Source organism: Escherichia sp. TW09308 (assembly GCF_000208565.1).
GTDB lineage: Bacteria > Pseudomonadota > Gammaproteobacteria > Enterobacterales > Enterobacteriaceae > Escherichia > Escherichia marmotae.
The window spans coordinates 342252-399922 of sequence record NZ_AEME01000001.1; the positions used below are offsets into that span (position 1 = coordinate 342252).

The 57671-nt window shown below is 49.9% G+C and carries 57 protein-coding genes, 2 tRNA genes and 5 pseudogenes (1 of these 64 only partly in view); 39 read left to right on the plus strand and 25 right to left on the minus strand.

The window, feature by feature from the left end; translation table 11 throughout:
* Both manA and ESM_RS0101765 read left to right on the plus strand, forming a co-directional pair.
* Positions 1-629: the 3' portion of a mannose-6-phosphate isomerase gene (gene manA, locus ESM_RS0101760; RefSeq protein ID WP_001170632.1), read on the plus strand. 547 nt of this gene lie to the left of the window's left edge; 629 of the gene's 1176 nt are visible here — the last part of the coding sequence; its start codon lies beyond the left edge, outside the window; it ends in the stop codon at positions 627-629.
* 98 nt (positions 630-727) lie between these two features.
* Positions 728-2236, plus strand: a complete 1509-nt coding sequence (locus ESM_RS0101765) for a YdgA family protein (RefSeq protein WP_001043387.1) — start codon at positions 728-730, stop codon at positions 2234-2236.
* 42 nt (positions 2237-2278) lie between these two features.
* On the opposite strand, the gene uidC is transcribed toward ESM_RS0101765, so the two are convergent.
* The 6 genes from uidC to malI all read right to left on the minus strand — a co-directional run bounded on the left by uidC (position 2279) and on the right by malI (position 9874).
* On the minus strand, positions 2279-3544 hold the full coding sequence (uidC, locus tag ESM_RS0101770; protein ID WP_001227070.1) for a glucuronide uptake porin UidC: 1266 nt from the start codon (positions 3542-3544) through the stop codon (positions 2279-2281).
* 38 nt (positions 3545-3582) lie between these two features.
* On the minus strand, positions 3583-4956 hold the full coding sequence (gene uidB, locus ESM_RS0101775; protein WP_001075870.1) for a glucuronide transporter: 1374 nt from the start codon (positions 4954-4956) through the stop codon (positions 3583-3585).
* Positions 4953-6764: a beta-glucuronidase gene (gene uidA / locus ESM_RS0101780; RefSeq protein WP_000945946.1), complete on the minus strand. Its 1812-nt coding sequence runs from the start codon at positions 6762-6764 to the stop codon at positions 4953-4955. The genes uidB and uidA overlap by 4 nt, the downstream gene beginning before the upstream one ends.
* Before the next feature lie 383 nt (positions 6765-7147).
* Positions 7148-7735 carry a DNA-binding transcriptional regulator UidR gene (gene uidR / locus ESM_RS0101785; RefSeq protein WP_000369704.1) on the minus strand — a complete coding sequence of 196 codons (588 nt, stop codon included), beginning with the start codon at positions 7733-7735 and terminating at the stop codon, positions 7148-7150.
* A 229-nt stretch (positions 7736-7964) separates the two neighbouring features.
* On the minus strand, positions 7965-8732 hold the full coding sequence (gene hdhA, locus ESM_RS0101790) for a 7-alpha-hydroxysteroid dehydrogenase (protein WP_000483368.1): 768 nt from the start codon (positions 8730-8732) through the stop codon (positions 7965-7967).
* Positions 8733-8845: 113 nt separating this feature from the next.
* Positions 8846-9874, minus strand: a complete 1029-nt coding sequence (gene malI, locus ESM_RS0101795) for a mal regulon transcriptional regulator MalI (RefSeq protein ID WP_000179491.1) — start codon at positions 9872-9874, stop codon at positions 8846-8848.
* A gap of 174 nt (positions 9875-10048) precedes the next feature.
* On the opposite strand from malI, the gene malX reads away from it, so the two are divergent.
* The 3 genes from malX (at position 10049) to add (ending at position 13928) form a co-directional block, all read left to right on the plus strand.
* On the plus strand, positions 10049-11641 hold the full coding sequence (gene malX / locus ESM_RS0101800) for a PTS maltose transporter subunit IICB (RefSeq protein WP_000125487.1): 1593 nt from the start codon (positions 10049-10051) through the stop codon (positions 11639-11641).
* A gap of 9 nt (positions 11642-11650) precedes the next feature.
* The gene (locus tag ESM_RS0101805) at positions 11651-12823 is read left to right on the plus strand and encodes a MalY/PatB family protein (protein ID WP_000459354.1); all 1173 of its coding nucleotides are present in this window, start codon (positions 11651-11653) and stop codon (positions 12821-12823) included.
* A gap of 103 nt (positions 12824-12926) precedes the next feature.
* Positions 12927-13928 (plus strand): adenosine deaminase, encoded by a 1002-nt coding sequence (gene add, locus ESM_RS0101810; RefSeq protein ID WP_000567479.1) that lies wholly within the window; start codon positions 12927-12929, stop codon positions 13926-13928.
* 96 nt (positions 13929-14024) lie between these two features.
* On the opposite strand, the gene ESM_RS0101815 is transcribed toward add, so the two are convergent.
* Positions 14025-15065 carry an oxidoreductase gene (locus ESM_RS0101815; protein ID WP_001282501.1) on the minus strand — a complete coding sequence of 347 codons (1041 nt, stop codon included), beginning with the start codon at positions 15063-15065 and terminating at the stop codon, positions 14025-14027.
* A gap of 240 nt (positions 15066-15305) precedes the next feature.
* Here ESM_RS0101815 and blr point away from each other — a divergent pair, with 240 nt between their 5' ends.
* From blr to gstA, 12 genes and pseudogenes are all read left to right on the plus strand, one after another.
* On the plus strand, positions 15306-15431 hold the full coding sequence (gene blr / locus ESM_RS01000000123745; RefSeq protein WP_032141301.1) for a division septum protein Blr: 126 nt from the start codon (positions 15306-15308) through the stop codon (positions 15429-15431).
* A 268-nt stretch (positions 15432-15699) separates the two neighbouring features.
* Positions 15700-15915, plus strand: coding sequence for a transcription modulator YdgT (gene ydgT / locus ESM_RS0101820; RefSeq protein ID WP_000126621.1), 216 nt, complete (start codon positions 15700-15702; stop codon positions 15913-15915).
* A gap of 86 nt (positions 15916-16001) precedes the next feature.
* Positions 16002-16442, plus strand: coding sequence for a DUF2569 domain-containing protein (locus tag ESM_RS0101825; RefSeq protein WP_001516338.1), 441 nt, complete (start codon positions 16002-16004; stop codon positions 16440-16442).
* A 76-nt stretch (positions 16443-16518) separates the two neighbouring features.
* Positions 16519-17100, plus strand: coding sequence for an electron transport complex subunit RsxA (gene rsxA, locus ESM_RS0101830; protein ID WP_000133193.1), 582 nt, complete (start codon positions 16519-16521; stop codon positions 17098-17100).
* Entirely contained in the window at positions 17100-17678 is a 579-nt protein-coding gene (rsxB, locus tag ESM_RS0101835) for an electron transport complex subunit RsxB (protein WP_000991825.1), read from the plus strand. The genes rsxA and rsxB overlap by 1 nt, the downstream gene beginning before the upstream one ends.
* Positions 17671-19606: pseudogene (rsxC, locus tag ESM_RS01000000123750) on the plus strand (electron transport complex subunit RsxC). Before rsxB ends, rsxC begins: the two are co-directional and overlap by 8 nt.
* Entirely contained in the window at positions 19607-20665 is a 1059-nt protein-coding gene (gene rsxD, locus ESM_RS0101845) for an electron transport complex subunit RsxD (RefSeq protein WP_000231906.1), read from the plus strand.
* A gap of 3 nt (positions 20666-20668) precedes the next feature.
* Entirely contained in the window at positions 20669-21289 is a 621-nt protein-coding gene (gene rsxG, locus ESM_RS0101850; RefSeq protein ID WP_000920812.1) for an electron transport complex subunit RsxG, read from the plus strand.
* Between the two features lie 3 nt (positions 21290-21292).
* Complete coding sequence (gene rsxE / locus ESM_RS0101855; RefSeq protein WP_001289639.1) at positions 21293-21988, plus strand: electron transport complex subunit RsxE; 696 nt, start codon at positions 21293-21295, stop codon at positions 21986-21988.
* The gene (gene nth, locus ESM_RS0101860) at positions 21988-22623 is read left to right on the plus strand and encodes an endonuclease III (protein ID WP_001030339.1); all 636 of its coding nucleotides are present in this window, start codon (positions 21988-21990) and stop codon (positions 22621-22623) included. Before rsxE ends, nth begins: the two co-directional genes overlap by 1 nt.
* Positions 22624-23232: 609 nt before the next feature.
* Complete coding sequence (gene dtpA / locus ESM_RS0101865) at positions 23233-24735, plus strand: dipeptide/tripeptide permease DtpA (RefSeq protein WP_000100948.1); 1503 nt, start codon at positions 23233-23235, stop codon at positions 24733-24735.
* A 105-nt stretch (positions 24736-24840) separates the two neighbouring features.
* Positions 24841-25446, plus strand: a complete 606-nt coding sequence (gene gstA, locus ESM_RS0101870; RefSeq protein ID WP_000765734.1) for a glutathione transferase GstA — start codon at positions 24841-24843, stop codon at positions 25444-25446.
* Between the two features lie 43 nt (positions 25447-25489).
* Here the strand turns inward: gstA and pdxY are convergent, their stop codons facing one another.
* The 5 genes from pdxY to anmK form a co-directional block, all read right to left on the minus strand.
* Entirely contained in the window at positions 25490-26350 is an 861-nt protein-coding gene (pdxY, locus tag ESM_RS0101875; RefSeq protein ID WP_000789755.1) for a pyridoxal kinase PdxY, read from the minus strand.
* A 60-nt stretch (positions 26351-26410) separates the two neighbouring features.
* On the minus strand, positions 26411-27685 hold the full coding sequence (gene tyrS / locus ESM_RS0101880; protein ID WP_001516333.1) for a tyrosine--tRNA ligase: 1275 nt from the start codon (positions 27683-27685) through the stop codon (positions 26411-26413).
* 128 nt (positions 27686-27813) lie between these two features.
* The gene (gene pdxH / locus ESM_RS0101885; RefSeq protein WP_001282323.1) at positions 27814-28470 is read right to left on the minus strand and encodes a pyridoxamine 5'-phosphate oxidase; all 657 of its coding nucleotides are present in this window, start codon (positions 28468-28470) and stop codon (positions 27814-27816) included.
* Between the two features lie 58 nt (positions 28471-28528).
* Positions 28529-28858, minus strand: coding sequence for a C-type lysozyme inhibitor (gene mliC / locus ESM_RS0101890; protein WP_000480882.1), 330 nt, complete (start codon positions 28856-28858; stop codon positions 28529-28531).
* An 84-nt stretch (positions 28859-28942) separates the two neighbouring features.
* Positions 28943-30064 (minus strand): anhydro-N-acetylmuramic acid kinase, encoded by a 1122-nt coding sequence (gene anmK / locus ESM_RS0101895; protein WP_000835033.1) that lies wholly within the window; start codon positions 30062-30064, stop codon positions 28943-28945.
* Positions 30065-30338: 274 nt separating this feature from the next.
* On the opposite strand from anmK, the gene slyB reads away from it, so the two are divergent.
* Complete coding sequence (gene slyB / locus ESM_RS0101900; protein ID WP_000597202.1) at positions 30339-30806, plus strand: outer membrane lipoprotein SlyB; 468 nt, start codon at positions 30339-30341, stop codon at positions 30804-30806.
* 46 nt (positions 30807-30852) lie between these two features.
* Here the strand turns inward: slyB and slyA are convergent, their stop codons facing one another.
* The gene (gene slyA, locus ESM_RS0101905) at positions 30853-31287 is read right to left on the minus strand and encodes a transcriptional regulator SlyA (protein ID WP_001516330.1); all 435 of its coding nucleotides are present in this window, start codon (positions 31285-31287) and stop codon (positions 30853-30855) included.
* Between the two features lie 200 nt (positions 31288-31487).
* Here slyA and ESM_RS0101910 point away from each other — a divergent pair, with 200 nt between their 5' ends.
* Genes ESM_RS0101910 through ESM_RS0101920 form a run of 3 tightly spaced genes read left to right on the plus strand, consistent with a single transcriptional unit; the run spans position 31488 to position 34596 of the window.
* On the plus strand, positions 31488-31724 hold the full coding sequence (locus ESM_RS0101910; RefSeq protein ID WP_000670973.1) for a DUF1656 domain-containing protein: 237 nt from the start codon (positions 31488-31490) through the stop codon (positions 31722-31724).
* A gap of 2 nt (positions 31725-31726) precedes the next feature.
* Positions 31727-32584 carry an efflux RND transporter periplasmic adaptor subunit gene (locus ESM_RS0101915; protein ID WP_000023825.1) on the plus strand — a complete coding sequence of 286 codons (858 nt, stop codon included), beginning with the start codon at positions 31727-31729 and terminating at the stop codon, positions 32582-32584.
* Entirely contained in the window at positions 32584-34596 is a 2013-nt protein-coding gene (locus ESM_RS0101920) for an FUSC family protein (RefSeq protein WP_001102448.1), read from the plus strand. Before ESM_RS0101915 ends, ESM_RS0101920 begins: the two co-directional genes overlap by 1 nt.
* Here ESM_RS0101920 and sodC read toward each other — a convergent pair.
* The 3 genes from sodC to ESM_RS01000000123760 form a co-directional block, all read right to left on the minus strand.
* Positions 34593-35114 carry a superoxide dismutase [Cu-Zn] SodC gene (sodC, locus tag ESM_RS0101925; RefSeq protein ID WP_000819798.1) on the minus strand — a complete coding sequence of 174 codons (522 nt, stop codon included), beginning with the start codon at positions 35112-35114 and terminating at the stop codon, positions 34593-34595. The genes ESM_RS0101920 and sodC overlap by 4 nt on opposite strands.
* Before the next feature lie 79 nt (positions 35115-35193).
* Complete coding sequence (locus ESM_RS0101930) at positions 35194-36090, minus strand: aldo/keto reductase (RefSeq protein ID WP_000250649.1); 897 nt, start codon at positions 36088-36090, stop codon at positions 35194-35196.
* A gap of 48 nt (positions 36091-36138) precedes the next feature.
* Complete coding sequence (locus ESM_RS01000000123760) at positions 36139-36378, minus strand: DUF1289 domain-containing protein (RefSeq protein ID WP_024191872.1); 240 nt, start codon at positions 36376-36378, stop codon at positions 36139-36141.
* Between the two features lie 102 nt (positions 36379-36480).
* Here ESM_RS01000000123760 and nemR point away from each other — a divergent pair, with 102 nt between their 5' ends.
* The 6 genes and pseudogenes from nemR to ESM_RS1000000128965 all read left to right on the plus strand — a co-directional run.
* Positions 36481-37080: a DNA-binding transcriptional regulator NemR gene (gene nemR, locus ESM_RS0101935; protein WP_001032896.1), complete on the plus strand. Its 600-nt coding sequence runs from the start codon at positions 36481-36483 to the stop codon at positions 37078-37080.
* A gap of 41 nt (positions 37081-37121) precedes the next feature.
* Positions 37122-38219, plus strand: a complete 1098-nt coding sequence (gene nemA / locus ESM_RS0101940) for an N-ethylmaleimide reductase (RefSeq protein WP_000093624.1) — start codon at positions 37122-37124, stop codon at positions 38217-38219.
* Positions 38220-38299: 80 nt separating this feature from the next.
* On the plus strand, positions 38300-38707 hold the full coding sequence (gloA, locus tag ESM_RS0101945) for a lactoylglutathione lyase (protein WP_001237802.1): 408 nt from the start codon (positions 38300-38302) through the stop codon (positions 38705-38707).
* A gap of 102 nt (positions 38708-38809) precedes the next feature.
* Complete coding sequence (rnt, locus tag ESM_RS0101950; RefSeq protein WP_001282288.1) at positions 38810-39457, plus strand: ribonuclease T; 648 nt, start codon at positions 38810-38812, stop codon at positions 39455-39457.
* Positions 39458-39552: 95 nt separating this feature from the next.
* A pseudogene (locus ESM_RS1000000129595) lies at positions 39553-39672 on the plus strand (hypothetical protein); the annotation flags it as partial.
* Positions 39661-39923, plus strand: a pseudogene (locus ESM_RS1000000128965) (ATP-dependent helicase); the annotation flags it as partial. The pseudogenes ESM_RS1000000129595 and ESM_RS1000000128965, both read left to right, overlap by 12 nt.
* 48 nt (positions 39924-39971) lie before the next feature.
* On the opposite strand, the gene grxD reads toward ESM_RS1000000128965, so the two are convergent.
* Positions 39972-40319: a monothiol glutaredoxin 4 gene (grxD, locus tag ESM_RS0101955; protein WP_000108172.1), complete on the minus strand. Its 348-nt coding sequence runs from the start codon at positions 40317-40319 to the stop codon at positions 39972-39974.
* A gap of 334 nt (positions 40320-40653) precedes the next feature.
* On the opposite strand from grxD, the gene mepH reads away from it, so the two are divergent.
* Both mepH and sodB read left to right on the plus strand, forming a co-directional pair.
* On the plus strand, positions 40654-41481 hold the full coding sequence (gene mepH, locus ESM_RS0101960) for a peptidoglycan DD-endopeptidase MepH (protein ID WP_000101174.1): 828 nt from the start codon (positions 40654-40656) through the stop codon (positions 41479-41481).
* A gap of 127 nt (positions 41482-41608) precedes the next feature.
* A complete protein-coding gene (gene sodB / locus ESM_RS0101965; RefSeq protein ID WP_000007276.1) occupies positions 41609-42190 on the plus strand; it encodes a superoxide dismutase [Fe] in 582 nt (193 codons plus the stop codon).
* Positions 42191-42336: 146 nt separating this feature from the next.
* Here sodB and ESM_RS0101970 read toward each other — a convergent pair whose 3' ends face one another.
* Positions 42337-43506: an MFS transporter gene (locus tag ESM_RS0101970; protein WP_000701022.1), complete on the minus strand. Its 1170-nt coding sequence runs from the start codon at positions 43504-43506 to the stop codon at positions 42337-42339.
* A gap of 165 nt (positions 43507-43671) precedes the next feature.
* On the minus strand, positions 43672-43761 hold the full coding sequence (cydH, locus tag ESM_RS01000000123765) for a cytochrome bd-I accessory subunit CydH (RefSeq protein ID WP_000102278.1): 90 nt from the start codon (positions 43759-43761) through the stop codon (positions 43672-43674).
* Positions 43762-44059: 298 nt separating this feature from the next.
* Between cydH and purR the strand changes: the two genes are divergently transcribed.
* Positions 44060-45085 (plus strand): HTH-type transcriptional repressor PurR, encoded by a 1026-nt coding sequence (gene purR, locus ESM_RS0101980; protein ID WP_000190977.1) that lies wholly within the window; start codon positions 44060-44062, stop codon positions 45083-45085.
* Here the strand turns inward: purR and punR are convergent.
* On the minus strand, positions 45082-46014 hold the full coding sequence (gene punR / locus ESM_RS0101985) for a DNA-binding transcriptional activator PunR (RefSeq protein WP_000269487.1): 933 nt from the start codon (positions 46012-46014) through the stop codon (positions 45082-45084). The genes purR and punR overlap by 4 nt on opposite strands.
* Before the next feature lie 112 nt (positions 46015-46126).
* Here punR and punC point away from each other — a divergent pair, with 112 nt between their 5' ends.
* Both punC and cfa read left to right on the plus strand, forming a co-directional pair.
* On the plus strand, positions 46127-47338 hold the full coding sequence (gene punC, locus ESM_RS0101990; protein WP_001182378.1) for a purine nucleoside transporter PunC: 1212 nt from the start codon (positions 46127-46129) through the stop codon (positions 47336-47338).
* Between the two features lie 290 nt (positions 47339-47628).
* Complete coding sequence (gene cfa / locus ESM_RS0101995; RefSeq protein ID WP_000098885.1) at positions 47629-48777, plus strand: cyclopropane fatty acyl phospholipid synthase; 1149 nt, start codon at positions 47629-47631, stop codon at positions 48775-48777.
* Positions 48778-48836: 59 nt separating this feature from the next.
* On the opposite strand, the gene ESM_RS0102000 is transcribed toward cfa, so the two are convergent.
* Positions 48837-49463 (minus strand): riboflavin synthase, encoded by a 627-nt coding sequence (locus ESM_RS0102000; protein WP_000493961.1) that lies wholly within the window; start codon positions 49461-49463, stop codon positions 48837-48839.
* 215 nt (positions 49464-49678) lie between these two features.
* On the opposite strand from ESM_RS0102000, the gene mdtK reads away from it, so the two are divergent.
* Positions 49679-51052, plus strand: a complete 1374-nt coding sequence (mdtK, locus tag ESM_RS0102005) for a multidrug efflux MATE transporter MdtK (RefSeq protein ID WP_001174974.1) — start codon at positions 49679-49681, stop codon at positions 51050-51052.
* A gap of 40 nt (positions 51053-51092) precedes the next feature.
* Here the strand turns inward: mdtK and ESM_RS0102010 are convergent, their stop codons facing one another.
* The gene (locus ESM_RS0102010) at positions 51093-52349 is read right to left on the minus strand and encodes an AIDA repeat-containing protein (RefSeq protein ID WP_000534319.1); all 1257 of its coding nucleotides are present in this window, start codon (positions 52347-52349) and stop codon (positions 51093-51095) included.
* A 307-nt stretch (positions 52350-52656) separates the two neighbouring features.
* Between ESM_RS0102010 and ESM_RS0102020 the strand changes: the two genes are divergently transcribed.
* The 4 genes from ESM_RS0102020 (at position 52657) to ESM_RS0102035 (ending at position 54959) form a co-directional block, all read left to right on the plus strand.
* A tRNA-Val gene (locus ESM_RS0102020) sits at positions 52657-52733 on the plus strand.
* Between the two features lie 4 nt (positions 52734-52737).
* Positions 52738-52814: transfer RNA gene (locus tag ESM_RS0102025), tRNA-Val, on the plus strand.
* 109 nt (positions 52815-52923) lie between these two features.
* On the plus strand, positions 52924-53229 hold the full coding sequence (locus tag ESM_RS0102030) for a monooxygenase (RefSeq protein WP_000212682.1): 306 nt from the start codon (positions 52924-52926) through the stop codon (positions 53227-53229).
* 125 nt (positions 53230-53354) lie between these two features.
* Positions 53355-54959 carry an FAD-NAD(P)-binding protein gene (locus tag ESM_RS0102035; RefSeq protein ID WP_000716867.1) on the plus strand — a complete coding sequence of 535 codons (1605 nt, stop codon included), beginning with the start codon at positions 53355-53357 and terminating at the stop codon, positions 54957-54959.
* A gap of 11 nt (positions 54960-54970) precedes the next feature.
* Here ESM_RS0102035 and ESM_RS1000000128690 read toward each other — a convergent pair.
* The 3 genes and pseudogenes from ESM_RS1000000128690 to fumD all read right to left on the minus strand — a co-directional run.
* Positions 54971-55117, minus strand: a pseudogene (locus tag ESM_RS1000000128690) (protein YdhT); the annotation flags it as partial.
* A gap of 54 nt (positions 55118-55171) precedes the next feature.
* Positions 55172-55240: pseudogene (locus tag ESM_RS1000000128970) on the minus strand (ferredoxin-like protein); the annotation flags it as partial.
* A 122-nt stretch (positions 55241-55362) separates the two neighbouring features.
* Positions 55363-55572: a fumarate hydratase FumD gene (fumD, locus tag ESM_RS0102045; protein ID WP_000528337.1), complete on the minus strand. Its 210-nt coding sequence runs from the start codon at positions 55570-55572 to the stop codon at positions 55363-55365.
* Positions 55573-55910: 338 nt separating this feature from the next.
* Between fumD and ynhH the strand changes: the two genes are divergently transcribed.
* Both ynhH and pykF read left to right on the plus strand, forming a co-directional pair.
* On the plus strand, positions 55911-56105 hold the full coding sequence (ynhH, locus tag ESM_RS1000000129350; protein WP_242664678.1) for a protein YnhH: 195 nt from the start codon (positions 55911-55913) through the stop codon (positions 56103-56105).
* A 7-nt stretch (positions 56106-56112) separates the two neighbouring features.
* On the plus strand, positions 56113-57525 hold the full coding sequence (gene pykF / locus ESM_RS0102050) for a pyruvate kinase PykF (RefSeq protein WP_000751442.1): 1413 nt from the start codon (positions 56113-56115) through the stop codon (positions 57523-57525).
* Positions 57526-57671: the final 146 nt, after the last annotated feature.

The window sequence follows — 57671 nt, forward strand, 5'->3', positions numbered from 1 at the left end:
TGTTCGCCAGCCTGTTGAATATGCAGGGTGAAGAGAAATCCCGCGCGCTGGCGATTTTGAAATCGGCGCTCGACAGCCAACAGGGTGAGCCGTGGCAAACGATTCGTTTAATTGCTGAATTTTACCCGGATGACAGCGGCCTGTTCTCCCCACTGTTACTGAATGTGGTAAAACTGAACCCTGGTGAAGCGATGTTCCTGTTCGCAGAAACACCACACGCCTACCTGCAAGGCGTGGCGCTGGAAGTGATGGCGAACTCCGATAACGTGCTGCGTGCGGGTCTGACGCCAAAATATATTGATATTCCGGAGCTGGTTGCCAACGTTAAGTTTGAAGCCAAATCGGCCAGCCAGTTGCTGACCCAGCCGGTGAAACAAGGTGCAGAGCTGGACTTCCCGATTCCGGTTGATGATTTTGCTTTCTCGCTGCATGACCTTAGCGATGAAGAAACTACCATCAGCCAGCAAAGTGCCGCCATTTTGTTCTGCGTTGAAGGCGAAGCAACACTGGGTAAAGGTTCTCAACAGTTAGCGCTTAAACCGGGTGAGTCCGCATTTATTGCCGCCAATGAGTCGCCGGTGACGGTGAAAGGCCACGGACGTTTAGCGCGTGTTTACAACAAGCTGTAAGAGCTTACTGAAATAATTAACATCTCTTGCTAAGCTTATTAAAGGCTTATAACACTTCAGGCGGCCAGTCCGCCTGATTTCATTTATGGATAATCATTATGAATAAATCGCTGGTAGCGGTAGGCGTCATTGTTGCGCTCGGCGTAGTCTGGACAGGCGGCGCATGGTACACAGGCAAGAAGATTGAAACCCATCTCGAAGACATGGTCGCACAGGCGAACGCGCAACTCAAACTGACAGCTCCTGAATCCAACCTGGAAGTGAGTTATCAAAACTATCATCGCGGCGTGTTCAGCAGCCAGTTGCAATTAGTGGTGAAGCCCATCGCCGGGAAAGAAAATCCGTGGATTAAAAGTGGCCAGAGCGTCATCTTCAATGAATCTGTTGACCACGGTCCCTTCCCTCTGGCCCAGCTTAAAAAACTGAATTTGATCCCGTCGATGGCGTCGATTCAAACCACGCTGGTCAATAACGCTGTGAGCAAGCCACTGTTTGATATGGCAAAAGGAGATACACCTTTTGAGATTAACTCTCGCATCGGTTACAGCGGCGATTCCAGTTCAGATATCTCGCTCAAGCCACTGAATTACGAGAAAAAAGATGAAAAAGTCGCCTTTAGCGGCGGTGAGTTCCAGTTAAATGCTGACCGAGACGGTAAAGCCATCTCCCTTTCCGGGGAGGCGCAAAGCGGTCGGGTCGATGCAGTTAACGAATACAACCAGAAAGTGCAGTTGACCTTTAATAATCTGAAAACCGATGGTTCCAGCACGCTGGCAAGTTTCGGTGAGCGCGTGGGTAACCAAAAACTGTCGCTGGAAAAAATGACCATTTCAGTGGAAGGCAAAGAACTGGCTCTGTTGGAAGGCATGGAGATCAGTGGTAAATCAGACCTGGTTAATGACGGTAAAACGATCAATAGCCAACTGGATTACTCGCTAAACAGCCTGAAGGTACAGAATCAGGATCTGGGCAGCGGCAAGCTGACTTTAAAAGTCGGTCAGATTGACGGTGAAGCCTGGCATCAGTTTAGCCAGCAATATAACGCGCAAACACAGGCGTTACTGGCACAGCCAGAGATTGCCAACAATGCCGAACTTTATCAGGAGAAAGTGACGGAAGCCTTCTTTAGCGCCCTGCCGCTGATGTTAAAAGGCGATCCGGTAATTACGATTGCGCCGTTAAGCTGGAAAAACAGTCAGGGTGAAAGCGCGCTGAATTTGTCGCTGTTCCTGAAAGATCCGGCAGCGACTAAAGAAGCGCCGCAAACACTGGCGCAGGAAGTTGATCGCTCGGTTAAATCTCTGGATGCAAAACTGACCATTCCGGTCGATATGGCAACCGAACTGATGACTCAGGTGGCGAAGCTGGAAGGCTATCAGGAAGATCAAGCTAAAAAGCTGGCGAAACAGCAAGTTGAAGGTGCATCAGCAATGGGCCAGATGTTCCGTCTGACCACCTTGCAGGACAATGCCATCACCACCAGCCTGCAATATGCTAACGGTCAGATCACGTTGAATGGTCAGAAAATGTCGCTGGAAGATTTTGTCGGTATGTTTGCGATGCCAGCACTTACCGTTCCGGCTGTACCGGCCATCCCGCAACAGTAATTCACAGCCAAAACGCCGGAGAGTTTTCTCTCCGGCGTTTTTTCACTTCAACATAAAGTCATACTGAATACTCATTTTCACATCCCAGTAATTCAGGCGATTGCCCAGCGTACTACCATCGCGCTTTTCCCGTCCTTTATCGGCTGCAAGAAAGAAATTCATCCCTTGTAGCGGCCCTTCGCTGACCCGATAGTTCATACCGCCTAAGATACCTGCGCCTTCAATCCGCACATCTCGTTTACTGGATTCATAGCCGCGAGTCACAATCGGTGCCAATGTCAGCGTAAATTGCGGGGTTAAACGATAATTGACACCCAATTGCCAGGACTGCATACCTTCCCGGTTACGATCAAGACTTAACGAGAAAGGATAACCAATATCGGTGTCCACCACGGCTCCGTTCATCGCATGACGCAGATAACCACCGCTACCAAACACGCTTCCCCACGGCGCGCTCCACGTCAGTTGGCCGCTAACCAGCGCCGTTTCATTGGGCTGGTTGGTGTTACGACTTAAGCCTTCCAGTTGCGCATAAAAGCCGAGCAACTCCCCTTTCAGCGCATAATCCTGGGCGAGCGAAATGCTTTTCTCAAAAATAGTTTGTAGCTGATTAGAAACATCTTTCTGTGCCGATGCCCCCAAAGAATAACGGCTGGTATCATCATGCCAACTGGCAGCTAAAAAAGAACGAGCGCGATGTTTATCGTATTTTCCGGTCTGGCTGTTATAAACACCTTCATCACGGATACCGGTTGTTGAATCAGTCCATAAAAATACCCGGGAGCGCCACATTCCCCACAGTTCAATATTGGGCGTTAAAGCCCAATAACCTAATGCTCCTTCAGAAACGGTCGGTAATGTACGTTGCGAACTGCCAGCAATTAACGGAATACGATAAGGTAAACTACCATAACTATAATCTGTCCCGAAACGACCTAATTTAAGTAAACTCTTTTCACTCGGTTTTATTTTTACCGCACCCAATGCATAGCCAAAACTTTTATCGCCATCAAGATACCATCGGGTACTCATATCAGCACGAGCACCTAATTTATAAACATAATAGGCTCCACCTTCGACGCCAATAATATTAGCGTAATAACCGCTATTAAAATCGAGCAATCCTCCTTGCACCCATGCGTAAATATCTCTTCCCGCGCCAGCACTGGGCTTGTCAGCCCGGCGCAATTCATTTTTCAGTCTGATTCGTAGTCCCGCTTCATCGTCAGCCAGTTGTGCAGAGTAAGCGGAGGTAAGGCCAGAGGCAGCCGTCAGGGAAATAACGGCCATGGCCACTATTTTTCTCATAGTTGCACCTTTGATGTTCTGATTATTTTTATAAGATATTAATTAGTGATATCGCTGATTAATTGCTGCTGCATTTTTTTACGATTATCAATTTCGACCACAATTTCTTTGAATTTTTTATCAGTCAGCGGATAAAACCAAATTATAACGAATGCCAGTAGCATAAATCCGCAAGGGACTAAGGCAATTGATGTGCGGATCCCCATAATAACTTCCGGCGTTTGTGCCTGATTCGCAATATATCCGCTTAATCCCAAAATAAAGGCGGGAATTGAACCCCCTATTGCCTGTCCACATTTTCGGGTAAATGAGAATAATGAATAGGTAAGCCCTTCAATGCGTACACCGGTCAGGTATTCACCATATTCTACAGTATCGGCCTCCAGCGCCCACATCACCGTCATGGTAACGCCCTGACCCACTGAAGCGATGGCTAACGCGATCAGTGCCACCGGCAGCGACCAGACTGAAACCCAGAAGAACAGCAAATAACCACAAGTTCCCAGCAGAGCGCCAATCAGGAAGGTATTCTTTTTACCGATTCTGGCAACCATTCCCGGCACCAGCGGTGCCGATGCCACTGTGCCGACCAGGTTTTGCACCAACACCAGCACAGTAAACAACCCGGCATCATTCAGTACATAGCGCACGTAGAACAACGACGAAGCACTGACCGCGAAGGTCGAGATCAGCACGCATAGCGCGCCGATGCACAACATAAACAGCGGACGATTCCGTTTCAGCGTTTGCAGGCTGATCTTCAATGACGGCTGCGCCACGATACGCACTACATTCTCGCGCGTCGATTTAAAGCAAATGAAGTAAAGCACCATCCCGGCAATCGCCAGGGTAATCGTCCAGAAATGGTATACCGACACCATCTCCTCCGGGCTGGAGTGCTTAATGCTCGGGCCAATCAGAAAAGCCAGGCAGACAAAGGTCAGCGAAGCGGCAATCCCGCGAGCCGCGCCCAGACGGGCGCGGGATTGTGGTTGTTGGGTCATGGCAGTTGCCAGTGAGCCATAAGGTATATTGACCAGGCTGTAACAAAGCCCCAGCCCCATATAAGTCAAATATGCATACACCACTTTGCTGCTATGACTCCAGTCGGTCGGCACCCAGAAAACCAGCACGCTGAAGATCATTAACGGTGCAGTGCCGAACAGCAAGAAGGGGCGGAATTTGCCCCAACGGGTATTTACGCTGTCTACCACCCGTCCGGCGAAGACGTCAGCAAAAGCATCGAATACCCGCACCAGTAATAGCATGGTGCCCGCCGCAGCGGCACCGACGCCAGCGACGTCGGTGTAGTAACTCAACAGGAAGAGCGCCCCCATGGCGAAGGCGAAGTTATTGGCAACGTCACCGAGGCTGTAGCCGACGATGGTGCGCCATGAGAGTTGTTGATTCATTTTTTGCCTCCCTGCTGCGGTTTTTCACCGAAATTCATGCCAGTCCAGCGTTTTTGCAGCGAGAAAGCCGCCGATTTTGGTTTGCGGTCACGAGTGAAAATCCCTTTCTTGTTACCGCCAACGCGCAGAATGCCCTGCGAAGTCGCAAAATCAGCGAAGTTCCATACCTGTTCACCAACGACAGCACTAACGCGGTCAAAGACGCGGTGATACATATCCAGCCACGCGCACTGATACTCTTCACTCCACATATCGGTGTACATCGAGTGCAGACCGGCTAACGTATCCACCCCGTATTCGGTGATGATAATCGGCTGATGCAGTTTCTCCTGCCACGCAAGCAGTTCTTTTTCCAGTACCTTTTCTGCCGTCTCCAGATCGCCGCTTTGGACATACCAGCCGTAATAACGGTTCAGACACAGCACATCAAAGAGATCGCTGATGGTATCGGTGTGAGCGTCGCAGAACATCACATTGACGCAGGTGATCGGTCGTGTCGGGTCGAGTTTACGCGTTGCTTCTGCCAGTGGCGCGAAATATTCCCGGGCACCTTGCGGGCGGGTATCTGGTTCATTGGCAATGCTCCACATCACCACGCTTGGGTGGTTTTTGTCACGCGCAATCAGTTCTTTAATCGCCTGTAAGTGCGCCTGCTGGGTTTCCCCATTGACCGCCTCTTCGCTGTACAGTTCTTTCGGTTTGTTGCCCGCTTCGAAACCAATTCCTAAAGAAAGGTTAAAGCCGACGGCGGCAGTTTCATCAATCACCACAATGCCATGTTCGTCAGCCCAGTCGAGCATCTCTTCAGCGTAAGGGTAATGCGAGGTGCGGTAAGAGTTGGCACCAATCCAGTCCATCAATGCGTGATCGTGCACCATCAGCACGTTATCGAATCCCTTGCCACGCAAATCCGCATCTTCATGACGACCAAAGCCAGTGAAGTAGAACGATTTGTGGTTGATCAGGAACTGTTCACCCTTTACTGCCACCGAGCGGATACCGACGCGCAGTGGATAGATGTCGCACTCTGTCTGGCTTTTTGCGGTGACGCACAGTTCATAGAGATACCCATCACCGGGTTGCCAGAGATTCGGGTTCACCACTTGCAAGGTTCCGCTGTGACCTTGTCCGGCTGCGACAACCTGCTGATCAGCATCACGCAGTTCGACGCTGATATCACCATTGGCCACCACCTGCCAGTCAATGGAAGCGTGGTTGCAGTCTTGCGCTACATGCGTCACCACGGTGATATCATCCACCCAGGTGTTCGGCGTGGTATAGAGCATTACGCTGCGGTGGATCCCGGCGTAGTTAAAGAAATCATGGAAATAAGACTGCTTTTTCTTGCCGTTTTCGTCGGTAATCACCATTCCCGGCGGGATAGTCTGCCAGTTCAGCTCATTGTTCACACAAACGGTGATACGCACACTTTTTCCGGCAATCACATATGGAGTAACATCGGCTTCAAACGGCGTATAGCCGCCCTGATGCTCCATCACTTCCTGATTATTAACCCACACTTTGCCGTAATGAGTGACCGCATCGAAACGCAGCACGATACGCTGGCCCGCCCAACCTTTGGGTATAAAGACTTCGCGCTGATACCAGACATTGCCCACATAATTACGAATATCCGCATCAGCAAACTGATCGTTAAAACTGCCTGGTACGGCAATCGCCCGACTCTCTTGCAACGTGCTTTCCCACCAACGCTGATCATTTCCACAGTTTTCGCGATCCAGGCTGAATGCCCACAGACCGTCGAGTTTTTTGATTTCACGGGTTGGGGTTTCTACAGGACGTAACATAAGGGACTCCTCATTAAGATAAAAATACTGGTCAACCTTTAATTTGATTAGTTAACCAATTAAGCAATGCAAACAGTTATCTGTGAGAAACCCACGGAAGAGAAATGGAAATAAAAAGAACTGACACCGCGATCAAAAAACCAAAAACTGCAATACCCACAGCGTGACATGGATCGCATTAATCTCTAAAACAACGTTGACAGAAGCTACAAAATAAGCAACCGAACGCTCGTTCGAGTGACTTAAAACGCTAAATTTCCGTGACATATGGTTGTGGTGTATGTGTTAACGGGATTTTGCGATCAGGCGAGAACGTTTTGGTATGGTGCTGTTAAGGACATTAAATGCGGACGCAGTGGTCACCGGCCCGCGGCAAGAAGATATCAGGATGCGGTTAAAATACCGCCTATCATCGCACGTAATCCCTGGGCAAATGACGCGTCACCCGCCAGGTCTTCGGCTTCAATGTCGGCCAGTACGCCATAGGTCAGATCCAGCAATAAACGAGAGGTCATCGCCGTGTTAATGTCAGGACTTATCTCACCTTTTTGCTGGGCATCGCGCATACGCTGGGCGATGTATTCGGTGATTGTCAGATGCTTATTCCTGAGCATAGCGGCAACCTGCGGATTACGCATTCCTTCCGCCATAATCTCTACCACCAGCGCCCGCTGGGCAAAGGCTTCATGCGTCAGGGAGACTATCGACTCGACCATATATTCTACAAAATGAATCCCTTCGATAGGGTCCCGGAAGCGGGCCAGCGCCCTCTCCTGATCCTGGAGGATAATTGCCTGAATCAAGGCTTCTTTAGAAATGAAATGGTGGTAAAGCGTCCCGGGACTTATACCGCAGGATTTACAGATGGCTTTCATCGAGGCACTGTGAAATCCATTTTCTGAAAAAATCTCTCTGGCAGCATTGAGGATCCGGGTCCGTGTCGGTTGTGCTTCAGTCTGCATGTTATCCATCGTTAAACCAATATAGTTAGCATGAATAACTAGTTTACCGCGTTGTCAGGTGAGCGCCTATCATTGCTGTTGAATAGTGCGAAGGCACACCCGATTCGTTTACTATTTACACGACAATTGGTCAACCAATGAACATAACCTGGTTACCAGTTTTCTGGCGTTTTTTCACTGCTGAACTCGCTGTACCGGTAAACAACACTCACTCAGTTGTTTACCGGCCTGCTAGCGATTAATTAAGCTCCTGTACCCCACCGCCGGATACGGTGAGTATTTGCCCGCTTATCCAACTGGCAGCAGGTGAACACAGAAACAGCGCCGCGTTAGCAATATCTTGCGGTTGACCCAGACGTCTGATTGGCGTGTGCTGCAACATTTTTTGTTCAATTTCTGGCGTAATAACGGATTTTAGAGCATCAGTTAATATTGCCCCCGGCGCAATGCCATTCACCCGAATATTTTTTTCACCCAGATCAAATGCCATATTTCTCACCAGATGACTGGCCGCAGCTTTAGATGACGCATAGGAAGTCATGTTTTTATTTTTATTTTCTGCAGCCATAGAAGTGATAGTCAGAATAACGCCTCCGCCATTTTTTTCCATTTCTGGCGCAATGAGTTGTGACAGATGGAAAAAAGAAAACACATTCAGTTCATAAGCGCGGCGGAAATCCGCCATTGGCATATCAAACGGTTTAGGACCACCGCCACCCGCGTTGTTAACCAGAATATCCACTTTGCCCAACTTACTGATGGCAAAGTCTGCCAGAGCAGATAATTCCTGTTCGGAAGTAATATCACAACGCCAGGCAAATGCCTGTCCACCAAGCTGTTGAATCTCATCAACAACATGATTTGCTGCATCGGCATTAATATCACTGACCACCACAGATGCACCTGCTGTCGCGAATGTAATGGCAATTTCTTTACCAATACCAGCACCCGCACCGGTGATGATGGCGCATTTTCCGTCGAGTCTCAGGTTGTCAGAATTAAACACATAAACCTCCTGTGAACTTCAGTAAATAAATTAAAAGGCACCGCCTGTGTGCCACATTTTTTATCATTAACCTCGGGGAAAAGACACTACCAGGTATAGCAGATAAAGAGAGATTATTTCGCCGTAATGAGCCGCGCGGGGATAATCAGATTTCGAGAGTGATTCTCTTCGTGACTGATTTTTTGCATCATGCGATCGGCAAGCGTAAAGCCCAGTTCCCGCGCAGGTGTGCAGGCCCAGACAATCGGTAAATCATCAAGAGCAGTTTGCGTTACATCAGTAAATGCCGCTAATGAAACCTGTTGCTCAAAATAACGATCGACCCCGCTTTCGCCGCTTTGCCGCCCTGCTTTCAGTAAACCAAACCACGCGCCCATCGCAATGGTTTCGTTGTAGCACACCACCGCGCTGATGGTCGGGTTATGGCGCAAAAGCGCCGTTATAGCTTCCGCAGCCAGCTTCTGGCTGGAAGAACATTCCAGTACCCAATCGCTGTGAAACGGCAGACCAAATTTTAATAGTGTTGCGCAATATCCACCCACTCGTTCCGCGCGGGTTAAAGAGGAACTTTGCCCTCCCAGCCAGGCGATACGCTGATGCCCATTGCGAATAAGGTGTTCCGTCAATAACTGCGCTGCCTGCATGTTATCCGGGCGAACAGTATCCACATCTTCAAGATAGCTGGCACGGGATGCAAAAATCACCGGGATGTCTTTTTCTTCTGCCATGCGCCGCAGGTCATCACTGCTTCCTGCCGCACCGGCAATCACCACACCATCGACACCCTGATTCAGTAGCAGTGAAAATCGCTGGACCAGTTGCTCGCCATCTTTACCGCCGTGGAGCAAAAAAACCATCCGCCCCTGTGCTTCCAGTGCCTCTGTCAGCCCGGCCGTTAATTCAGCGTAAAACGGCGAAGATAAGTCGCGCACAATTAAGCCAATTACGCCACTCTGCCCGCCGCGCAGCGCAGATGCCTGGCGATTTCGCACAAAGCCTAACTCTTCAATGGCCGCGTTAACCCGTTCTCCCGTGGCGGCAGATATTCGCCCTTTGCCACTAAGCACCAGCGAAACGGTACTGACTGACACGCCCGCAGCCAGCGCAACATCATGAATGGTGATTTTTTTGGCGGTAGCCATGCAGATGACCTACTCCCTGATTATGTGACAGATAAAACGTTTTACCTTTAATTTATCTTATACCCGCTATTATCGTTGCGTAATGTGATTTATGCCTCACTAAAATTTGATAAAACGTTTTATCTTCTCGCGCAATTTATTGAATCCAGACTGTTCTCAACAAGGAGTCGTTTTATGACGGCGAAAGCAGCACCGAAAGTCACGCTGTGGGAATTCTTCCAGCAGTTAGGCAAAACCTTTATGTTACCCGTGGCGTTATTGTCGTTCTGCGGCATTATGCTCGGAATTGGCAGTTCCCTTAGCAGCCACGATGTCATAACCCTAATCCCGGCATTGGGTAACCCCGTGTTGCAGGCCATCTTTACCTGGATGAGTAAGGTTGGCTCGTTTGCTTTTAGCTTTCTGCCAGTGATGTTCTGTATTGCAATCCCACTCGGGCTGGCGCGTGAAAACAAAGGTGTTGCAGCATTCGCGGGTTTTGTCGGTTACGCGGTCATGAACCTTGCGGTTAACTTCTGGTTGACCAATAAAGGCATTCTACCAACCACCGATGCAGCCGTTCTGAAAGCCAATAATATCCAGAGTATTCTTGGGATCCAGTCGATCGACACCGGGATCCTCGGTGCAGTGATCGCCGGTATCATTGTCTGGATGCTGCATGAGCGTTTCCATAATATCCGCCTGCCAGATGCGCTGGCGTTCTTCGGCGGCACCCGCTTCGTGCCCATTATCTCCTCACTGGTGATGGGACTTGTCGGTCTGGTAATTCCGTTAGTCTGGCCGATATTTGCTATGGGCATTAGTGGATTAGGTCATATGATCAATAGCGCAGGCGATTTCGGACCGATGCTGTTTGGTACTGGCGAACGTCTGCTGTTGCCGTTTGGTCTGCATCACATTCTGGTGGCATTAATTCGCTTTACGGATGCGGGCGGCACGCAGGAAGTCTGCGGTCAAACCGTAAGCGGCGCGCTGACTATCTTCCAGGCGCAATTAAGCTGCCCGACCACACACGGTTTCTCTGAAAGCGCTACGCGTTTCCTCTCCCAGGGAAAAATGCCTGCCTTCCTCGGCGGCCTGCCTGGTGCGGCATTAGCCATGTATCACTGCGCACGCCCGGAAAATCGCCATAAAATTAAAGGCCTGCTGATTTCTGGCCTGATCGCCTGTATCGTTGGCGGCACCACAGAACCGCTGGAGTTCCTGTTCCTGTTCGTTGCGCCAGTCCTGTATGTCATCCACGCACTGTTAACCGGCCTCGGCTTCACTGTCATGTCCGTTCTCGGTGTCACCATCGGTAATACCGACGGTAATATCATCGACTTTGTGGTATTCGGTATTTTGCATGGTCTGTCGACTAAGTGGTACATGGTGCCAGTGGTGGCGGCAATTTGGTTTGTTGTTTACTACGTCATCTTCCGTTTCGCTATCACCCGCTTCAATCTGAAAACACCGGGGCGCGACAGTGAAATCGCCAGCTCAATCGAAAAAGCCGTTGTCGGTACGCCGGGTAAATCAGGTTACAACGTTCCGGCAATCCTCGAAGCCCTGGGTGGTGCCGACAATATTGTCAGCCTTGATAACTGTATTACTCGCCTGCGTTTGTCTGTGAAAGATATGTCGCTTGTGAATGTGCAGGCGCTGAAGGACAATCGGGCAATTGGCGTAGTTCAATTGAATCAACATAACCTGCAGGTTGTTATTGGGCCGCAAGTTCAATCGGTAAAAGATGAAATGGCCGGTTTGATGCGCACTGTTCAGGCATAAGGATAAAATATGTTCGATTTTTCAAAGGTCGTGGATCGTCATGGAACATGGTGTACACAATGGGACTATGTCGCTGACCGTTTCGGCTCTGCGGATCTGCTGCCGTTCACGATTTCAGACATGGATTTTGCCACCGCACCCTGCATTATCGAGGCGCTGAATCAGCGCCTGATGCACGGTGTGTTTGGCTACAGCCGCTGGAAAAACGATGAGTTTCTCGCGGCAATTGCCCACTGGTTTTCCACCCAACATAACACCGCCATTGATACGCAGTCGGTGGTTTATGGCCCTTCTGTTATCTATATGGTGTCGGAATTGATTCGCCAGTGGTCTGCCGTCGGTGAAGGCGTGATGATCCATACCCCCGCTTACGACGCATTTTACAAAGCCATTGAAGGTAATCAGCGCACCGTGATGCCCGTTGCTTTAGAGAAGCGGGAGGACGGTTGGTTTTGCAATATGGCAAAACTGGAAGCTGTACTGGCGAAACCAGAATGTAAAATTATGCTCCTGTGTAGCCCGCAGAACCCCACGGGTAAAGTCTGGACTTGCGATGAACTGAAGATAATGGCAGACCTTTGCGAACGCTATGGTGTACGCGTTATCTCCGATGAAATCCATATGGATATGGTATGGGATGAGCAACCACATATTCCCTGGAGCAACGTGGCGCGCGGAGACTGGGCGCTGCTGACTTCTGGTTCGAAAAGTTTCAATATTCCTGCCCTGACCGGAGCTTACGGTATCATTGAAAACAGCGAGAGCCGCGAGACGTATTTATCAGCACTGAAAGGTCGTGATGGGCTTTCCTCCCCTTCTGTACTGGCATTAACAGCACATATCGCCGCCTATCAGCAAGGCGCAGCGTGGCTGGATGCCTTACGTGTCTATCTGAAAGACAATCTGAGGTATATCGCCAATACAATGAACGCCGCGTTCCCGGAACTCAACTGGCAGCCCCCACAATCCACTTATCTCGCCTGGCTTGATTTACGGCCTCTGAACATTGATGACAATGCACTGCAAAAAGTCCTGATTGAGCAAGAAAAAGTGGCGATCATGCCGGGATATACCTACGGCGAAGAAGGCCGTGGCTTTGTTCGTCTCAATGCCGGATGCCCTCGTTCGAAACTGGAAAAAGGTGTCGCCGGATTAATTAACGCCATCCGCACTGTACGTTGATTGCGATTGCGCAACGCAAATAATCGTTGCGCAATCGTAGATTTTTACCCTGCTTTGTTTTTATAATGGTGCGCACTTTTATATCCAGAAAAAGAGTGCGACCATGATTGATACCACCCTGCCATTAACTGATATCCATCGCCACCTTGATGGCAACATTCGTCCCCAGACCATCCTTGAACTTGGCCGCCAGTATAATATTTCACTTCCTGCACAATCGCTGGAAACGCTGATCCCCCACGTTCAGGTCATCGCCAACGAACCCGATCTGGTCAGCTTCCTGAGCAAACTTGACTGGGGCGTTAAAGTTCTCGCTTCTCTTGATGCCTGCCGTCGCGTGGCATTTGAAAATATTGAAGATGCCGCTCGAAACGGCCTGCACTATGTCGAACTACGTTTTTCGCCAGGCTACATGGCGATGACGCATCAGTTGCCTGTTGCGGGCGTGGTCGAAGCCGTCATTGATGGCGTGCGTGAAGGTTGCCGCACTTTTGGTGTGCAGGCGAATCTTATCGGCATTATGAGTCGAACCTTTGGCGAAGCCGCCTGCCAGCAAGAACTGGAGGCATTTTTAGCCCACCGTGACCAGATTACCGCGCTGGATTTAGCCGGTGATGAACTTGGTTTCCCGGGTAGTCTGTTCCTTTCTCACTTCAATCGCGCACGTGATGCGGGTTGGCATATTACTGTTCATGCAGGTGAAGCTGCTGGCTCGGAAAGCATCTGGCAGGCTATTCGTGAACTGGGGGCGGAACGTATTGGACATGGCGTAAAAGCCATTGAAGATCGGGCGCTGATGGATTTTCTTGCCGAACAGCAAATTGGTATTGAATCCTGTCTGACCTCAAATATTCAGACCAGTACCGTAGCCTCTCTGGTGGCACATCCACTGAAAACGTTCCTTGAGCATGGTATTTGCGCCAGCATTAACACTGATGATCCGGGGGTTCAGGGCGTAGATATCATTCACGAATATACCGTCGCCGCACCCGCTGCGGGTTTATCTCGCGAGCAAATTCGCCAGGCGCAGATTAACGGTCTGGAAATGGCGTTTTTGAGCGCCGATGAGAAACGTGCTCTGAGAGAAAAAGTGACTGCGAAGTAAGAACATGCCTGATAAGGCGCGTAAGCGTCGTATCAGGCATTTGAATTCATCGCCGGATGCAGTGTAGTCGCTTTATCCGGCTCCAAAAATCGATTATCACGCCAGGCACAGCGTCGCGCGATGTTTGGCGGATTCGATACCAAGTTCAATGAGTTCCATCACCTGAATCGCCTGACTTGCCGGCACCGGATTTTCTCCGTCACCATTCAACGCATCACGAATAGCAGCGTAGTAAGCCGGATAATTTCCCGGCACCGTCAGCAGTGTTTCTTCGACGCGTTCCTCACCTTCAACACGGGTAAGTACGCCGTCACGCATATCATAGCCCCAATCTTCCTGCGGCAAACGTTCGCCATTTTTCAGCCGCTCTTCCTGTGGATCGAGTCCATACTTAACGTAGCTGCCGCGAGAACCATGAACGATATAGCGTGCCGACTCTGCTGCCGCCAACATAGTGCCGTGTAAAATGACCCGCCGCTGTGGGTAGGACAAAATGGCGTGGAAATAATCTGTCGACTGCGCTCCCGGGCGTAACTGTGCTAAATCTACGGTCATGCTGACGGGTAAGCCAAACAGCGTAATAGCCTGATCGAGCAAATGCGGCGCTAAATCGTACCAGATACCGCTACCGGGGCCGCCCTGTTCACGCCAGCGATCGCGCACCTGTGGACGGAAGCGGTCGAAATGAGACTCAAAGTAAGCCACTTCCCCCAGCAAGCCTTCCGCGAGCAAACCTTTTAGCGTCAGGAAATCGCTATCCCAGCGACGGTTATGAAACACTGACAACACGCGCCCAAGACTCTTTGCCAGAGCATCCAGCTCCCGTGCTTGTGACAGTGTCACGGTGAAAGGCTTATCAACAACCACATGTTTACCCGCTTCCAGTGCCGCTTTTGCTAACGGAAAATGGGTATCGTTGGGCGTAGGAATGACAATCAGGTCAATATTAGGATCATTAAAGAGATGCTTCGGTTCAGAGACAACCGTAACTGTTGGCCAATCAGCCTTCACTTTTGTTTCGTCACTGCTGGAGATCACCGCCAGCTCCAGCCCGGGCGTGCCCGCAATCAGGGGAGCATGGAAGGTTTTGCTCGCATAACCGTACCCAATCAACCCAACACGGATGTTGTCGCTCATGTCATTGCCTCTCATTGAAGTATGATGCTATTTGACACTATCCTTTACCCTCTCTCAACAGTTTAATAACCTGCCTGCAATACGGGGGGTTATTTAACTTAAGTCAAAAAAAGAGCGAATTTTCTGAAGGCAAAAGATAAATATCGCAAAAACATCAGTAAAAATCTTGCTGGAGCAATTATTGCTAAGTAACATTTACGGCCTTAGTTAATGGATCAATCAACATAGATGTGGGCAGTAATGAATCGTCTTATTGAATTAACAGGTTGGATCGTTCTTATCGTTTCAGTCATTCTTCTTGGCGTGGCGAGTCACATTGACAACTACCAGCCGCCTGAACAGAGTACCCCGGTACAACACAAGTAATCTCTGCGTTTGCAGGGCAACATGCAGCCCGTCCGGGTGCATGTTTTGACTTGTCGGGTATTTAAACCAGGAATTTATTATTTTGCACGGTGTTGTTGACGATTGTCAGGGATAGTAAAGCGCGTTACTCTTTTATTAGCAGTATTTCATCCCAGAATTATTTGCCATCAGCACATTCTTATTATTGCTTTAACGTTCACCTATGGTGAGATTTTATCATTACATATAATGCCTACCACTTTGGTATTAGTTATTTAATGGATCTTTTATGACAGCTCAGGAATATTTATTAAAATTTCGTAAAATCAATTCACTCGAAAGCCTGGAAAAACTCTACGATCATCTTAATTACACCCTGACGGACGATCAGGATATTATAAATATGTATCGTGCAGCCGATCACCGCCGAGCAGAGCTGGTTTCTGGCGGGCGTTTGTTTGACCTCGGGCAGGTTCCGAAATCGGTCTGGCACTACGTTCAATAAAGAAAGTAGCGATCGGTTATAAAAGCTTTATAATGACGCCCCTAAAATTAGATTTGCCCGTTTGCTGTCGCTATTCTGGAGAACTTATGACCACCACAACGCCACAACGTATTGGAGGCTGGTTGCTTGGCCCGTTAGCCTGGCTGTTAGTTGCCTTACTGAGTACGACGCTGGCGCTGTTGCTGTACTCCGCAGCGTTATCTTCTCCTCAAACATTTAAAACGCTCAGCGAACAATCCCTGACAACGCAAATCTCATGGGGCGTTTCGTTTATTACCGCCATCGCTATGTGGTATTACACACTGTGGTTAACCATCGCTTTCTTTAAACGTCGGCGTTGTGTTCCTAAACATTATATTATCTGGCTACTGATTTCCGTATTACTGGCAGTTAAAGCCTTCGCGTTTTCTCCGGTTGAAGATGGTGTAGCCGTTCGCCAGTTGCTGTTTACTTTGTTGGCAACTGCATTGATCGTCCCCTATTTCAAACGCTCGTCGCGGGTGAAAGCGACGTTTGTGAATCCGTAATAACCTTACAGTTAACCTGTTGTCGCCTGCTCTGGATTAACGGATAATAGGCGGCTTTTTTATTTCAGGCCGAAAAATGACTGACTACCTGTTACTGTTTGTCGGAACTGTACTGGTCAATAACTTTGTACTGGTCAAGTTTCTGGGGCTCTGTCCGTTTATGGGGGTTTCCAAAAAGCTGGAAACCGCGATGGGCATGGGGCTGGCAACAACATTTGTGATGACGCTGGCGTCTATTTGCGCCTGGCTTATCGACACGTGGATTTTAATCCCACTCAATCTGATTTACCTGCGCACCCTGGCGTTTATTCTGGTGATTGCCGTAGTCGTGCAGTTCACCGAGATGGTGGTGCGTAAAACCAGCCCGGTACTTTATCGGCTACTCGGGATTTTTCTGCCGCTTATCACCACCAACTGTGCGGTGCTCGGCGTAGCGTTGCTGAATATCAACCTCGGGCACAATTTCTTGCAGTCGGCGCTGTACGGTTTTTCTGCTGCTGTCGGCTTCTCGCTGGTGATGGTGCTTTTTGCCGCCATTCGCGAACGTCTTGCTGTGGCCGATGTTCCGGCCCCTTTTCGTGGTAATGCCATTGCGCTGATTACTGCGGGTCTTATGTCTCTGGCCTTTATGGGCTTTAGTGGTTTGGTGAAGTTGTAATGAATGCTATCTGGATTGCCGTTGCCGCCGTGAGCCTGCTGGGCCTGGTGTTTGGCGCCATTCTGGGTTATGCCTCCCGCCGTTTTGCGGTGGAAGACGATCCGGTCGTTGAGAAAATTGACGAAATTTTACCGCAAAGCCAGTGTGGTCAGTGCGGTTATCCAGGCTGTCGTCCGTATGCGGAAGCCATCAGTTGTAATGGCGAAAAAATCAACCGCTGCGCACCTGGTGGCGAAGCTGTGATGTTGAAAATTGCCGAGTTGCTTAATGTCGAGCCACAGCCGCTGGATGGCGAAGCGCAAGAGTTGACGCCTGCGCGCATGGTGGCAGTTATTGATGAAAATAACTGTATTGGCTGCACTAAGTGCATTCAGGCGTGTCCGGTAGACGCCATTGTTGGCGCTACCCGCGCAATGCATACAGTGATGAGCGATCTGTGCACGGGCTGCAATCTTTGCGTTGACCCATGCCCTACACACTGCATCTCCTTACAACCGGTCGCAGAAACGCCTGACTCCTGGAAATGGGATCTGAACACCATTCCCGTGCGCATCATTCCCGTGGAACACCATGTTTAAGTTATTTTCTGCTTTCAAAAAAAATAAAATCTGGGACTTCAACGGCGGTATTCATCCACCGGAAATGAAAACCCAGTCCAACGGTACGCCTCTACGCCAGGTGCCACTGGCGCAGCGATTTGTCATTCCGCTGAAGCAACATATTGGCGCTGAAGGTGAGCTGTGTGTTAGCGTCGGGGATAAAGTGCTGCGCGGTCAGCCACTCACTCGCGGTCGCGGCAAAATGCTGCCGGTTCACGCACCAACCTCCGGCACCGTTACAGCTATTGCCCCCCACTCTACAGCTCATCCTTCAGCATTAGCTGAATTAAGCGTGATTATTGATGCTGATGGTGAAGACTGCTGGATCCCACGTGATGGCTGGAGCGATTACCGCTCACGTAGCCGGGAAGAGTTAATTGAACGTATTCATCAGTTTGGCGTCGCCGGGCTGGGGGGGGCGGGCTTCCCTACGGGTGTTAAATTGCAGGGTGGCGGCGATAAAATCGAAACCTTGATTATCAATGCTGCCGAGTGCGAACCGTATATTACCGCCGATGACCGTCTGATGCAGGATTGCGCCGCTCAGGTGGTGGAAGGCATTCGCATTCTTGCGCATATCCTACAACCGCGCGAAATTCTTATCGGTATTGAAGATAACAAACCACAGGCGATTTCCATGCTGCGCGCAGTGCTGGCAGACTCCCGCGATATCGCTCTACGGGTTATTCCAACTAAATATCCTTCCGGCGGTGCCAAACAGTTAACGTACATCCTGACCGGGAAGCAGGTGCCACACGGCGGCCGTTCATCAGATATCGGTGTGTTAATGCAAAACGTCGGCACCGCTTACGCGGTGAAACGCGCAGTTATCGATGGCGAGCCCATTACCGAGCGCGTGGTGACGCTGACTGGTGAAGCCATTGCACGTCCGGGTAACGTCTGGGCGCGACTGGGTACACCTGTGCGTCATTTATTGGATGATGCCGGATTCCGTCCTTCTGCTGATCAAATGGTGATTATGGGCGGCCCGCTAATGGGCTTTACATTGCCGTGGCTGGATGTGCCGGTCGTCAAAATCACTAACTGCCTGCTGGCACCGTCGGCCAGTGAACTCGGTGAACCGCAGGAAGAACAAAGCTGCATCCGCTGTAGCGCCTGTGCTGACGCCTGCCCTGCCGATCTTCTGCCGCAACAGTTGTACTGGTTCAGCAAAGGTCAGCAGCACGATAAAGCCACCGCGCACAACATTGCCGACTGTATTGAATGTGGGGCCTGCGCCTGGGTTTGCCCGAGCAACATTCCACTGGTGCAATATTTCCGTCAGGAAAAAGCAGAAATTGCCGCCATTCGTCAGGAAGAGAAACGCGCCGCAGAAGCAAAAGCGCGTTTTGAAGCCCGTCAGGCACGTCTGGAGCGCGAAAAAGCCGCGCGTCTTGAACGACATAAGAGCGCGGCGGTACAACCTGCAGCCAAAGACAAAGACGCGATTGCTGCCGCACTGGCACGTGTGAAAGAGAAGCAGGCCCAGGCCACGCAGCCTATTGTGATCAAAGCTGGCGAACGTCCGGATAACAGCGCAATTATTGCAGCACGGGAAGCGCGTAAAGCGCAAGCCAGAGCGAAGCAGGCAGAATTACAACAGATCAACGACGCAACAACCGTTGCTGATCCGCGCAAGGCTGCCGTCGAGGCCGCTATTGCCCGCGCCAAAGCGCGTAAACTGGAACAAGCAGCAGGCTAACGCCGAGCCGGAAGAACAGGTTGATCCGCGCAAGGCTGCCGTCGAGGCCGCTATTGCCCGCGCCAAAGCGCGTAAACTGGAACAACAGCAGGCTAACGCCGAGTCAGAAGAACAGGTTGATCCGCGCAAAGCGGCAGTTGCCGCGGCTATTGCCCGCGTTCAGGCAAAAAAAGCCGCCCAGCAAAAGGTTGTAAACGAGGACTAAATGGTATTCAGAATAGCTAGCTCCCCATATACCCATAACCAGCGCCAGACATCGCGCATTATGCTGCTGGTACTGCTCGCAGCCGTGCCTGGAATCGCGGCACAACTGTGGTTTTTTGGCTGGGGCACTCTCGTTCAGATCCTGCTGGCATCGGTCAGTGCATTGTTAGCCGAAGCGCTTGTGCTTAAGCTGCGCAAGCAGCCAGTAGCCGCAACGTTAAAAGATAACTCAGCATTACTAACAGGCTTATTGTTGGCGGTAAGTATTCCACCTCTCGCGCCGTGGTGGATGGTCGTGCTGGGTACGGTGTTTGCGGTGATCATCGCTAAACAGTTGTATGGCGGTCTGGGGCAAAACCCATTCAACCCGGCAATGATTGGTTATGTAGTATTACTGATCTCCTTCCCGGTACAGATGACCAGTTGGTTGCCGCCGCATGAGATTGCGGTCAACATCCCTGGATTTATCGACGCTGTGCAGGTTATCTTCAGCGGCCATACCGTCAGCGGCGGTGATATGAACACGCTACGCTTAGGCATTGATGGTATCAGCCAGGCGACGCCGCTGGATACGTTCAAAACCTCTGTCCGCGCCGGTCATTCAGTTGAGCAAATTATGCAGTATCCGATCTACAGCGGTATTCTGGCAGGCGCTGGCTGGCAATGGGTAAACCTCGCCTGGCTGGTTGGCGGCGTGTGGTTGCTATGGCAGAAAGCGATTCGCTGGCATATTCCCGTCAGCTTCTTAGTGACGCTGGCGCTATGCGCAACGCTGGGCTGGTTGTTCTCACCGGAGACTCTGGCATCACCGCAAATTCATCTGCTGTCTGGCGCGACCATGCTTGGCGCATTCTTTATTCTGACCGATCCGGTGACCGCTTCTACGACTAATCGTGGTCGTCTGATTTTTGGCGCACTGGCGGGCTTATTAGTCTGGTTGATCCGCAGTTTCGGCGGCTATCCTGACGGCGTGGCTTTTGCTGTCCTGCTGGCGAACATCACGGTTCCTCTGATCGATTACTATACGCGTCCGCGCGTTTACGGCCATCGCAAAGGATAAACCATGCTGAAAACTATCCGAAAACACGGTATTACGCTGGCACTGTTTGCCGCCGGTTCAACAGGTTTAACGGCGGCCATCAACCAGATGACCAAAACGACGATTGCTGAACAGGCCAGCCTGCAACAAAAGACGTTATTTGATCAGGTGTTGCCAGCCGAACGCTATAACAATGAGCTGGCACAAAGTTGCTATTTAGTGAATGCGCCTGAGCTGGGTAAAGGTGAACATCGGGTTTACATCGCTAAACAGGATGGCCAGCCGGTAGCTGCCGTTCTGGAAGCGACTGCGCCGGATGGCTATTCAGGCGCGATTCAGCTACTGGTCGGAGCCGATTTTAACGGCACTGTACTTGGCACACGCGTGACAGAACATCACGAAACGCCAGGGCTTGGCGATAAAATCGAACTGCGCCTCTCTGACTGGATCACTCATTTTGCGGGTAAAAAAATCAGCACCGCAAATGACGCTCACTGGGCGGTAAAGAAAGATGGCGGTGATTTCGACCAGTTCACCGGCGCGACCATTACGCCTCGCGCGGTGGTGAATGCGGTAAAACGCGCCGGGTTGTACGCCCAAACGTTACCAGAACAACTTTCTCAACTTCCTGCCTGTGGAGAATAGACCGTGAGCGAAATTAAAGACGTTATTGTTCAGGGGTTATGGAAGAACAACTCCGCACTGGTTCAGTTGCTCGGTCTCTGCCCGCTGCTGGCAGTCACGTCAACTGCCACCAACGCACTGGGTTTAGGGCTTGCGACTACGCTGGTGTTGACTCTCACCAACCTGACTATCTCGACGCTGCGTCACTGGACGCCAGCCGAGATCCGTATCCCTATTTACGTGATGATCATCGCCTCGGTGGTCAGTGCCGTACAAATGCTGATCAACGCCTACGCCTTTGGTCTGTATCAATCGTTAGGAATTTTTATTCCGCTGATTGTCACTAACTGTATCGTTGTTGGTCGCGCTGAAGCCTTCGCTGCAAAAAAAGGTCCGGCGCTTTCGGCGCTGGACGGATTTTCGATTGGCATGGGTGCAACCTGCGCAATGTTCGTGCTGGGTTCACTGCGCGAAATTATCGGCAACGGAACGTTATTTGACGGTGCCGATGCGCTGTTGGGTAACTGGGCAAAAGTATTGCGCGTGGAGATCTTCCACACTGATTCCCCTTTCCTGCTCGCAATGTTACCACCAGGGGCATTTATTGGCCTGGGACTGATGCTGGCAGGAAAATACCTGATTGATGAAAAAATGAAAAAGCGCCGCACTGAAGCAGCCGCTGAACGCGAGTTGCAAAACGGTGAAACAGGGAATGTCTGATGAACAAAGCAAAACGACTGGAGATCCTCACCCGCCTGCGTGAGAACAATCCTCATCCCACAACCGAGCTTAATTTCAGTTCGCCTTTTGAATTGCTGATTGCTGTACTACTTTCTGCCCAGGCCACTGATGTCAGCGTTAATAAAGCAACAGCGAAGCTCTACCCGGTAGCCAATACGCCTGCCGCGATGCTCGAACTGGGTGTTGAAGGCGTGAAAACGTATATCAAAACCATTGGGTTATATAACAGCAAAGCGGAAAATATCATCAAGACCTGCCGTATCTTACTGGAGCAGCATAATGGCGAAGTTCCGGAAGATCGCGCTGCGCTGGAAGCATTGCCCGGCGTTGGACGCAAAACAGCTAACGTGGTGTTGAATACCGCTTTCGGCTGGCCGACCATTGCTGTAGATACCCACATTTTCCGTGTCTGCAACCGCACCCAATTTGCTCCCGGGAAAAACGTCGAACAAGTTGAGGAAAAACTGCTAAAAGTAGTTCCTGCAGAATTTAAAGTCGACTGCCATCACTGGTTAATCCTTCACGGGCGTTATACCTGCATTGCCCGCAAACCGCGCTGTGGCTCCTGCATTATTGAAGATCTTTGTGAATACAAAGAGAAAGTTGACATCTGACACAAACAGGTACTGCCGTTTCTTCATCCATTACCGCTACTCATCCTCTTCAAAAACAACTTTCTAACGTTAATGATGCCGCCTCGCTGCGGCATCATTAGGCAATCCGTTTGTGAATAACCAAAAATGCAGGTTAATTGTTTTTTTAATAGCGAAATTTTCTATTCATTTGTGATCGAAATCACACTGATACACAAATGTAAAAATAATGCACCTCAAAAGTTAAATTTGACAAAGCATTGATTCAATCCGACCTGAAACCTACAAAACATTACACTGGCTATTTTTCAGATAATGGACTATCCCACTACATGAAACACCTTATAGCAGAACATATCGCCAAAGAGGAATTATTACCCGGCTCCAGTAGTGAAAAAATCTGCCGTTACGTTTTTTGAAAAATTTAACGCTGGATAACATTTCCCAAAACCGATGAATTCTCCAGGCCAGTTATATGTAACAGATTATTACAAAGGACTTGTCTGAAAGTGCAAGATAGTGAACATTACCTGCCGTTTCCCCTCCCACTATAACAATTGCGCGTATGTTTTTTAGACATCACGCGAGAATGCACCCCCGTTAATATGGGATGTAAAAAAAGAGGTAAAAGTGTCCACTGCAAACCAAAAACCAACAGAAAGCGTTAGTTTGAACGCTTTCAAACAACCGAAGGCGTTCTATCTCATCTTCTCGATTGAGTTATGGGAACGTTTTGGTTATTACGGCCTACAAGGAATTATGGCTGTCTACCTGGTTAAACAACTGGGTATGTCTGAAGCGGATTCAATCACACTTTTCTCTTCCTTTAGTGCCCTGGTTTATGGTCTGGTCGCTATCGGCGGCTGGTTAGGTGACAAGGTACTGGGTACTAAACGCGTCATTATGCTTGGCGCTATCGTGCTGGCGATTGGCTATGCGCTGGTTGCGTGGTCTGGTCACGACGCAGGTATCGTCTATATGGGTATGGCGGCAATTGCTGTCGGTAACGGCCTGTTTAAAGCCAACCCGTCTTCGCTGCTCTCGACTTGCTATGAGAAAAACGACCCGCGTCTGGACGGTGCATTTACCATGTACTACATGTCCGTCAACATCGGTTCTTTCTTCTCTATGATTGCAACCCCGTGGCTGGCGGTTAAATACGGCTGGAGCGTCGCGTTTGCGCTTAGCGTAGTCGGTCTGTTGATCACCATTGTTAACTTTGCCTTCTGCCAGCGCTGGGTTAAACAGTACGGTTCGAAACCTGACTTTGAACCAGTCAACTACCGTAACCTGCTGCTGACCATTATTGGCGTTGTGGCACTGATCGCGGTTGCAACCTGGCTGCTGCACAACCAGGAAGTTGCGCGTATGGCGCTGGGCGTTGTTGCCTTCGGTATCGTTGTTATCTTCGGTAAAGAAGCGTTCGCCATGAAAGGTGCTGCGCGTCGTAAAATGATCGTTGCCTTCATTCTGATGCTTGAAGCAATCATCTTCTTCGTGCTGTACAGCCAGATGCCGACGTCGCTGAACTTCTTTGCGATTCGTAACGTTGAACACTCCATTCTGGGGATGGCGGTTGAACCTGAACAGTATCAGGCGCTGAACCCATTCTGGATCATCATTGGTAGCCCGATTCTGGCCGCTATCTATAACAAGATGGGCGACACTCTGCCGATGCCGACCAAATTTGCAATCGGTATGGTGATGTGTTCCGGCGCATTCCTGATCCTGCCAGTGGGCGCGAAATTCGCTTCTGACGCCGGTATCGTTTCTGTAGGCTGGCTGGTAGCAAGCTATGGCCTGCAGAGTATCGGTGAACTGATGATCTCCGGTCTGGGTCTGGCAATGGTTGCTCAGCTCGTTCCTCAGCGTCTGATGGGCTTCATTATGGGTAGCTGGTTCCTGACCACTGCCGGTGCAAACCTGATTGGTGGTTATGTTGCGGGCATGATGGCTGTTCCGGATAACGTAACCGATCCGCTGATGTCGCTGGATGTGTATGGCCGCGTGTTCTTGCAGATTGGTGTCGCCACTGCCGTTATCGCAGTGCTGATGCTGCTGACCGCACCGAAACTGCATCGCATGACTCAGGACGATGCTGCAGACAAAGCAGCGAAAGCTGCCGTAGCATAAATTTCAGGGAAACTCTTTTACAAGCCGCTAACTTTTCGTTAGCGGCTTTTTTTTTATTCAACAACGCACTACCATTCTTTAAACCACAGCCAAAAGGAGTTACCGATGAAACTGTTCTATAAACCGGGCGCCTGCTCTCTTGCTTCCCATATCACCCTGCGTGAGAGCGGAAAGGATTTTACGCTCGTCAGTGTGGATTTGATGAAAAAACGCCTCGAAAATGGTGATGATTACTTTGCCATTAACCCTAAGGGACAGGTTCCTGCGTTACTGCTCGATGATGCCACGCTACTGACAGAAGGCGTGGCGATTATGCAATACCTTGCCGATAGCGTACCCGACCGTCAATTACTGGCTCCGGTAAATAGTATTTCGCGCTATAAAACCATCGAATGGCTGAACTATATTGCCACCGAACTACATAAAGGCTTTACCCCGCTGTTTCACCCGGCTACACCAGAAGAGTTCAAACCGATTGCGCGCGCACAACTGGAGAAAAAACTGCAGTATGTTAACGACGCGCTGAAAGATGAGCACTGGATCTGTGGGCAACGTTTTACTATTGCTGATGCCTACCTGTTTACGGTTCTGCGATGGGCATACGCGGTGAAACTGAATCTGGAGGGTTTAGAGCACATTGCGGCATTTATGCAACGTATGGCTGAACGTCCGGCGGTGAAAGCTGCGTTGACGGCGGAAGGATTGCAGTAATAGTCATCGGCCCACAGGAAACTGTGGGCCGAAAAGAGGTATTTCAGAGTTTCGTTGCGCTGAAATAATGTTCCGGTTTGGCTATACGATCTTGTGCTGCAACCACCTGCAGCTCATATTCCTGCATTGCTTTGGTGGTCACCATAATTTCGTATACTGCGGCAGTCACATGTTCCAGCGCCTGTTGCAACGTTGCGCCCTGCAACAGTTTCACCAACAGTAAACCGCTCGTCACATCACCAACACCGACCGGCTGACGCATACCAAAATCTACCAGCGGACGGCTGATATGCCAGGCTTCATCGGCAGTAACCAGCAGCATTTCAAAACGATCGCGGCTGTAACCCGCACGCGCCAGGTGTTTAACCAACACAATTTGTGGCCCTTGCGTAATGAGTTCGCGCGCAGCTTTAACGGCTTCTTCGACGGTATGTACCGGATGCTCACAGAGGATTTCCAGCTCCACCAGATTCGGCGCGATGATATCGCTGGCAGGCAGACCGTGACGCACATGAAACTCCGCCACACCCGGCGCGACGATGCAACCTTTTTCAGGATGCCCCATTACCGGATCGCAAAAATATTTCGCCTGTGGATTCGCCGCTTTCACCTGACGGACAATACCGAGGATATGTTCCCCCTGTTCCGCCGACCCCAGATAACCACTGAGTACAGCATCACAGGTATGTAATTTATCGATGGCGGCAATGCCCTGAACAATTTCGGTTAAATGGCTGGGCGGCATTACGCAGCCAGTCCATTTGCCGTATTGGGTGTGATTAGAAAATTGAACGGTATTCAACGGCCAGACATTCGCGCCCAGGCGGCGCATCGGAAACTCTGCCGCACTGTTACCCGCATGACCATAGACAACGTGAGACTGGATAGCGAGAATATTTTTCATCGTGTTCCCTGTATAAAAACCAGGGGAGTGATTTCTCACTCCCCTTTTCCACTTAGTGCATTATTTCCAGCAAATCAGACAGTAATTCTTTTTGCCACGACGCAGTAAGGTATAACGACCAAACAGACGATCTTCTTCTTTAAAGAAGTATTCAGGATCGGACTGTTTCTCACCGTTAATGGTGATGGCATTGGACGCGATAGTTTTACGCGCCTGACCACGGGACGGTTGGAGCTCAGAATCGACCAGTGCCTGCATCAGATCAGCGCCTTTTTCCATCTCAACCATCGGTACGCCGTCCTGCGCTAGCTGTTCGAAGTCCGCTTCACTAAGCGCACTCAAAGAACCGCTGAACAGGCATTCGGTAATACGTTTCGCGGCTTGCAAACCCTCTTCACCGTGAACCAGACGCGTCACCTGCTCCGCCAGTACATACTGGGCGCGTGGTGCTTTACCACTGTTCTTATCTTCCTCTTCGAGGGCATTGATCTCTTCAATGCTCATGAAGGTGAAGAACTTCAGGAAGCGGTAAACGTCGGCATCAGCGGTATTGATCCAGAACTGGTAGAACTTGTACGGACTGGTTTTCTTCGGATCCAGCCATACTGCTCCGCCTTCAGTTTTACCAAACTTAGTGCCGTCAGCCTTGGTGATCAAAGGAACGGTCAGGCCAAACACCTGATTCTGATGCAGACGGCGAGTCAGATCGATACCAGAGGTGATGTTCCCCCACTGGTCAGAACCGCCAATCTGCAACGTCACACCATACTGTTTATTCAGGCAGGCGAAGTCATAGCCCTGCAACAGGTTATAAGAAAACTCGGTGAACGAAATACCTTGATCTTCACGGTTGAGACGCTGCTTAACCGCTTCTTTGTTGATCATCTGGTTAACGGAGAAGTGCTTACCGATATCGCGCAGGAAGGTCAGCACGTTCATATTGCCGAACCAGTCATAGTTGTTCGCGGCGATAGCAGAATTTTCTCCACAGTCGAAATCGAGGAACGGGGCAACCTGCTTGCGGATTTTGTCCACCCACTCCTGAACAGTTTCTTCGGTGTTCAGCTTACGCTCGGCAGCTTTGAAGCTCGGGTCGCCAATCAGACCCGTCGCGCCGCCTACCAGCGCAACCGGCTTGTGGCCCGCTTGCTGGAAGCGTTTCAGGCATAACAATGGAACAAGATGCCCCAAATGCAAGCTGTCAGCGGTAGGATCGAAGCCGCAATAGAGCGCGATCGGGCCTTGCGCCAGTCGCTCTGCTAACGCTTCTTCGTCCGTCACCTGGGCCACCAGCCCCCGCTCTTGCAATTGTTTAATCAAGTTACTGCTTGCCATCAAAATCTCCATGTATATAACGACTGCACCTTTGCCGGTACACGACTTTTCGCCAGATGCGAAAGAGACATAGAATAAAGTGCCGGAATCAGGAGTGCCAGCGATTAAAGCAAGATTTTTGCATCTTTTCAGGGTGCGAGACGATCGATTTTCCACACCTCATTTTCACGCTGGTACAAAAAGCGGTCATGCAGACGATGCTCACCACCCTGCCAGAACTCAACCTGCTCAAGACTGACGCGGAAACCGCCCCAGAAACTCGGTAAAGGGACTTCGCCCTGCTGAAACTTCTGCTTCAGCTCAAGGAATTTACTCTCAAGGATCCCGCGCGCGGAAATACGGCTGGACTGCTTCGATACCCACGCGCCAATCTGGCTGTCACGGGGACGGCTATGAAAATATTTCATCACTTCGAGAGTCGAAAGACGTTCCGCTTTACCGATAACCATCACCTGGCGCTCAAGAGTATGCCAGGGGAAAAGCAGGCTAACGCGCGGATTTTGTTCGATTTGATGCGCTTTGCGACTACCAAGGTTAGTGTAAAACACCATACCTTTTTCGTCGTAATGTTTGAGTAAAACGATGCGCTGATAAGGCTGACCATGTTCATCAACGGTCGCGACGACCATCGCTGTAGGATCAGCCAACTTAGCTTCACACGCCTGGGAGAGCCAGCGTTCGAAAAGGGTTAATGGATCGGCGGGAAGATCGCGGCGGCGTAAACCGCCTTTGGTGTATTCACGCCGCAGATGCGCGATTTGCTGCAATTCGTCGTTATCAGACATGGTTTTCTTTACGGATTGTCAGTGGGTGACGCTATTGTGCGCCGCCCCTGGAAAAATCTCAACGCTGTGGATTTTGTAACTGACAGTTATTCAAGACAATGCGGTCACGCTTATAGACCGTCGCCTCATTGCCTTTCGACCAGAAAACGTAGATACCGTCGGTATAACGCGCGCCTGATGCTGAAATGCCCTGTTTAAGGTGCAGTAATTGATTGTCGTAGACAAAACTGACTTCCTGACGTGGATTATTCAGTTTTACCGTCAACGGTTTTTCATCACACTGGTATTCCAGCGTATCGGTTTGCATGCGCTCAACCAGTTGATTGAACGCGCTACAGCCGGTGAGAAGCACCGGTAAACAGATCAGTAACAGTTTTTTCATAAACATATCCCGAAGACTTTCCTGGTCCGGAGAGCAAAACGCTCTCCTCAACATCCAAGTGTAACGGCAGAAGCAGTAGGAAAAATTCAGTTAACTCTGATATCGCGGGTTTGCGGGAAAAATTGCGCCCAATACCGTCGCCTCGCTTGCGCCAGTGACCGAGGGCAGATTGCCAGGCAGCCCCGCCAGCGTCCGCCAGGCAAGCCAGGCGAAGGCCAATGCTTCCATGTCATCACCGCTAATGCCGACAGCATCAGTGGTGGTCACTTCCGTTCCTGGCAGCAAGGCAGCAAGTCGCGTCATCACTAATGGATTACGGCTTCCGCCACCACATACCATCAAACGATCACAACCACCACTCAATAACACCTGTTCAGAAATGGTCACTGCTGTCAGTTCCACCAGCGTCGCCTGGACATCGCGCGCATCAACGCCCGGGAATTGACGCAGGTGACGTTCCAGCCAACCGTAGTTAAAGTATTCACGCCCGGTGCTTTTTGGCGCAGGCTGGGAAAAATACGCATCACTAAGCATATTTTGCAGCAGAGGGAGAATGACCTTGCCCGCGCGTGCCCACTCAGCGTCTTTATCGTAAGGTTTACCCGCCTGACGCCAGATCCACGCATCCATCAGCATGTTACCCGGTCCGGTATCGTAGCCACCCACCGGTTGCCCAGGAATGAGCAGTGACAAATTGGCAATACCACCAATGTTGAGCACCATACGCCGCTCAGTAGGATGAGCCAGCAATGCATGATGAAACGCTGGCACCAGCGGTGCGCCCTGTCCACCCAGGGCGATATCGCGACGGCGAAAATCCCCGACGACAGTAATTCCAGTGCGCGCCACAATTTGGTTGTTATCCCCAATCTGTAGAGTATGCGGCGCGACGCCCGTGGGTTCGTGCCATACAGTCTGACCGTGACAACCAATAGCAACGATATCTTTCGGCTGCAAATTTTCTTCTTTGAGCAATGCGTTAACGGCATCGGCAAACAGGCGACCAAGTTGAGTATCCAGTTGACCAAACTGCGAAAGTGTAAGCTGCTGTCCCTGGCAAATATCCAGCACCGCTTGTTTAAGTGATGGAGGGATCGGCCAACTCAAACTTGCCAACTGCGCCACCCTGTGTTCATCGATTGTCGCCAGCACAACATCGACACCATCCAGACTAGTGCCTGACATTACGCCAATAAAGCGGCCTGATTTCATAGTTCATCCTTTTTCAACCTGACGTTTGCGCTCCACTCAAACACAAACCTCTCGCGAATTCCATGCATGAGTGCCGATTTTTACCGTTGGTAGGAAAACATTATATTTATATCAATAACTACTATGAATGTTTTGTTTATACTTGGTTAACCGTATTCTAATTATGATTCCATCATGTTTTAGTGGAACATGTAATCATAGTTATACCAATGCCATTTACTTTGGCCATGAGGGATGCTTGTGAGGCGTTTCATGGTAATCAGGAGATTTTTCAATGATTAAGCGCGTACTGGTTGTATCAATGGTCGGTCTGTCTCTTGTCGGTTGTGTCAACAACGATACCCTTTCTGGTGATGTCTATACCGCCTCTGAAGCGAAGCAAGTGCAGAATGTCAGCTATGGCACAATCGTTAATGTACGACAGGTACAAATTCAGGGTGGTGATGATTCCAACGTTATCGGCGCAATTGGCGGTGCGGTTCTCGGTGGCTTCCTTGGAAATACCGTTGGCGGCGGAACCGGGCGTTCTCTGGCTACCGCGGCAGGTGCTATCGCAGGCGGTGTAGCCGGTCAGGGCGTGCAGAGCGCAATAAACAAAACCCAGGGTGTGGAGTTGGAAATTCGTAAAGATGATGGCAACACCATCATGGTGGTACAGAAACAGGGCAATACCCACTTCTCTCCGGGACAACGTGTCATTCTGGCCAGCAACGGCAGCCAGGTGACTGTTTCCCCGCGCTAAACACGTTAACGTGTGGTCAGGTAACTGGCCACACGCCTCCTTCATTTCACCCTTTGGCCTGTAACTCTATGATGTTATGCTCAATTTTTACAATGAGCTTAATCAATTGTTCCAGCTCCTCTGCGGAAATCCCATGCAAAATTTCCGCCCGGGTTTTGTTAATCACAGCTTCCATTTCGCTAATCAGCGGCTCCGCCTTTTCCGTCAGTTTAATGCGTTTGGCCCGACGATCACTGGCACAAGTTTGACGCGAAATTAACCCTTTTTCTTCCAGTTGGTCCAACGTACGAACCAGTGAAGGCTGCTCAATGCCGATCGCTTTTGCCAGTTGAATTTGCGACTGGTCTGGAGGTAACTGATGGATATTGTGCAACGTTACCCAATGGGTTTGCGTTAACTCCAGCGGTTTCAGGCGATGGTCTATCAGAGCACGCCATATGCGCACCAACCGTGCCAGATCAGAACCTAGTGGCGATTCCAATTTCATCTCCTTATAATTAGCTTGCTAAGATATTATACAGCTTTTAGAATAGTGTGCAGCAATTGTATTGCTAAAACAAATGTATTGCTGCATTTGCTTACCATCAGACATGCTTTTCAGAAATAGCGAGTAACTTTCTCGCACATAAAGAATATTTATTAATCTAAAGCAATATATTCAGCCGTAAAGGAATCTATTTTGTGAAGTTTATGCATAGTGCAACAGGATTACCCTTACAAGATCTGGTGTTCGGTGCATCCATCTACTTTCCTCCGTTTTTCAAAGCGTTCGCGCTTGGATTTGTCATCTGGCTCGTTATACACCGCCTGCTTCGCGACAAAATCTACGCCGGAGACATCTGGCATCCCTTGTTAATGGATTTGTCGCTGTTTGCGATTTGCGTTTGCTTTGCCCTGGCAATACTGATTGCGTGGTAACTATGTCAATTAAAACCATTAAATATTTCTCAACAATTATTGTAGCGGTTTTTGCAGTTCTTGCCGGATGGTGGCTATGGAACTACTACATGCAGTCCCCCTGGACACGCGACGGAAAAATACGCGCAGAACAGGTTTCTATCACGCCACAGGTGTCTGGACGTATTGTTGAGCTGAATATAAAAGACAACCAGTTGGTTAACGCGGGTGATATTCTGTTCTCTATCGATAAAACGCCCTTTCAGATTGCTGTGCTTAATGCCCAGGCTCAGTTGGCAAAAGCGCAATCTGACCTCGCCAAAGCCAATAATGAAGCTAACCGTCGCCGCCATCTCTCACAAAACTTTATCTCTGCCGAAGAGCTGGATACCGCTAACCTCAATGTTAAAGCGATGCAGGCAAGTGTCGATGCCGCACAAGCAACGCTGAAACAGGCACAATGGCAACTGGCGCAAACGGAAATTCGCGCCCCGGTGAGTGGATGGGTCACTAATCTCACCACCCGCATCGGTGACTACGCCGACACCGGAAAACCACTGTTTGCTCTGGTGGACAGCCACTCGTTTTACGCCATTGGTTATTTTGAAGAAACCAAATTGCGCCATATCCGGGGCGGTGCGCCAGCACAAATTACACTCTACAGCGACAATAAAACGTTACAGGGTCACGTTTCCAGTATTGGTCGGGCGATTTATGATCAGAGTGTGGAAAATGATTCCAGCCTGATTCCCGACGTTAAACCTAACGTTCCCTGGGTTCGTCTCGCCCAACGTGTTCCTGTTCGTTTTGCTCTCGATAACGTCCCCGGCGATGTCACGCTGGTATCCGGCACCACCTGTAGTATCGCTGTAGGCCCGTAATGAACGTACCGCCATGGTCGCTGCACAATTTCCCCTGGTTCAGAGCCACGCTGGCGCAATGGCGTTATGCGTTACGCAACACCATTGCCATGTGTCTGGCGCTGACGGTTGCCTATTATTTAAATCTTGATGAACCTTACTGGGCAATGACCTCGGCGGCGGTGGTCAGCTTCCCCACCGTTGGCGGTGTCATCAGCAAAAGCATGGGACGTATTGCTGGCAGTTTGCTCGGAGCTATCGCGGCACTGATTCTTGCCGGACATACTCTCAACGAGCCGTGGTTTTTTCTGTTGAGCATGTCTGCGTGGCTTGGCTTTTGTACCTGGGCCTGCGCGCATTTCACGAATAACGTGGCCTATGCATTTCAACTGGCGGGCTATACTGCGGCCATTATCGCCTTTCCGATGGTCAATATTACTGAAGCCAGCCAGCTATGGGATATCGCTCAGGCACGTGTTTGTGAAGTGATTGTCGGTATTCTTTGCGGCGGCATGATGATGATGATCCTGCCGAGCAGTTCTGATGCCACCGCTCTTTTAACCGCACTGAAAAACATGCATGCTCGTTTACTGGAACATGCCAGTTTGCTTTGGCAGCCCGAAACGACCGATGCCATTCGCACAGCACATGAATCGGTAATTGGGCAAATACTGACCATGAATTTGCTGCGTATTCAGGCGTTCTGGAGCCACTATCGTTTCCGCCAGCAAAATGCACGCCTGAATGCACTACTCCACCAGCAATTACGTATGACCAGCGTCATCTCCAGCCTGCGACGTATGTTGCTCAACTGGCCCTCACCGCCCGGTGCCACACGGGAAATTATCGAACAGTTACTGACGGTGCTCGCCAACTCGCAAACAAATTTTTACACCGTTGCGCGCATTATTGCCCCGCTACGCCCAACCAACTTAGCCGACTACCGGCACGTCGCCTTCTGGCACCGATTACGTTATTTTTGCCACCTTTATCTGCAAAGTAGTCAGGAATTGCATCGCCTGGAAAACAGCTCAGATGATCATACCAGGCTCCCTCGCGCATCTGGCCTGGCACGTCATACCGATAATGCCGAAGCTATGTGGAGCGGACTGCGTACATTTTGTACATTGATGATGATTGGCGCATGGAGTATTGCCTCGCAATGGGATGCTGGTGCCAATGCATTAACGCTGGCAGCAATTAGTTGCGTACTTTACTCCGCAGTCGCGGCACCGTTTAAGTCGTTGTCGCTACTGATGCGCACGCTGGTATTACTTTCGCTATTCAGTTTTGTGGTTAAGTTTGGCCTGATGGTTCAGATTAGCGATCTGTGGCAATTTTTGCTGTTTCTCTTCCCGCTACTGGCGACAATGCAGCTTCTCAAGTTGCAGATGCCAAAACTGGCCGCGCTGTGGGGACAACTGATTGTATTTATGGGGTCGTTTATCGCTGTCACTAATCCTCCGGTGTATGATTTTGCTGATTTTCTTAACGATAACCTGGCAAAAATCGTTGGCGTGGCGCTGGCATGGTTAGCATTCGCCATTTTGCGACCGGGGTCCGATGCCCGCAAAAGCCGCCGTCATATTCGCGCACTGCGACGGGATTTTGTCGATCAACTTAGCCGTCACCCAACCCTGAGTGAAAGCGAATTTGAATCGCTCACTTATCATCACGTCAGCCAGTTGAGTAACAGCCAGGACGCGCTGGCTCGCCGTTGGTTATTACGCTGGGGCGTGGTGCTGCTGAACTGTTCACATGTTGTCTGGCAATTGCGCGACTGGGAATCACGTTCCGATCCTTTATCGCAGGTGCGAGATAACTGTATTTCATTGTTGCGAGGAGTGATGAGCGAGCGTGGCGTTCAGCAAAAATCACTGGCGGCCACACTTGAAGAGTTACAGCGAATCTGCGACAGCCTTGCCCGCCATCATCAACCCGCTGCCCGTGAGCTGGCGGCGATTGTCTGGCGACTGTACTGCTCGCTTTCGCAACTTGAGCAGGCACCACCACAGGGTACGCTAGCCTCTTAATTAATAACACCACAGGCATAGCGTTCACCGCCGCCGCCCAGCGGTTTTGGTTGATCGGACATATTATCGCCGCCAACGTGGATCATCAGCGCCTTGTCTTTAACTTCGTCGAGTGATTTCAGACGAGGCGCAATGACGGCATCGGTTGCTTTACCGTCATTGTTGACCACCAGCGCAGGCAGATCGCCTAAATGCCCTGCACCTTCTGGCCCTTCATGTTTACCGGTATTTTTGGGATCAAGATGTCCGCCTGCAGATTGCGCCGCAGTAGCTTTGCCATCTTTCGTTGCTGGCTGGCAGCTTCCTTTGGCATGAACATGGAAGCCATGCTCACCGGGCGGTAATGCTTTCAGATCGGGCGAAAATTCCAGACCTTTATCGGTTTCAGTAATCGTTATGCTGCCAATTGACTGTCCAATCCCCTGTGATGTGACGAGGTTCATCTCGACTTTTTCACTGGCGGCTTGCGCGCCGGTCGCAACAACCAGCGTCAGAATAGCCAGACTAAAACGTTTCATAAGACCTCCGCTCAATGTGCATACCTGAATAAGTGTAAACCAGTGACACATATTTGAACAGAGGCGATTCCGAAAGTGCTTACGGGACGTCGTAACCTAATGCCGCTTTACGGATACGGAACCACTGCTGGCGTGTCATTTTCAGGGATTCCGCTTCAACGGCAGCACGCACACGCTCAATTTTACCGGAGCCAATAATCGGCAGCGGCTGCGATGGCAGACGCAATATCCAGGCATAAACCACCTGCTCGATAGAACCCGCGTTTAATTCTTCCGCCACCACAGCAAGTTCATCACGTAGCGGCCTGAAATAATCATCATTAAATAAACGGCCACCGCCAAGACAAGACCAGGCCATCGGGCGAATACGCAGTTGTTGTAGTTGATCGAGCGTACCATCCAGCAACAACGGCTGATGCACCGGAGAAATTTCCACCTGATTAGTGGCAAGAGTAAATGGCAAACGCGATTGCAGCAGGGCAAATTGCGCAGGCGTGAAGTTCGATACGCCAAAATGGCGCACTTTGCCGCTCTGATGCAAATGTTTAAACGCATCCGCCACTTCATCGGCATCCATTAACGGGTCGGGACGGTGGATTAACAGTAAATCCAGATGATCGGTCGCGAGATTAATTAGCGACTGTTCGGCACTTTTAATAATATGGTCGCGATCGGTGATGTAATGACCAATAACGTTTTCTTCACGCGCAGTCGTCGCGATGCCGCATTTGCTGACAATTTCCATCCGTTCACGCAAATGCGGTGCCAGTTTCAGCGCCTCGCCAAATGCCGCTTCGCACTGATAGCCGCCATAAATATCAGCGTGATCCACGGTGGTCACACCGAGATCCAGATGCTCTTCAATAAAACTAACTAACTGGCGTGCGGACATATTCCAGTCCATCAGTCGCCAGTAGCCCATCACAAAACGGGAAAACTCCGGGCCTTGCGGCGCAATAGTAATACGCTGAACCATAATCGCTTCCTCTTATCAGATATGAGAGGAGTATACGCAAGATTGCTCTCAAAAGAGTGATGGTTGCTCTGGTTCGTCTGATGACGTTGGCCTGTTCGCGCGTAATTTACGCATAAGTCGTTGTCGGCAAAGTCGCAGAACCTCCTGTTTTTCACCATCACTCATTTTATTCCAGTTAAAACGCTCATCCCGGCTACGAAAACAGCCACGGCAAAATCCGCGTTCGTCAGACTGGCAAATTCCCCGGCATGGGCTCTGGACGGGAAAGAACTCTAATTGCTCCGCCACCTCGCCCTCCTTATATAAGATTATTACCACTATTGAAGCTGTTAATGCCCAAAGTAGCAACTTTGCTTGCACTAGACCGACCGGTCTACTACACTCAAGCGCATGAACAAACATCCTGAACACGATACTCGCGAACACCTCCTGGCAACCGGAGAGCAACTCTGCCTGCAGCGTGGGTTTACCGGAATGGGGTTAAGCGAATTACTGAAGACCGCCGAAGTGCCAAAAGGGTCTTTCTACCACTACTTTCGTTCTAAAGAGGCGTTTGGTGTTGCCATGCTTGAACGCCATTACGCGGCATACCACCAACGACTGACGGAGTTGCTGCAATCTGGCGAGGGAAATTACCGCGACCGTATTCTGGCCTATTACCAGCAAACGCTGAACCAGTTCTGCCAGCATGGGACGATCAGCGGCTGTCTGACAGTAAAACTTTCTGCTGAAGTGTGCGACCTGTCAGAAGATATGCGCAGCGCGATGGATAAAGGTGCGCGCCAGGTCATCGCTCTGCTCGCCCAGGCGCTGGAAAATGGCCGCGATAGCCACTGTTTAACCTTTTGCGGAGAACCGCTGCAACAGGCGCAAGTTCTCTATGCGCTGTGGCTGGGGGCCAATCTGCAAGCCAAAATTTCGCGCAGCTCCGGGCCTCTGGAAAACGCGCTAACACATGTCAAAACCATTATTGCGACGCCTGCCGTTTAGCAGGCATTTTTTATTTTATCACCAGACGACCGGGAGTCTTTATGTCATCTGAAAAACTGTATTCCCCACTGAAAGTGGGCGCAATCACGGCGGCAAACCGTATCTTTATGGCTCCTCTGACGCGCCTGCGTAGCATTGAACCGGGTGATATCCCTACTCCGTTGATGGCGGAATATTATCGCCAACGCGCCAGTGCAGGTTTGATCATTAGCGAAGCCACCCAGGTTTCCGCCCAGGCAAAAGGGTATGCGGGCGCGCCAGGCATTCATAGTCCGGAGCAAATCGCCGCGTGGAAAAAAATTACCGCCGGTGTTCATGCTGAAAATGGTCATATCGCCGTGCAACTTTGGCACACGGGGCGCATTTCTCACGCCAGCCTGCAACCTGGTGGCCAGGCACCGGTAGCGCCTTCTGCACTTAGTGCGGGTACACGAACTTCTCTGCGCGATGAAAATGGTCAGGCGATCCGCGTCGAAACCACCATGCCGCGTGCGCTGGAGCTGGAAGAAATCCCGGGTATTGTCAACGATTTCCGCCAGGCTATCGCCAACGCCCGTGAAGCCGGTTTTGATCTGGTGGAACTCCACTCCGCTCACGGTTATTTACTGCATCAGTTCCTCTCTCCATCCTCCAACCATCGTACCGATCAGTACGGCGGCAGCGTGGAAAATCGCGCTCGTCTGGTGCTGGAAGTTGTTGATGCCGGGATTAAAGAATGGGGTGCCGATCGCATTGGTATTCGCGTTTCGCCAATTGGTACTTTCCAGAACACCGATAACGGCCCGAATGAAGAAGCCGATGCGCTGTATCTGATTGAACAACTGGGTAAACGCGGCATTGCTTATCTGCATATGTCCGAACCAGACTGGGCAGGCGGCAAACCATATACCGAGGCGTTCCGCGAAAAAGTACGCGCCCGTTTCCACGGCCCGATTATCGGGGCTGGTGCATATACGGTAGAAAAAGCAGAAACGCTGATCGGCAAAGGGTTAATTGATGCGGTGGCGTTTGGTCGTGACTGGATTGCAAACCCGGATCTGGTCGCTCGATTGCAGCGCAAAGCTGAGCTTAACCCACAGCGTGCCGAAAGTTTTTACGGCGGCGGTGCGGAAGGTTATACCGACTACCCTACGCTGTAATCCAACATTGCGAGCGGCGCAAAACCGCCGCTATACTAAAACAACATTTTGAATCTGTTAGCCATTTTGAGGATATAAAGATGCGTCTTCTTCACACCATGCTGCGCGTTGGCGATCTGCAACGCTCCATCGATTTTTATACCAACGTGCTGGGCATGAAACTGCTGCGTACCAGCGAAAATCCGGAATACAAATACTCGCTGGCGTTTGTTGGCTACGGCCCGGAAACAGAAGAAGCGGTAATTGAACTGACCTATAACTGGGGCGTGGATAAATACGAACTTGGCACCGCTTATGGTCACATCGCCCTTAGCGTCGATAACGCCGCAGAAGCTTGCGAAAAAATCCGTCAGAACGGCGGTAACGTTACCCGTGAAGCGGGTCCGGTAAAAGGCGGTACTACGGTTATCGCTTTTGTGGAAGATCCAGACGGTTACAAAATTGAATTGATTGAAGAGAAAGACGCCGGTCGCGGTCTGGGCAACTAATCTCCTGCCGGGCGTGAACTCATCGCGCCCGCATCTTTACTGCATCAGCGGGTAATATTTGTCATAATGCACGCTGCAATTTTTCCGTATTAAGAGAATCAGATGTCCGATAACGCTCAACTTACCGGTCTGTGCGACCGTTTTCGTGGTTTTTATCCTGTTGTGATCGATGTCGAAACCGCCGGATTTAACGCCAAAACCGATGCACTGCTTGAGATCGCCGCCATCACCCTGAAAATGGATGAACAAGGCTGGCTGATGCCGGACACCACATTACATTTTCACGTCGAGCCGTTTGTCGGCGCTAATTTGCAACCAGAAGCCCTCGCCTTCAATGGTATTGACCCGAACGATCCCGATCGCGGTGCAGTCAGCGAATATGAGGCGTTGCATGAGATTTTCAAAGTTGTCCGTAAAGGCATTAAAGCGAGCGGCTGTAACCGCGCCATTATGGTGGCGCACAATGCCAATTTCGACCACAGTTTTATGATGGCTGCCGCAGAACGCGCCTCACTGAAACGTAACCCGTTCCACCCTTTTGTCACTTTCGACACCGCGGCACTGGCCGGGCTGGCTCTCGGACAAACCGTATTATCAAAAGCCTGCCAGACCGCTGGCATGGATTTTGACAGCACCCAGGCGCATTCCGCGCTGTACGACACTGAACGCACCGCCGTGCTGTTTTGTGAAATCGTCAACCGCTGGAAACGACTGGGCGGCTGGCCGCTCCCTGCCGCTGAAGAGGTGTAATCGAGTCGATGCCTGATGACATGTAATGACTCAGGCATCTATAGTGAGGCTATTCCACGAATCATGCATGATATTCACGGGGAATAGCGTTAATTGTTGTTCCGGGAAGTCGCCACCTGGTTCTCGAACGCTGTCACGATGAAATTGGCGACTGGCGTATTATTTTACACTCCCCTTATGGGCGACGAGTGCATGAACCGTGGGCGGGGGCGCTGGTAGTCATTGCTGGCGGAAAATTGTTGCTCTACCTGGCACAAGGCGGCAAGAAGATGCTGGTATGGTAAGAAAAAGATGAACTGCTCCCCCAGAAGTATTCCACGCACTGGCAACCGCACTACGCCGCGAACCACGGCTACGCTTTACATTGACAGAAGTGAATGATCAACCGGTACGGCAAACGCCGATGTTTACGCTGCTGCGTGAGGCGGGATTTTCCAGTTCGCCACAAGGGCTGGATTGGGGATAAAAAACACTGACGGATGCCCGTTAGCCTCCGTCAGTATTGCGGGACGGATTATTCCGCGTCCGGCTCTTCAGACTTGTATTTAGCGGCGGTTTCTTTGATTAGCTGCTGCAGTTCGCCACGCTGATACATTTCGATCACGATATCACAGCCACCTACCAGCTCGCCGTCCACCCACAACTGTGGGAAAGTCGGCCAGTTAGCGTATTTCGGCAGTTCCGCGCGAATGTCCGGATTCTGCAGGATATCAACGTAGGCAAAACGTTCGCCACATGCGGCAAGCGCCTGAACTGCCTGGGCAGAAAAACCGCAGCTTGGCAGTTTCGGTGAACCTTTCATGTACAGCAGGATCGGATTTTCAGCAATCTGGCGTTGGATTTTTTCGATAGTGGTGCTCATTGTCTTGCTTCCTCAAACTTCTTTACGGCAGTAATCTGACATTGTAGCGGGTCAGTGCGGCAACGGAAAATAACATTTTCATCACGCTTTTGCTATTTTATCCCTTTGCTCTATTTGTTGCATTTCAAATATTCGTTTCTTCGCTGTTGCGCTGCAAACTGGCGTATTTATGACCATTTCCAGCTTTCACTGCTGCATTTTTTTACGCTCACCGACGAAATATATTTTTTAACAATAAAAGCTATTAACTTTCTCTTCTTCTATGCATTAGAATCATCAAGTTTTGTAAATCAGACGCAGGCATGATAGACCTGCCTTAACAGAGGGACGCTCAGTGGCGCGGATAAACCGTATTTCGATCACGCTCTGTGCTTTACTTTTTACCACCCTGCCTTTAACGCCTATGGCCCATGCTTCAAAGCAAGCCAGGGAGAGTTCTGCTACTACTCACATCACCAAAAAAGCAGATAAAAAGAAAAGCACGGCAACCACCAAAAAGACCAATAAAGCCAGCCAGAAAACAGCGAAAAAAGCCGCCAGTAAAAGTACCACTAAAAGTAGAACTGCTTCTTCCGTAAAAAAATCCTCCATTACCGCTTCTAAAAACGCCAAAAACCGCAGCAAACAAGTTGTTAATAAAACAGCGGCAGCCAGCTTTACGGAAAAGTGCACTAAACGTAAGGGTTATAAAACACATTGCGTGAAAGTTAAAAATGCCGCACCAAGAACCCTCGCTGACGCGCATAAAGCCAAAGTACAGAAAGCCACTACCGTGGCAATGAATAAACTGATGCAACAAATTGGCAAGCCATATCGCTGGGGCGGCAGCTCACCGCGTACCGGTTTCGATTGTAGCGGGCTGGTTTATTACGCCTATAAAGATCTGGTGAAGATCCGTATTCCACGTACAGCTAACGAAATGTATCACCTGCGTGACGCCGCACCGATCGATCGCAGTGAATTGAAAAATGGCGACCTGGTCTTCTTCCGCACTCAGGGTCGCGGAACCGCCGATCACGTTGGCGTGTATGTTGGCAACGGCAAATTTATTCAGTCTCCGCGCAGTGGACAGGAAATTAAAATCACTTCTTTAAGCGAAGATTACTGGCAGCGCCACTATGTAGGTGCTCGTCGGGTAATGACCCCAAAAACACTTCGCTAAAACTTTACCCTGTTGTTACAGCAACAGGGTAAGTTCATCTTTTGTCTCACCTTTTATTTTGCTACCCTATCCTCACGCACAATAAGGCTATTGTACGTATGCCAATTAATAATAAAGGAGAGTAGCAATGTCATTTGAATTACCTGCACTACCATATGCTAAAGATGCTCTGGCACCGCACATTTCTGCGGAAACTATCGAGTATCACTACGGCAAACATCATCAAACTTATGTCACTAACCTGAACAACCTGATCAAAGGTACTGCGTTTGAAGGTAAATCACTGGAAGAGATTATTCGTAGCTCTGAAGGTGGCGTATTCAACAACGCTGCTCAGGTCTGGAACCATACTTTCTACTGGAACTGCCTGGCACCGAACGCCGGTGGCGAACCGACTGGTGAACTGGCTGACGCTATCGCCGCTTCTTTTGGTAGCTTTGCCGATTTTAAAGCGCAGTTTACTGATGCTGCGATCAAAAACTTTGGTTCTGGCTGGACCTGGCTGGTGAAAAACAGCGATGGCAAACTGGCTATCGTTTCTACTTCTAATGCCGGTACTCCGCTGACCACCGATGCGACTCCGCTGCTGACCGTTGATGTCTGGGAACACGCTTACTACATCGACTATCGCAATGCGCGTCCTGGCTACCTGGAACACTTCTGGGCGCTGGTGAACTGGGAGTTCGTGGCGAAAAATCTCGCTGCATAATAACTGATGGCAAATGCAACATTGCCTGATGCGTTGCGCTTATCAGACCTACGCGGATGAGGCGTTAACACCACATCTGGCAAGATAAATCGCACTTTGCCTGCAAACTGTAACGCAGAAGGTTATCCTTCTGCGTTTTTGTTTTATTAGCTGTTGGCAACGCAAACTGCTTCAGGTTGTTTTCTGGCTGACATAAACACCAACAATAATGCCAGTCCCGCGACAATCGCCCCCATCACCGGCACAAAACTGTACCCCAGACCACCGGAAATCACCGCACCACCAGCAGCCGCTCCCAATGCATTTCCAAGGTTAAAGGCACCAATATTCACCGATGATGACAGACCCGGCGCTTCGCTGGCGACTCGCATCACTCGCATCTGCAAGGGCGGTACGACCGCAAAGGTTGCCGCGCCCCACACTACCATGCTGATTGCCGCACCGAACTCATTACGGGCCAGGAACGGGATTGCCAGCATAATCACCATCAGCAGCAACAAAAATCCCTTCAGCGTGCCGTTGACCGAACGATCTGCCAGTTTACCGCCGAGATAGTTACCGATAGAGAATCCGACACCAATCAGCACCAGCATGGCTGTAACAAACACCGGCGTCGCGTGGGTGATACTTTGCAGCACCGGAGAAATATAAGTGTAGAGCGTAAACATTGCGCCAGCCCCCAGCACCGTCGTCAGTAAAGCCGATAACACCTGCGGACGCAGCAGCACCGCCAGCTCTTTTTTCACTTCTGGTCGCGCCCCTGCGCCACCTTTCGGTAAAGAGAAGTACAGGCTAATCATCGAAATCACGCCCAACCCCGCCGTTGCCAGGAACGACATTCGCCAGCCAATAGTTTCACCCAGCCAGGTCGCCGCCGGAACACCGCCGATATTCGCCAAAGTTAAGCCCATAAACATGGTCGCAACTGCGCTGGCCTGTTTATGTTTTGGCACAACGCTTGCGGCCACAACTGACCCCAGGCCAAAAAATGCACCGTGATTCAGACTGGTCAAAATACGTGAAAGCAGCAGTGTCATGTAATCCGGGGCAATGGCAGAAAGTACATTACCAAGGGTAAAAATCGCCATCAGGAAAATCAGCGCGCTGCGGCGGGCACGATGAGAAAGTAATAATGTCATCAGCGGCGCGCCAACCATCACACCAACCGCATAGGCACTGATTAACATTCCGGCAGCAGGGATCGAGACATCCACACCGCGCGCAATGACGGGCAACAGGCCCATTGGCGAGAACTCCGTTGTCCCGATACCAAACGCGCCAATCGCCAGCGCCAGCAACGGATAGTTAATTTTCATGCCTAATCTCCACCTCTTCGCGTCATCACGCGATGTTCATCAAAGTGGCGAAAGCATGACATCAATCACAAAAGAATGAAAATAACAAAAAGAGAAAACACTTTTGCCATTTTGCTAACAAAGAGGAGAGAGATGCGAGGGAGAACGCGCTCCCTCGAGGGGAAATCAGTGCAGCGCGGCAGTCAAACCCACTGCCACGATCAAACCAAGAACGATAATGGTTGTTACCAATGAAAATTTAAGGTCGGTGCTCATCAAGTTTTCTCCTTTTTTATTACCACACAAAAAATGATATTACTCATTTTTACACAGTGTGATGAAAAAATCTCCCGGCATTTATAATGATAAGTGTTTTTACTACTTCCCCTTTTCATCAAGATCGGCCAAAATTCCACGCTTACACTATTTGCGTACTGGCCATTGACCCCTTCCTGACGCTCCGTGTCATTTTTCCGGCGTACCGCAACACTTTCGTTGTGCGTAAGGTGTGTAAAGGCAAACGTTTACCTTGCGATTTTGCAGGAGCTGAAGTTAGGGTCTGGAGTGAAATGGAATGGCAACAATAAAAGATGTAGCGAAACGAGCAAACGTTTCCACTACAACTGTGTCACACGTTATAAACAAAACGCGTTTTGTCGCGGAAGAGACTCGTAACGCTGTGTGGGCAGCGATTAAAGAATTACACTACTCTCCTAGCGCGGTGGCGCGTAGCCTGAAGGTTAACCACACCAAGTCTATCGGTTTGCTGGCGACCAGCAGCGAAGCGGCCTATTTTGCCGAGATCATTGAAGCGGTAGAAAAAAATTGCTTCCAGAAAGGCTACACACTGATTCTGGGCAATGCGTGGAACAATCTTGAGAAACAGCGGGCCTATCTGTCGATGATGGCGCAAAAACGCGTCGATGGCCTGCTGGTCATGTGTTCTGAGTATCCGGAACCATTACTGGCGATGCTGGAAGAGTATCGCCATATCCCGATGGTGGTGATGGACTGGGGCGAAGCAAAAGCGGACTTTACCGATGCAGTTATCGATAACGCTTTTGAAGGCGGCTACATGGCCGGGCGCTATCTGATTGAACGCGGTCATCGCGAAATTGGCGTTATTCCTGGTCCGCTGGAGCGCAACACCGGCGCTGGCCGTCTGGCGGGTTTTATGAAAGCGATGGAAGAAGCCATGATCAAGGTGCCGGAAAACTGGATTGTGCAGGGTGACTTTGAGCCTGAATCGGGTTATCGCGCCATGCAGCAAATCCTGTCGCAACCGCACCGCCCTACTGCTGTCTTCTGTGGCGGCGATATCATGGCTATGGGCGCACTTTGCGCCGCTGATGAAATGGGTCTGCGCGTACCGCAAGATATTTCGCTGATCGGTTATGATAACGTGCGCAACGCCCGTTATTTTACTCCGGCGCTGACGACTATCCATCAGCCAAAAGATTCGCTGGGCGAAACGGCGTTCAACATGCTGTTGGATCGTATCGTCAACAAACGCGAAGAACCGCAGTCAATTGAAGTTCATCCGCGGCTTATTGAACGCCGCTCCGTGGCTGACGGCCCGTTCCGCGACTATCGTCGTTAATCATCCGTTGCGGGAGTCTCTTCCGGCTCCCGCAGCCATTCCTTATTCAGCGTCTCGCTATCACCGAGATACTCCAGCAGCCAGGTTAACGCAGGCGACATATCATTCTGCTGCCAGGTCAGACAACATGCCGAATCAGGGAATGGATTTTCCAGTTCTAATGCTACCCACTTCCCCTCGTTCAGCCACGGTTTAGCGAAATGGGTCGGCACCATGCCAATGCATAACCCGGCCGAGATACAGGTTGCCGATGATTCCCAGTCCGGGACAACCAGGCGCTTTTGGTTATCGAGCAGCCAGGTAATACGTTTGGGCAGCGTCCGTGACGTGTCTTCGCGCACCAGTGACGGCCAGTTGCGCAACGTATCATCGCTGAACGGCCCATTCATCGACGCTAGCGGATGGTGGCGGGCAACAACACAACTCCAGCTCAACATTCCCATATCACGGAAGGCGTAACGCCCACCTACCGGAATCGCCCGTGTCGCACCAATCGCCAGTTCCACACGTCCGTCGGAAAGCGCATCCCAGACACCGTTAAACACCTCCTGAAAAACCAGAAGTTCGACGTCATCAAAATGGCGATAGAAATCAACAATCATCTGCCGCGTGCGTTCTGGCCTGACAATATTATCTACCGCGATGGCTAACTGACCGCGCCAACCGTTCGCTATCTGCTGACATTGCTGGCGAGTGATCTGCATTTTTTTGACAACAGAACGCCCTTCTTTGAGAAACCACGCCCCGGCAGCGGTCAGTTCCACGTCACGATGACGCCTTTCAAAAAGCGGCACTGCCAGCCACTCTTCCAACTGACGAACGGTATAGCTGACCGCAGAAGGAACGCGATGCAACTCCTGGGCCGCGGCGCTAAAACTACCATTACGCGCCACCGCATCAACCACTTCGAGAGAATACTCAGACCACATAGTTTGCCTGCAAAATTTTTGAAACCAGTCATCAAATATTACCGTTTCACAACACGAATTTCACTCCCTACACTTTGCGACGGTGTTTAATTGAGAGATTTAGAGAATATACATGCAACCTGGGAAAAGATTTTTAGTCTGGCTGGCGGGTTTGAGCGTACTCGGTTTTCTGGCAACCGATATGTATCTGCCTGCTTTCGCCGCCATTCAGGCCGATCTGCAAACGCCTGCGTCTGCTGTCAGTGCCAGCCTTAGTCTGTTCCTTGCCGGTTTTGCCGCAGCCCAGCTCTTGTGGGGGCCGCTCTCCGACCGATATGGTCGTAAACCGGTGTTATTGATCGGCCTGACAATTTTTGCTCTGGGTAGTCTGGGGATGTTATGGGTGGAAAACGCCGTCACTCTGCTGGTATTGCGGTTCGTGCAAGCTGTGGGGGTCTGCGCCGCGGCAGTTATCTGGCAGGCGTTGGTGACGGACTACTACCCTTCACAAAAAGTGAATCGTATTTTCGCCACTATCATGCCGTTAGTGGGGCTGTCTCCGGCGCTTGCTCCTCTTTTAGGTAGCTGGCTGCTGGTCCATTTTTCCTGGCAGGCGATTTTCGCCACCCTGTTTGCCATTACCGTAGTACTAATTCTGCCCATTTTCTGGCTTAAACCCACGACTAAAGCACGTAATGATAGCCAGGATGGTCTGACCTTTACCGATCTGCTGCGTTCAAAAATCTATCGCGGAAACGTACTGATTTATGCTGCCTGTTCAGCCAGTTTCTTTGCCTGGCTGACCGGTTCTCCGTTCATCCTTAGCGAAATGGGTTACAGCCCGGCCGTCATTGGTTTAAGTTATGTCCCGCAAACTATTGCGTTTCTGATTGGTGGTTATGGCTGTCGCGCCGCGTTGCAGAAATGGCAAGGTAAGCAGTTGTTGCCGTGGCTACTGATGCTGTTTGCTGTCAGCGTCGTGACAACCTGGGCGGCAGGATTCATTAGCCATGTTTCACTGGTCGAAATTCTGGTCCCCTTCTGTGTGATGGCGATTGCCAACGGCGCAATCTACCCGATTGTTGTCGCACAGGCGTTGCGGCCCTTCCCACATGCAACCGGACGCGCCGCAGCCTTGCAGAACACTCTGCAACTGGGACTGTGCTTCCTCGCAAGCCTGGTGGTTTCCTGGCTTATCAGCGTTAGCACACCTCTGTTCACCACCACTAGCGTGATGTTATCAACTGTGGTGCTGGCCGCTCTGGGTTACATGATGCAACGTTGTAAAGAACGAGACTGCCAGAATCAAAGCAATGCCGAAGTCGCTCATAGTGAATCGCATTGATATATATCGATATCTTTATACTTAGGCCGCTAACAAAATTTTGTTGTATGATTGAAATTAGCGGCCTATACTAATTTTCAGTTGTTAAGATTACGATAAATATTATGTTTCTACGGGGACAGGAGTGTTCCCGGTTTACTATGGATGGTCATTTCGGCAAGGGTTCCTCCTTTCCCTCTGTTCTACGTCGGATTATAGACTCGCGGTTTTTTCTGCGAGATTTCTCACAAAGCCCAAAAAGCGTCTACGCTGTTTTAAGGTTCTGATCACCGACCAGTGATGGAGAAACTATGAGTTCATCGTGTATAGAAGAAGTCAGTGTACCGGATGACAACTGGTATCGTATCGCCAACGAATTACTTAGCCGTGCTGGCATTGCTATTAATGGCCCTGCTCCGGCAGATATTCGTGTTAAAAACCCCGATTTTTTTAAACGCGTCCTGCAAGAAGGATCGTTAGGGTTAGGCGAAAGTTATATGGATGGTTGGTGGGAATGTGACCGACTGGATATGTTTTTTAGCAAGGTCTTGCGCGCAGGTCTCGAAAACCAACTCCCCCATCATTTCAAAGACACACTGCGCATTGCTGGTGCACGCCTTTTCAATCTACAAAGTAAAAAACGTGCCTGGATAGTTGGCAAAGAGCATTACGATCTCGGTAATGACTTGTTTAGCCGCATGCTTGATCCCTTCATGCAATACTCCTGCGCTTACTGGAAAGATGCCGATAATCTGGAATCAGCCCAGCAAGCGAAGCTCAAAATGATCTGTGAAAAATTGCAGTTAAAACCGGGTATGCGCGTACTGGATATTGGCTGTGGTTGGGGCGGTCTGGCACATTACATGGCGTCTAATTATGACGTAAGTGTGGTGGGTGTCACGATTTCTGCCGAACAGCAAAAAATGGCTCAGGAGCGCTGCGCAGGTCTGGATGTCACCATCTTGCTGCAAGATTACCGGGACCTGAACGACCAGTTTGACCGTATTGTTTCGGTTGGAATGTTCGAACATGTCGGGCCGAAAAATTACGATACCTATTTCGAAGTGGTGGATCGTAATCTGAAACCGGAAGGTATTTTCCTGTTGCATACTATCGGCTCGAAAAAAACCGACCTGAATGTTGACCCGTGGATAAATAAATATATTTTTCCGAACGGTTGTCTGCCCTCTGTTCGGCAAATTGCTCGCTCCAGCGAACCGCATTTCGTGATGGAAGACTGGCATAACTTTGGTGCCGATTACGACACCACGTTAATGGCCTGGTATGAGCGATTCCTCGCCGCATGGCCAGAAATTGCTGATAACTACAGTGAGCGCTTTAAACGGATGTTTACCTATTATCTGAATGCTTGCGCTGGTGCTTTCCGCGCCCGCGATATTCAGCTCTGGCAAGTGGTGTTCTCACGTGGGATCGAAAGCGGTCTTCGGGTTGCACGCTAAATGTCATTCTATCGCCCCCGTTTTGGGGGCGATGTCATTTCAAATCAGGCTTCAGTATCTTATTGATTCAAGGCCTGCTCACGCATTGCCAGCACACGTTCTACCGTATCTACCACTGCCTGAGTTTGTGGATCGATTTCGATATTGACACGCGCGCCGAGTTTTTTCTTACCGAGGGTGGTACGTTCCAGCGTTTCCGGAATTAAATGCACACAGAAACGGGTCGACGTTACTTCGCCTACGGTCAGGCTAATACCGTCGATTCCGATAAATCCTTTATACAGGATATATTTCATCAACTGACTATCCTGCACTTTAAACCAGATCTGGCGATTATTTTCAGAGGTTAATATTTTCGCGACTTCGGCGGTGGTCATAATATGACCCGACATTAAATGCCCACCTATTTCATCACTGAATTTCGCCGCACGTTCTACATTTACCCAATCCCCAACCTGTAAATCGCCAAGATTGGTAATGCGTAACGTCTCTTTCATCAGGTCAAAACTGATATGGTTACCGTTGATTTCCGTCACGGTCAGGCAACAACCGTTGTGTGCTACAGACGCTCCGGTCTCCAGACCATCAAGCATGTAGTCAGGTAACTCAACCACATGAGTACGAAAATTTGGTTTCTCGTCAATCGACACCAGTTTTGCAGTGCCCTGCACTATCCCCGTAAACATACTTACAACTCCTGAAATCAGTTAAGGCATTCTGTTCAGCACAATAGCAGGTGGGAAACACCCTTGCCAGTAAAGGGGGCTGAATGGTTATTTTTTCACTGGAGAATTAATAAATCCTCGCTACAATAGACTGAATTTCCCCTGCTTCTTCTTTTTGCTGCCCATTCAGGCGGCTTTTTAGTCTCTCATATAACAACAATATAAAAGGTGTTCACGTGCAGAAGTATATCAGTGAAGCGCGTCTGTTATTAGCATTAGCAATCCCGGTGATTCTCGCGCAAATCGCCCAAACCGCAATGGGTTTTGTCGATACCGTGATGGCGGGCGGCTATAGTGCCACCGACATGGCGGCGGTGGCTATCGGTACGTCAATCTGGCTTCCGGCCATCCTCTTTGGCCACGGACTGCTACTGGCATTAACGCCGGTTATCGCGCAATTAAATGGTTCTGGTCGCCGTGAGCGCATTGCGCACCAGGTGCGACAAGGTTTCTGGCTTGCCGGTTTCGTTTCAGTGCTCATTATGGTGGTACTGTGGAATGCGGGTTATATCATCCGCTCCATGCAAAATATCGATCCGGCGCTCGCTGATAAAGCGGTAGGTTATCTGCGAGCACTGTTGTGGGGCGCACCGGGCTATCTATTCTTCCAGGTCGCACGTAACCAGTGTGAAGGTCTGGCAAAAACCAAACCTGGGATGGTGATGGGTTTTATTGGCCTGTTGGTGAACATTCCAGTGAACTATATCTTTATTTATGGTCATTTTGGGATGCCAGAACTCGGTGGCGTCGGCTGTGGTGTGGCGACTGCGGCTGTGTATTGGGTGATGTTCCTCGCTATGGTTTCTTATATTAAACGTGCCCGCTCCATGCGCGATATCCGCAACGAAAAAGGCACCGCTAAACCGGATCCAGCCGCCATGAAACGCCTGGTGCAACTTGGTCTTCCTATCGCGCTGGCGCTGTTCTTTGAAGTGACGCTGTTTGCTGTGGTGGCGCTGTTGGTATCCCCACTCGGTATTGTCGATGTGGCAGGCCACCAGATTGCACTGAACTTCAGTTCGTTGATGTTCGTTCTTCCAATGTCACTGGCTGCAGCGGTAACCATCCGCGTAGGTTATCGTCTGGGCCAGGGTTCGACGCTGGATGCACAAACAGCCGCACGGACAGGGCTTATGGTTGGCGTTTGTATGGCGACTCTGACCGCAATTTTCACGATTTCACTGCGGGAGCAAATCGCCCTGTTGTATAACGATAACCCAGAGGTTGTGACGCTGGCGGCTCACTTAATGTTACTGGCAGCGGTGTATCAGATTTCTGACTCCATACAGGTGATCGGCAGTGGGATTTTGCGTGGTTATAAAGATACGCGTTCCATTTTCTATATCACCTTTACGGCTTACTGGGTGCTGGGTTTGCCGAGCGGCTACATTCTGGCTCTGACCGATCTGGTGGTTGAACCAATGGGGCCAGCAGGCTTCTGGATCGGTTTTATTATCGGCCTGACTTCTGCTGCCATTATGATGATGCTGCGTATGCGTTTTCTGCAACGTTTACCGTCAGCCATTATTCTGCAACGAGCCGCTCGTTAATAAAGACAAGGCGCAACCTTCGCGGGTTGCGCCTTTGTTTTCATGCAGGCCGGAGCGTTGCGCCAATCCCGTCTTCGTCTGGCTGAAGTTTAAGCGCGCTACAGACAGGTTGCCGACTGGCATCCGTTATCTCAACGTGAATATCACCGCTAACTTCCCCTTTTACACTGATAGAGTCAGGCGAAATCTCTTTCGCACTGGTTTGCAGGCAGATCGTTCCTTCTCCGCGCAGGCTTTTCGCTTTCAGTTGTACATGCGTTGCTGCCGCCGTGATCAGCCACACTTTTCCACCGTCAAGCTTTAACTCTCCAATACGAAAAGTGACACTGTCACCTTTCACCGTGCTACCATCGAGGATTAACACGCCACCCTGCTGTACCGTAACCGTTGACTGCTGTAAATCGGCACCATAACCAATAATCAAAGAGCTACTTTCTTGTACGGCGACGTTACCCATCAGTTCAACTGGCGCACAATCCTCTTCCACTACAAATTTATCGTCCGCGCTGGTGGGAGACATAACAATCATCGTGCCACCTTTCACCACCACATTTTCCACCGTCCCCGCATGAATTTCAGCCCGTCCTCCCGTATTCACCGCCAAATCTTTGGCCTTACCGGAACTGTAGAGCTGTAGACCGTCCGTCCCCAGGCGATAAACGGCGCTATTCTCAACCAGGGTGTGGATGTCTTCTCCACCAAGATTATTCATGGCACCGCCCACAAGTGTCGTATCGCTGGCTTTCCCCGCCAGCATAAAGACACCGCCCTGGTTAATCATACTGTTGGAAGCTTCTCCACCTGGGTAAACCAACAATTCACCGCCTTCATCCACTATTGCAGATGAAGTTGTTCCGTTAACCAACAAACCACCAGCCTGATCGAGAATAATTTTTTCTGCCCGATGACCTTCCAGTACGCGCAAATTACCGCCGTTCTCCAGCAACAAACCGCAGGCATAGCCCTGATCAACGCTAAATTCACCTTCAGGATGGCGGCCATTAACAGTGGCGAGCGTTGAAAGGCTAATTGCTCCACCGTCGGACTGAACAATATCTGTGGCAATGGCCCCGTCACTGACTGATAACGTGCCATTGTTGCCGTACTGTGCCCCCCTGGCGATCCCGCCTGCTTCCACTTTCAGCCAGCCCGCACCAGTCACTATGGTGTTTTCTGCCCTTCCGCCAGCCTCAATAATCAACTCACCATCCGTAAGTTGAGTCGCACCGACGACCTCGCCTGTCTTAACAATTTGCACGTTCCCGTCGCTCATCAAATTTTTTTCATCAGATCCCATGATTTATTCCTTTGCTGCATCTGTGTGCCCTTATCACCACCTAAGTGTAAAGGCTACGAAGGATTTATCCACGCCAGAATTGATATGGAGGCAAACGGCACGGTTTACATCCTGATGCGCGAGGCCATTGACTGTGTCAGATGTAAATATGACGCTGAACAAAAACCGCCCTTTAAAATCAACAAAATATAGACAATTTGCTTAAAAGCTCTGCAAACGGTCGAAATGGTGCAGAAAATTACGTTTTACCTCTTGCCACCTTTCCACTCTGCCGCTAATATTCGTCCCCGTTGTCACCTACAACGTTGCGTTCATAGCTCAGTTGGTTAGAGCACCACCTTGACATGGTGGGGGTCGTTGGTTCGAGTCCAATTGAACGCACCATCCTGCGTCCGTAGCTCAGTTGGTTAGAGCACCACCTTGACATGGTGGGGGTCGGTGGTTCGAGTCCACTCGGACGCACCAGATTTTCTTAGTCTGGTCTCCTCATTTTTATTCCCTTATTTATTCTCTGTATCCAATACGTTAAAAGATTTACACTATTTTCGTATGTGTTATCAGAAGGAGAATAACGATGGCGACTTTGTTACAGCTTCACTTTTCATTTAATGGTCCCTTTGGCAATGAAATGGCCGAACAGCTTAAACCGCTTGCCGAGTCGATTAATCAGGAACCCGGTTTTCTGTGGAAGGTGTGGACGGAAAGTGAAAAGAACCACGAAGCCGGTGGCATCTATCTCTTTGCTGATGAAAAAAGCGCTCTTGCCTATCTGGACAAACATACAGCTCGCCTGAAAAATCTCGGTGTCGATGAAGTTATTGCCAACGTTTTCGATGTCAATGAGCCACTGAGTCACATCAATCAGGCAAAACTCGCCTGACAGATCTTAATGAAGGGCGGTTAGCGCCCTTTTCATCCCTGTCTGAAATTTCTCATTTTATATAGATTTCAACCAAACTTATCTGATAACGCTAAATTCGAAAGAATGCACACAGGTAAGTAACAATGAAAAAAATCGCCATTGTGGGTGCCGGACCAACAGGGATTTATACTTTCTTCTCACTTTTACAACAACAAACGCCGCTTTCTATTTCCATCTTCGAGCAGGCCGACGAAGCCGGTGTCGGTATGCCGTACAGCGATGAAGAAAATTCTAAAATTATGCTGGCAAATATTGCCAGTATTGAAATACCACCGATTTATTGTACTTATCTGGAATGGTTACAAAGGCAAGAGGCCAGTCACCTGCAACGTTACGGCGTTAAAAAAGATACCTTGCACGATCGCCAGTTTTTACCGCGTATTCTGCTGGGTGAGTATTTTCGCAATTGCTTTTTACAATTAGTTGAACAAGCCCGACAGTTGAATTTTGAGATAAACGTGTATGAATCATGTCAGGTGACCGATCTGCAGGTCACAGACTCCGGTGTCATTCTTGCCACAAATCAGGATCTACTCACAGAGACGTTTGATTTAGCGCTGATAGCTACCGGTCACGTCTGGCCTGATGAAGAAGAAGTCACCCGAACGTATTTCCCCAGCCCGTGGTCAGGATTACTGGAAGCGAAAATTGATGCCTGTAACGTCGGCATTATAGGCACATCCTTGAGCGGACTGGATGCAGCAATGGCGGTTGCCATTCAGCACGGTTCGTTTATTGAAGAAGATAATCAACACGTTCGCTTTCAACGCGATAGTAACAGTGAAAATCTGCATATTACGTTGATGTCCCGTACAGGTATTTTGCCGGAAGCCGATTTCTATTGCCCTATCCCCTACAAACCATTACGCATCGTCACAGAACAGGCTTTAAATAGAGAAATAGAAAAAGGTGCAGACGGTCTGTTGGATCAGGTATTCAAATTGATACAACAAGAAATTAGTTCTGCCGATCCTGACTGGAGTCAACGTATAGCGTTAGAGAGCCTCAATGTAGATACCTTTGCTCAAGCCTGGTTTGCCGAGCGTAAACAACATGATCCTTTTGGCTGGGCGAAAGAGAACTTAGCCGAAGTCGAGCAAAATAAACGGGAAAAACATACTGTCCCCTGGCGTTATGCCATTCTGCGTTTGCATGAAGCCGTACAGGAAATTGTGCCGCATCTGAATGAACACGACCATAAACGATTCAGTAAAGGACTTGCCAGAGTCTTTATCGATAATTATGCGGCAATCCCTTCAGAATCTATTCGTCGCCTGTTGGCCTTGCGCGAGGCGGGGATCATTCATATTCTCGCCCTTGGTGAGGACTACGAGATGGAAACCAACGAAACGCACACCGTTCTGAAAACAGCAGACAACAGCTACTCGTTTGATGTTTTTATTGATGCCCGGGGTCAACGTCCACTCAAAATACAAGATATTCCTTTCCCTGGGCTGCGCGAACAGTTGCAGAAAACAGGCGAGGAAATCCCTGATGTTGGTGAAGATTATTCGTTACAGCAGCCTGAAGAATTACGGGGGCGCGTGGCATTCGGCGCGTTACCCTGGCTGATGCACGACCAGCCTTTCGTTCAGGGGCTTACGGCTTGTGCAGAAATTGGCAAGGCTATGGCACAGGCCATCGCAAAGCCTGCTTCCCGTTCACGCCGGCGTCTTACGTTTGATTAAAGGTAAAGTTATCAGCACTCAACAAACTGATGTTGCTCATTGAGACGATAGCGAACTCCGGCACAAATATTATTTTCGCCTTCAACGGCGACGGCAAAGCGCACTCTTTCGCCGTCATGATATGCCAGCACGGCGCTGCAACCTGGACCGAGAATATTAGCCATGATTTTTCCTTTGCAAGACTCACACAGTAATATCTTTCCACTCGGTTATTTTTTACTTTTGGTATTTACGGTGGCCATCATCCACGGACATGCCGTAGTACAGGCACTACAGCCAATACGCTATAAATTAAAATACATATCGAAATTATGATAATTCCCTTTTATACCTTTCTTAAAACAAATCCTCATAGAGCAATAAAATAATAGAGGATGAAGTATTGCACTCCATCCCCGAACAATTATTTCACCAGTGCGTTAATAACTGTTTCCATCGCTTGCTTTTCCAATTCGCTACGCTGAATACGTTTATTTGCTAATGCTGTACGCAACACACCAGCGATGACTATGTGCTTTGGCTCCTGACCCAAATCGCGCATCTCCAGAACCACCTTCCCTACCACTCTGCACATTTCGCGGTACAGCTCGTCATCTTTTGTCCGGTTGCCCATTATTCATACCCATTTATCATGCCAGTCATCAGCATATATCAATCTCATCAATTAAACAAAAAACAAACAAAATCAAACAAATAACCCGATAAATTATTTTAATTGTATCAGTTGAATGGTATGACTTTGCGCCAGCAGACCTTCTCTCTCCAGCTATCGTTTTCACGTTGCGCAAACAGTGATGTTTTTGCGTAATCTCTTTCTGAGGACGTTAAATCTTTGATAACAATTTATTGTGAATATGGATGATTGTTTTTTGAAACGCTGTTTTTGTTTTCCTTTTGGATTAAATTCAGCGTATAATGCGCGCCAATTGACTCTTGAATGGTTTCAGCACTTTGGACTGTAGAACTCAACGACTCAAAAACAGGCACTCACGTTGGGCTGAGACACAAGCACACATTCCTCTGCACGCTTTTTCGATGTCACCTATCCTTAGAGCGAGGCATCATCACTTTCGTAATACCGGATTCGCTTTCCGGCAGTGCGCCCAGAAAGCAAGTTTCTCCTATCCTTCTCAACTTAAAGACTAAGACTGTCATGAAAAAGACCAAAATTGTTTGCACCATCGGACCAAAAACCGAATCTGAAGAGATGTTAGCTAAAATGCTGGACGCAGGCATGAACGTCATGCGTCTGAACTTCTCTCATGGTGACTATGCAGAACACGGTCAGCGCATTCAGAATCTGCGCAACGTGATGAGCAAAACCGGCAAAACTGCCGCTATCCTGCTCGATACCAAAGGTCCGGAAATCCGCACCATGAAACTGGAAGGCGGTAATGACGTTTCTCTGAAAGCAGGCCAGACCTTTACTTTCACCACTGACAAATCTGTTATCGGCAACAGCGAAATGGTTGCGGTAACTTATGAAGGTTTCACTACCGACCTGTCCGTCGGCAACACCGTGCTGGTTGACGATGGTCTGATCGGTATGGAAGTTACCGCTATCGAAGGTAACAAAGTTATCTGTAAAGTACTGAACAACGGTGACCTCGGCGAAAACAAAGGTGTGAACCTGCCGGGCGTTTCTATTGCCCTGCCGGCACTGGCTGAAAAAGACAAACAGGATCTGATCTTCGGTTGCGAACAAGGTGTAGACTTTGTTGCAGCTTCCTTTATCCGTAAGCGTTCTGACGTTATCGAAATCCGTGAACATCTGAAAGCGCACGGTGGCGAAAACATCCAAATCATCTCCAAAATCGAAAACCAGGAAGGCCTCAACAACTTCGACGAAATTCTCGAAGCCTCTGACGGCATCATGGTTGCACGTGGTGACCTGGGCGTAGAAATCCCGGTTGAAGAAGTTATCTTCGCCCAGAAGATGATGATCGAAAAATGTATCCGTGCACGTAAAGTCGTTATTACTGCGACCCAGATGCTGGATTCTATGATCAAAAACCCGCGTCCTACCCGTGCAGAAGCCGGTGACGTCGCGAACGCCATCCTTGACGGTACTGACGCAGTCATGCTGTCTGGTGAATCCGCAAAAGGTAAATACCCGCTGGAAGCTGTTTCTATCATGGCAACCATTTGCGAACGTACTGACCGCGTGATGAACAGCCGTCTCGAGTTCAACAACGATAACCGTAAACTACGCATTACCGAAGCAGTTTGCCGTGGCGCGGTTGAAACGGCTGAAAAACTGGATGCTCCGCTGATCGTCGTCGCAACCCAGGGCGGTAAATCTGCTCGTGCAGTGCGTAAATACTTCCCGGATGCAACTATCCTGGCCCTGACCACTAATGAAAAAACTGCACATCAATTAGTGTTGAGCAAAGGCGTTGTACCGCAACTGGTTAAAGAAATCACTTCTACTGATGATTTCTATCGTCTGGGTAAAGAACTGGCTCTGCAGAGCGGTCTGGCGCACAAAGGCGACGTTGTAGTAATGGTTTCTGGCGCACTTGTCCCGAGCGGCACTACCAACACTGCATCTGTTCACGTCCTGTAATATTGCTTTTGTGAATTAATTTGTATATCGAAGCGCCCTGATGGGCGCTTTTTTTATTTAATCGATAATCAGAAACAATAAAAAATCAAATCGGATTTCACTATATAATCTCACTTTATCTAAGATGAATCCGATGGAAGCATCCT

Excerpts from the sequence above, each read along its gene's own strand:
- uidR (WP_000369704.1), bottom strand. The coding sequence starts at position 7,735 with ATGGATAACATGCAGACTGAAGCACAACCGACACGGACCCGGATCCTC.
- uidA (WP_000945946.1), bottom strand. The coding sequence starts at position 6,764 with ATGTTACGTCCTGTAGAAACCCCAACCCGTGAAATCAAAAAACTCGAC.
- rsxA (WP_000133193.1), top strand. The coding sequence starts at position 16,519 with ATGACTGACTACCTGTTACTGTTTGTCGGAACTGTACTGGTCAATAAC.
- purR (WP_000190977.1), top strand. The coding sequence starts at position 44,060 with ATGGCAACAATAAAAGATGTAGCGAAACGAGCAAACGTTTCCACTACA.
- mliC (WP_000480882.1), bottom strand. The coding sequence starts at position 28,858 with ATGTTTATGAAAAAACTGTTACTGATCTGTTTACCGGTGCTTCTCACC.
- nemA (WP_000093624.1), top strand. The coding sequence starts at position 37,122 with ATGTCATCTGAAAAACTGTATTCCCCACTGAAAGTGGGCGCAATCACG.
- ESM_RS0101825 (WP_001516338.1), top strand. The coding sequence starts at position 16,002 with ATGACCACCACAACGCCACAACGTATTGGAGGCTGGTTGCTTGGCCCG.
- ESM_RS0102010 (WP_000534319.1), bottom strand. The coding sequence starts at position 52,349 with ATGGGATCTGATGAAAAAAATTTGATGAGCGACGGGAACGTGCAAATT.
- rsxB (WP_000991825.1), top strand. The coding sequence starts at position 17,100 with ATGAATGCTATCTGGATTGCCGTTGCCGCCGTGAGCCTGCTGGGCCTG.
- add (WP_000567479.1), top strand. The coding sequence starts at position 12,927 with ATGATTGATACCACCCTGCCATTAACTGATATCCATCGCCACCTTGAT.
- cfa (WP_000098885.1), top strand. The coding sequence starts at position 47,629 with ATGAGTTCATCGTGTATAGAAGAAGTCAGTGTACCGGATGACAACTGG.
- ESM_RS0101805 (WP_000459354.1), top strand. The coding sequence starts at position 11,651 with ATGTTCGATTTTTCAAAGGTCGTGGATCGTCATGGAACATGGTGTACA.
- cydH (WP_000102278.1), bottom strand. The coding sequence starts at position 43,761 with ATGAGCACCGACCTTAAATTTTCATTGGTAACAACCATTATCGTTCTT.
- blr (WP_032141301.1), top strand. The coding sequence starts at position 15,306 with ATGAATCGTCTTATTGAATTAACAGGTTGGATCGTTCTTATCGTTTCA.
- gstA (WP_000765734.1), top strand. The coding sequence starts at position 24,841 with ATGAAACTGTTCTATAAACCGGGCGCCTGCTCTCTTGCTTCCCATATC.
- nemR (WP_001032896.1), top strand. The coding sequence starts at position 36,481 with ATGAACAAACATCCTGAACACGATACTCGCGAACACCTCCTGGCAACC.
- malI (WP_000179491.1), bottom strand. The coding sequence starts at position 9,874 with ATGGCTACCGCCAAAAAAATCACCATTCATGATGTTGCGCTGGCTGCG.
- ESM_RS0101930 (WP_000250649.1), bottom strand. The coding sequence starts at position 36,090 with ATGGTTCAGCGTATTACTATTGCGCCGCAAGGCCCGGAGTTTTCCCGT.
- ydgT (WP_000126621.1), top strand. The coding sequence starts at position 15,700 with ATGACAGCTCAGGAATATTTATTAAAATTTCGTAAAATCAATTCACTC.
- pdxY (WP_000789755.1), bottom strand. The coding sequence starts at position 26,350 with ATGAAAAATATTCTCGCTATCCAGTCTCACGTTGTCTATGGTCATGCG.
- malX (WP_000125487.1), top strand. The coding sequence starts at position 10,049 with ATGACGGCGAAAGCAGCACCGAAAGTCACGCTGTGGGAATTCTTCCAG.
- slyB (WP_000597202.1), top strand. The coding sequence starts at position 30,339 with ATGATTAAGCGCGTACTGGTTGTATCAATGGTCGGTCTGTCTCTTGTC.
- sodB (WP_000007276.1), top strand. The coding sequence starts at position 41,609 with ATGTCATTTGAATTACCTGCACTACCATATGCTAAAGATGCTCTGGCA.
- uidC (WP_001227070.1), bottom strand. The coding sequence starts at position 3,544 with ATGAGAAAAATAGTGGCCATGGCCGTTATTTCCCTGACGGCTGCCTCT.
- pykF (WP_000751442.1), top strand. The coding sequence starts at position 56,113 with ATGAAAAAGACCAAAATTGTTTGCACCATCGGACCAAAAACCGAATCT.
- nth (WP_001030339.1), top strand. The coding sequence starts at position 21,988 with ATGAACAAAGCAAAACGACTGGAGATCCTCACCCGCCTGCGTGAGAAC.
- gloA (WP_001237802.1), top strand. The coding sequence starts at position 38,300 with ATGCGTCTTCTTCACACCATGCTGCGCGTTGGCGATCTGCAACGCTCC.
- ESM_RS0102035 (WP_000716867.1), top strand. The coding sequence starts at position 53,355 with ATGAAAAAAATCGCCATTGTGGGTGCCGGACCAACAGGGATTTATACT.
- grxD (WP_000108172.1), bottom strand. The coding sequence starts at position 40,319 with ATGAGCACCACTATCGAAAAAATCCAACGCCAGATTGCTGAAAATCCG.
- pdxH (WP_001282323.1), bottom strand. The coding sequence starts at position 28,470 with ATGTCTGATAACGACGAATTGCAGCAAATCGCGCATCTGCGGCGTGAA.
- tyrS (WP_001516333.1), bottom strand. The coding sequence starts at position 27,685 with ATGGCAAGCAGTAACTTGATTAAACAATTGCAAGAGCGGGGGCTGGTG.
- ESM_RS0101915 (WP_000023825.1), top strand. The coding sequence starts at position 31,727 with ATGTCAATTAAAACCATTAAATATTTCTCAACAATTATTGTAGCGGTT.
- uidB (WP_001075870.1), bottom strand. The coding sequence starts at position 4,956 with ATGAATCAACAACTCTCATGGCGCACCATCGTCGGCTACAGCCTCGGT.
- rsxG (WP_000920812.1), top strand. The coding sequence starts at position 20,669 with ATGCTGAAAACTATCCGAAAACACGGTATTACGCTGGCACTGTTTGCC.
- ESM_RS0101815 (WP_001282501.1), bottom strand. The coding sequence starts at position 15,065 with ATGAGCGACAACATCCGTGTTGGGTTGATTGGGTACGGTTATGCGAGC.
- punC (WP_001182378.1), top strand. The coding sequence starts at position 46,127 with ATGCAACCTGGGAAAAGATTTTTAGTCTGGCTGGCGGGTTTGAGCGTA.
- ESM_RS0101920 (WP_001102448.1), top strand. The coding sequence starts at position 32,584 with ATGAACGTACCGCCATGGTCGCTGCACAATTTCCCCTGGTTCAGAGCC.
- rnt (WP_001282288.1), top strand. The coding sequence starts at position 38,810 with ATGTCCGATAACGCTCAACTTACCGGTCTGTGCGACCGTTTTCGTGGT.
- punR (WP_000269487.1), bottom strand. The coding sequence starts at position 46,014 with ATGTGGTCTGAGTATTCTCTCGAAGTGGTTGATGCGGTGGCGCGTAAT.
- anmK (WP_000835033.1), bottom strand. The coding sequence starts at position 30,064 with ATGAAATCAGGCCGCTTTATTGGCGTAATGTCAGGCACTAGTCTGGAT.
- ESM_RS0101765 (WP_001043387.1), top strand. The coding sequence starts at position 728 with ATGAATAAATCGCTGGTAGCGGTAGGCGTCATTGTTGCGCTCGGCGTA.
- rsxD (WP_000231906.1), top strand. The coding sequence starts at position 19,607 with ATGGTATTCAGAATAGCTAGCTCCCCATATACCCATAACCAGCGCCAG.
- ESM_RS0101970 (WP_000701022.1), bottom strand. The coding sequence starts at position 43,506 with ATGAAAATTAACTATCCGTTGCTGGCGCTGGCGATTGGCGCGTTTGGT.
- ESM_RS0102030 (WP_000212682.1), top strand. The coding sequence starts at position 52,924 with ATGGCGACTTTGTTACAGCTTCACTTTTCATTTAATGGTCCCTTTGGC.
- ESM_RS0102000 (WP_000493961.1), bottom strand. The coding sequence starts at position 49,463 with ATGTTTACGGGGATAGTGCAGGGCACTGCAAAACTGGTGTCGATTGAC.
- sodC (WP_000819798.1), bottom strand. The coding sequence starts at position 35,114 with ATGAAACGTTTTAGTCTGGCTATTCTGACGCTGGTTGTTGCGACCGGC.
- fumD (WP_000528337.1), bottom strand. The coding sequence starts at position 55,572 with ATGGGCAACCGGACAAAAGATGACGAGCTGTACCGCGAAATGTGCAGA.